Source organism: Streptomyces sp. NPDC051555, assembly GCF_044454405.1.
Lineage (GTDB): Bacteria > Actinomycetota > Actinomycetes > Streptomycetales > Streptomycetaceae > Streptomyces.
The window spans coordinates 1-56,358 of sequence record NZ_JBITDP010000033.1 but is presented as its reverse complement, the minus strand read 5'-3'; the positions used below and the strand labels follow the sequence as shown (position 1 = coordinate 56,358).

Here is a 56,358-nt window from a genome sequence, read left to right as displayed (position 1 = left end):
GAGGTGGGGCGGGTAGACGGGGTCGCGCAGGGCGGTGGCGAGGTCGTCTATGAGGGGGGCGGGGCCGGTGATAGCGACGGTGAAGGCGGCGTCGTGGAGGTACCAGTCGCGGAAGACGAGGGCGTTGCCGCGGCGTCCTCCCTCGGCGGTGGGGGCGGTCTGGTGTTTGGGCTGGCCGCCGCCGACGGTGTGGAAGTCGAGGAGGCGTTGTCCGGGCCGGTCGATGCGGATGGTGTGGGTGAGCTGGTCGAGGTCGGTGAGGTCGCTGCCGCGGGGGCGGCCTTGGGCTGCGGCGAGGAGACCGGTGATGCCGCTGCGGGTGGGGTGCGGGTGGCTGGTGCGGGTGGTACCGCCCTTGGGGCCTCCCCAGAACTGCATGCCGGACAGGTGCAGGAGGAGTGCGGGGGTCACTGCTTGTCCGCCGGTGCGAAGGCGGCGTCGATGATGGTGGTCACCAGGTCGTCCAGGCGGAGGATGTGGGTGCCGAGTGCCGTGACGCCGGTGAGGTCGGCGGTGCCGGAGTGGGCGGCGGCCAAGATGTTGTTGTCGCCGAAGAAGGTGTTGACCGCGGCGGTGTGGCGGTCGAGGGCGGTGATGCTGGGGGCGGTCCAGCCGGAGGTGTCGTCGGCGGTGATGGGGGCTTCGAAGGCACCGGAGAGGTTCATGGGCTGGTCGGTGCGGACGGTGACGTAGACCAGGGCGGGCGGGGTGAACGGTGCGGTGCTGTTCTTCTTGGCGGTCGGGACGTGGCGGGCGAACTCGGTGAGGAAGGCGTGGAGGAGTTCGCGGGCCATGGCCTGGTCGTTGTCGAGGTTGCGGATGAGCTCGTCGACGCTGCTGGTGGCGTAGCGGTAGAACGTGCCGGAGGAGTGGGCGTGCTGGCCCATGTGGGCGGAGCCGTTGTCGGATCCGGGGATGTCGTCGACCGCGGTGAAGAAGTCGGGCTGTTCCTCACCGGCATGGGTCGTCACGGCGTGGGCGACGGCGATGGAGCCGTCGACGGTGGCGTCGGGGGTGTTGGCGAGCATCCGTCCGAAGGCGGCGATGGAGCCGTTGCGCCGACACAGGACGGCGCGCACGGAGTCCCTCAGTTCGCCGATCTTGGCCTTGGTGTCCTTGTCGATGGCCGGCCCCTTCGCCTTGGCCTTGGGCTTGGTCTTGTCGGCGGCATCGGCCTGGGCTCGGGCCAACTCTGCGGCCTGGCCCAGGAGGTCACGGTGGGCGGCGGCGAGGTCGGCGAGACCGGTGATCGCTGATTCGGGGACGAAGAGCATGACGTTGGTAGTGCCGGTCTCGGCGAGCTTGAGGCCGGAGAACTGGGCGGACAGGGCGATGGCCTGTCCGGCGTCGAGGGCTTCCTTCTCGTCCCAGCCGCGGGTGTGCAGCTCGGCGGCGACCTTTTCGGGGATGCGTCGGGTGCGCAGGGCCCGGTCGCCGAGGACGGTTTCGGTGTTGATGCGGCAGCCGCGCTTTTGGCAGGCGGAGGAGATCCGGGTGCGTTCGACCCCGCCGAGGACGGCGATTTTCGGGGATCCGAACTCGTCGCGGTTCAGGTTGGACAGCGGGTAGGCGTGCAGGACGTGGATGTCGATGGTGAGACTCATGCGGAAAGCTCCTCGGCGGCGTTCATGTCGGGCGTGGGGTTGGGGTTGTAGTGGCTTTGCATCCAGGCGTCGGCGATCTGGGTGCGGTACTTGGGCCAGCCGTTCAGGTCCCGCAGAAGCCTTGGCCAGGAGACGGGAATGCCGGCTGCGGTCATGCGGGTGATGGGCCGGTGCAGGAGTGCGAGTGCGGGCTGGAGGCGGCGCTGGCGGGCGGTGCGTTCCAGGAGGTCGGCGGCGGTCTCTTCCCGCAGGACGCCGTGGTGGACGGCGCGTTCGAGGGACCAGCCGAGGTTTCCGTGCGCGGGGTCGTACAGGACCGGGGTGGAACGTTCGGTGGTGGGGTTGGCGGCCTGGTGGGCGTAGAGGCCGGCGACGGCGAGGTGGGCGAGGGTGGCGTCGGGGCCCCAGTTGGGGATCCGGGGGCGCAGGTGGCGCATCAAACGCCACGACTCGTCCAGGCGGCGGATGTTGAGGCCATCGCGGAGGTCGCGCCGTCCTTGCGGGGTGGAGCAGATCTCGGCGACGTACTTCATGTAGGCGGTTTCCCGCGCGAGCCACAGGGGCGGCTCGGTGTTCTGCCGGGCAGGGTCGTCCGCGGCGGTGGGGTCGGGGGTGGTGGAGGTCATCGGTTCGCCGATCTTCCAGGTGGTCGTGAAGGGGTCAGGCTGCCGGGCGGGAGACGGCCTTGCCGGGTGCGCGGAACAGCTGGGCGCGGGCCTGCGCGGTGGCTCGCCGGCCGCGGCCGGTGGACTTGAGGGGGGCGGTGGCGGTGTCGAAGCAGGTGATGGCCAGGGGCTGGAAGGCCGGGGGTGTGTCGGGGGTGGTGATCGCGGTCCAGAACTCGGGTTCGGCGCGCTCCCAGTACTGGGCGGAGCCTTGGTCGACGAAGCCGGGCTGGTCGTCCTTGTGCCGCAGGGTGTTGGCGCCGCGCCAGGCCGCAGCGAGAGCGCGGCGCAGGTGGCCGGCCCAGGTCTCGGCACTGCGGTGGGCGGCGGCAATCGCGGCCGCGCCGTCGGGGTCGGCTTCGGCGAGGTGGCGCAGCACGGGCGGGGTGGTGGCGCTGTACCAGGCGCGGTCGAGGTCGCGGCGCTCCTGGTCCCAGCCCAGAGCGCGGACACCGAGGCAGTCAAGGAGGTCAGGGTCGAGCTCGGCGAGGTGGTCGAAGACGGTAGGGCGGCGCAGGGTGTTCTTGTCGCCGGGCCGCTGGTGGAGTAGGAGGGCGTCCAGGTCGCGCCAGACGGCGCGGCTGCGGGAGGCCCGTACGGGTCCGCCGGTGTCGCGTTCGATGACGTACGGGTCTGTGGCGGGCGGCAGGTCGGTGGTGGTGGCCCAGGTGATCTGGCATCCGACGGTCCGGCCGGCGTCGTCACCGGTCAGCAGGACGGCGTGGGCGGCACGGCCGGCGAGGAGCGAGGCGGGCCCGGCGGGAGGCATTACCGCGAGCGGGTCGGGCAGCTGCTCGCTCTCCCAAGGAGCTCGGTCGGGGCCCGGGTTCGTGGGCCAGGTACTGGGGGCGGGCACGGACAGCACGAGGGTGGTGAACAGGCTGTCGGGGTGGTGGGGAAAGTAGGAGATGAGGGCTCGGTAGGGGCCGGCCTTGGCGATGTGGCTGTTTCGGCCGCCGTGACGGCGCGTTCCACCCGTGCCAGAGGGCCCGTAGCCGCGCCAGGTCAGCAGCCAGGCGACCGCCTCCCCCGCGTCGACCGGAACTTCCTGCGGGGTGGAGTCCGCCCACAGCGCGTTCGCCCCCGACGCACGGGACATCACCAGGCGGCCGGGAGGAGCGAGGTCACCGCCCTCGTTAGCAAGGCGGGGTTCCTGGAGGAACGGGCGCGGCCCCCCGTACAGGCGCCACCGCTCCGGCGCCGGGTCGAAGTAGTCGGCCACCCGGTCGGCATCGAACCGGACCTGGCCCAGGAGATCCTCGCGGTCGTCGAGCCAGGCCTCGCCGTCCAGGGTCTCGAGGCCGCCGACACGCAGGGCGACCGCGGCCAGGACCCGGCGCCACATCGCTTCCACTGGCGGTTCGGGCACATCGAGGTCGGACAGAAGGTGCGCGGCCGCGAACACAGCCCGCAAGCCGAGGATGACCGTGCCGCCGTCCACGGCCCCCGGGACCAGACCGGCCAGCTCCTCAACCTCGTCCTCGGTGAGACCGGCACGGACACGGACCGGGACACAGGGGTCACGGTCAACGCGAAACGGATGCGACACGCTGCTCCTTCCTCTCACTGCAACGGCCACCCAGACCGGCATAGGTGCAGATCAGGGCGGTGAGTGAGCGTCATGGAAGCAAGCTGTCCCCGCGTGACGCAAAACAGTCGGCATGGCCGGATTGTGAGGGAGCATCCGGTTGTCAGAGGCGCTGGGTAGAGTCCCGCGGCTTCCCCCTCGAGGCACATCGAGGCGATGCCGGGCCGCTCTCCGAAAGCCTTCGATCGACACGTTCCCCGCCTGGGCTCCCCCGCCCTCGGCGTGCCGACAACTGTGCCGTGCGAGTGATGTATTTGGCAGAGCGGCAGCCCGTTGCCCCGGGACAAGGTCGATTGGGCAAGGGCGGCTCGGCAGCCCCTCCCCCGGCCGGGCTCGCTGCCCAGCGACACATTCAGTAAGTCCGGAACGGTCACTTGTTGATGCGATTTCGTGTGAGATGTTGCACAGTACAGAACCCGCGGGCTAGGAACCGCAGCGCGACTCTCCAGTCCATGTCGTCCCCTCCAAGTAACGGTGCGACGCTCGCGAGTCGGCGGCCTCGCCTCCCTCCTTCGAGCGACTATGACGTCCACCGACAGCAGGTCCGCGCGAGGAACCCTCGTCGCGTGTCGTAACGCGATTCCGCGTTCGCTACCGTGTCGGTCCATGACAGTTCTGATCATCGGGGGCAGTGGATTCCTAGGCGCGGAACTGATCCGGCAAGCCACCGCGGCGGGACACGAGACGGCCGCGACGTTCGCCTCCCGGCCCGGCAAGGCCTTGAGTGTCGCCTGGCATCCACTCGACGTCCGGGACCCTGTACGTGACGCCAATTGCCGACGTGGCTCCGTCGGTCGTGGTCAACGCGTCGAGCGGCCAGTCCAACTGGGCAGTCACCGCCGACGGCGCGGTCCGCGTGGCGCTGGCAGGCGTCGAGCAGGGCTGCCGCCTGTTGCATATCTCCAGCGACGCTGTCTTCTCCGGTGCGCGCGTGCACTACGACGAAAGCAGCCTGCCCGATCCGGTCACCCCTTACGGCGCTGCGAAGGCTGCCGCCGAGACAGCGGTTCGACACCTGGCGCCGGGCGGCGCCGTGGCCCGCACCTCGCTGATCATCGGACACGGCCGATCCGAGCACGAGTGCATGGTGCACGCCCTGGCTTAGGGCACCCGCGACCGGGTCTTGTTCACCGACGACATCCGCTGCCCGGTCCATTTCGAAGACCTCGCCGCCGGCCTGTGGGAGATCGCGCTGTCCGACGCGGCTGGTGTGTTTCACCTCGCGGGGTCGGACGCCCTAAGCCGTTACGACCTCGGTGTCCTTGTCGCCCGGCGCCAAGGGCTCGACGGCGCCCATCTGCCCAGCGGCCGACGTGCCGACACCTCCCTGCCCGGGCCCCTCGACGTGCGCCTCGACAGCACCGCAACACAGGGGCGGTTGCGGACCAGGCTCCGCGGCGCTCGCGAGTTCCTTCGTTAACGTGGCGGGGGAACAGGGTGAGCACCCCGGACCCATCGCGCCCGCCGAAGCCTTCACTCCCCCGGCTCGACGACCCCCACACCACGCGAGATAGCCTCATTTGCCCGCCGCCTGCGACGCGGCCTCGGCCGCCGTCGACCGCGAAGTCCAAGCACTCCTCGACATCCCGACCCTGCTGGCCTGCGCCTAGCGCCGCGCTCAGACAAGGACGGCCGCTCCGGAGCGTCCCAGGGAACGCGCACGGGCGTTGCCCCCGAAGGCCTCTCACCCCTGCCCACTGCACGCGCGCCGACGCGGTCCTGCCCTGGGGCCCGAGAGGCCTTCGCCGCCGGATAGGACTACCGCGGTATCTCCTACCTGAGTACCTCCATGGCCCGAAGTCGCTGCCGGATTCTCCGAGGCCGAGTACCGGACCCCCGGCGTGCACCAAGAGGGAACCCTCACGCCGCGTCGTCTTCGAGCACATCGCCAACCCATATGGGGCAGAACCGCCACTTCCCGAGAGCTTGCGCGTCACGCTCTCTCTAGCCCCGCCACTCACAAGCCTCAGAAGCCAGGACTTATATTCGATTCGAGAGCTCACCTCCGGCGTTCATTCGACTGCCAGACCGTGCCCCTCCGCATCGATGGAGCTCCTCAACTCCGAACGTATGCCCCACAAACGATCGACGGCGGCGCGATCTGCACCCCCTCGACCCACCCTTCCCTTCACTTCTCAAATGTAATGACTTCGCAAAACATGCCCCTTGACCTGCTATTTCACAAATGCACAACCTAGGACACAAGGTGGGACACAGAGAGAGACACAGGGACACAACCGGCCGAGCGAATACCTCGCCCTACGCCAGACTCAGCCTCAAGACACCTCCACAGAGACTCCCGCACCGGACATGGAGACCAAGGGAGCGGACGGCACTTCAGTCGACTCAAGCCCGGCACATCTCACTCGGCGCCGCGCCTCCATCCGAGACGACACCCCTCTCTGCTAGCGTGGCCCCGCCGCTTTGAAGGAAAAGCGGTTGTACCCCGCCACCGTTTGTGCCAGTGCAGCACCTTGACTACCTGTCGCCTCGTGAGACAGCGGCCGGAAGGCCGCGCTCTCCATAGCAGTCGCAGTGACTGCCGATGGGCTTCGGGACTCACCGCAAATTGAGACTCAAGGCCACGCACACACGCAGACGTCGAGCTGCCTTCCTGGGCGACTCAAGGCGGCAGCCAGGTAGCAACTCGCCAACGCAAGAGCAGGTGTCAAATACACATGGCCGACCAACTCGCCACAGGATCTGCACGTCAGTCCGGAGACAGTGCAGCTCAGGTGGAGTCGACTCCGTCCGGTGCCCTGATTCCCACCCAGACTGCGCATCCAGCCCTCACCCTTCCGGCAGGCCTTCGCCCTGAGGTGGCTGACCTCGTACACGGCTTGCCCGAGCCCCTCCAGACCGCCGTGATCGCTGCCTTGAACACCCCCGGCGGCGTTCGGTTGACGATGGGGAACGCCAAGGGTGGCGTCATGAAAACGACACTCTCGGTCTACATTGCGCTGATCCTCGCGCTGACCGGAGAGCCTGTCCTCCTCGTGGACGCCGACGAAACCAACAAGACATGCCTCAAGTGGCAGGCAACCGCAGGCGACAGCTGGCCGGGCCTGGTGACCGTGGTGGGATACTCCGGCTCTGCCTCCGGCGCGACGATGCCCAAGTTCGTAAACGACCTGATGGCCCGCGGCTTCAAGCACCTGATCATCGACGTTGGCCCCACCGACAAGGGCGTCCTGAAGATGGCCTGGGGTCTCACGAAGAAGGGGATCGTTCCGACTCAGCAGTACGTCGGAGACGTGGTGCAGCTGACGACAACTTTCGCACTCCTGGCCGAGATGGGAGAGGCCGTAGACCTCAACGTTGTGCTCGCCCGAACGTTTCCCACTCGCACCAGCTACGCCAGGGCCCAGGAGTACGTACGCGGACTCATTGGTGGCGCCAGCCCCGATCACCCGAATGGCCTACCGACCGTGACGCTCCTCAACGGGACCGTCCCTCACCTCGAAGGCATCGCGGACACGTGGGGTGAAATCCCTGACGACTTCGGCCATTTCGCCCCGGTTCTCGCCGAGGCACTTGGCGTCAGCGCTTCGGAAATCGCTTCCCGAATCCAGGCCGAGGACGATGCTCACGCGGGGGTGCGGTAGCGATGGCAGCGCGAAAGGCCAAGGCGGGATCAGCCTTCGACAGGCTGAACAAGATGACGGTGTCAGGCTCCCTCGCTGGTCTCAACGCCGATGCTCCGTTGACGGACGGGACCGCCAGCACTCCGACTGCTCCTACACCTGCGACTGACACCCCCGTGGGGGAACTCGACGAGGCGGTTGCCACCCCGCCCGTCACATTTCCGAGCCCGACTCCTGAAGTCATCTCGCCTCGCACCGAAGCACCGGCCGCCCAGCACGGGTCGACGCCCGCACCACCCGAGGGCCCTACAGCGCCCTCAGTCCAGGCGCCTCAGCCGGTCGACGCGCCGGCCATAGAGCCAGAGGAGGCACCTTCGGCTCCCGAGGTTCTTCGCGTTTCGCCTGCAGCTGCACCCGTATCTCTGGTGCTGCAGGGAAGCATCGCTGACGACCAAGGGGTGGACGCTGAGAGTGCGATCGGCTCGAGTGTCCCCGCTCGCCGCAACGCATTGCCCAGCTTCACTCAGGGAAGCGGGATCGGCCAGGGCCTCGCAGCCAACCTGCCGACACCGCTGGCGGACAAGGTGCGAGACCTCCCAGTCGCGTATCGCGAGCTGGCCAACAGCTACCGCACAGCCAAGGACACTCGCACCGGGAAGACTCTGAAGCGCCGCAACATTCGGCTTCACACCACCCTCGCAGCCTCCTTGAGAAGGCAGCTTGTACACGACAAGCGACTCCTCACCATTCGCGACCTTGTGCCGAGCTACTACGTCGACGCAGCACTGACCTTCATGCGGAACCTCCCGACAGCTCAGTTCATCGAGGCGGCCGACCAATTTCGTGACCGCCTCGTGGGTGGGGATGCCGGGTTCGAGGCTCCGAACCACTACAGCATCACCAAGGAGAACGATGACTGGCTCGAAGACATGAAGGACGAGTTGATGCTGGCCGGCACGAAGGGGCTCCACGGGCACATGATTAACGCCATCGTCGAGGCGTTCCTCACTCAGCTCCACCAGGAGGGTCCTGCGGAGAACTAGGCAGCGCACGACCCCAACGCGAAGGCGGGCCCACCTTGGGCCCGCCTTCGGTATTTTCACAAGTGCACAGCTTGAGACACAAGGCGGGACACAGGGACACAGCCGACGACACTGCCCCCGTCCGCACCCTGCCCCGGATAGCTATCGCTTCCAGTAGCCCTGGACTCAGGGAACTACCGTCTGCCTCACTGCGCGGTTGCGACGAGGCGGCGACCTGCATGCGCCTCTTCCCCGCCGCAAGAGCCCACTCTGCACGAGGGTCGTGCACTCAACTTGCGCTGGGGGGTTGCATTCCCGTTGCAGGTTCCGCCGGTTCGGGTGTGTCATGACGAACGAATTCCCGCGCTCTCCGCCCTCACCATGCGACTGCGGGCCCCTGACCTGGCACTTTCTGCTATTCGCCACCTGACCCCTCCTCAGTTTCGGCGTGTCGTAGCCTCGGTAGTTGACTCCGCTGGTTGAGAACACGTTTAGTTGCACCAACGCTGATGCACGAGGGTCGTATGATTCGGCCTGTGGGCTTGTAGACAGCAAGCCCTCAAGTAGTGCCGATCTTGTTTGGAGAGGGGAACACGTGCCACGCCGGTCGCCAGTGCGCGCTGACGGAACCATGTCCCAACGGACTGTCTCGTCCTGGTCTGGAGTCAGTGCCGGCACGTTGAAGAACCTCGCCCGCATCGATCTCCTCCCGCATGCCGACAAGCTGCAGCCGCGCGACGTCGTACTGGCGCAGGTGGGAGCCGCCTTGGGGGCCACGCGTTCCACTAATCGCGACACTCAGCAGGGCGTACGGACCGAGACCGCGAACTCTCGAGACTGGGACGCCATCAAGGTCGTCCTGGAACTGCTCATTAAGGAGACCCCGGACAACCGGGTCTCGCCGCGAGCCCGTCTGGTCGCCTTCCCAGCACGAGTCGTCCTGATCGAACATGACTACGAGCTGCTGGCTCTTAGCGAAGAGGCTCTTGCCGCCGGCTGGGCATGGCAGGTTCTCCCGGTCGGGGCATGGCACGCCGATGTCTGCAGGCGCCTCGCAGAGGCACAGTCGGCCTTCCTACAGGATCCGCAGCTGTCACTGGAGGTCTCTTCGATAGCCGCCTAAATACGGAACGGCACCCTGATCTCTGCCGCAAACAGAGGGGGTGCCGTCCACAGAAAAGGCTAGGTAGCCCTTCTCGCCGCCCATGAGGTTACCAGCCCCCAGCCGAGACGTCTCCACGACCTGGAGCCTCGGCTAGACGTGTCTCCCCGACAGTTCAGAACTGGTGCCCCATGAAACGATCTCCTGGCCCGCATGGGCCAGCCTCGCGTTCCCAGAGACGCCCCCTGCCCCAATCGACGCCATCCCAGCTCCCAGCCCTGTTGAGTGCCCAGGCTGTTTGACCTGCGCGTTCCATAGCTGAGGCCCGACTACCTGGACTCGTAGACATCATCCTCCAGGTAGTCGGTTCTATGGCTCCTGCCGGCTTGGTCAATCTCTACCGGCTGCTACCTAACTCGGTCTCGCCCCACCGCCTGTCGAAGTCGTTGACCACAGGCCGCGGTGTCGCGTTGCCATTTTCGCTCCTCGTGCTCGGAGAAGATCATCGCTACCGCACCGAGGGCTGGCTTTGTTGTGCCCTCCCCAGCTACGAGGCCCGCTCGCGCCAGCTCATACTTCAACGCCCCCCGCGCTCGCCCCACATTGAGAAGTCGCAGCACCGCTCCTCGTCGCCTGGTGCTGGCTGCTGCCGGTCCTGTGCCCATGGCCGGACCGGGTCTGCCCCTGCAACTGGGGCGGGCGATGCGTACACGCCTGCTGACGGCTATGCGGGCCCTGTTGGCTGACCCGGCACTGGCTGGTGCCCGGGATTCGGTGCTGCTGGCGACGGTCGTCCTGCTCGCCAAGTCGCCAGCGTCTTCGCCGGCGGTTCTGACCCGGGTGCGCGAGTTGGCGCGCTGGTTCGGCTACTCAAAGTCGTACGTCGATCATCACGTGCTGCCTGCGCTCCGGGCTAGGGGTGTGGCTCAGACTCGGCCGACGAAGGACGGGGAGGGGCAGGTCGATGGGCTTGAGCTGACGTTGACCGCGCTGGTCCGGGCGCGTGCTGAGGGACCGGCCCATGCGCTGTCGCTGTCGCAGAGGGAGCTGGCAACGTTTCTGCGTCTGGCTGAAGCGGTGTTCGGCCCGGGTTGGGCTCCAAAGGATTCGCCGGAGACGCCGCCGGGACTGCTCGCCGATCGGCGGGGGCCGGGGGCCGCTTCGGATCGGCTGGCGTTGCTGCTGCTGGTCCTGATGGCGCGCCCGAACGGCCGGGTGGTGATGGCACCGGGTCGGGTGACGGCGGGCCACGGGCGGGCTGCGGCCACGATCGCCCCGCAGCTGGGCTGTTCGCTGGAGGAGGCTCAGCGGATCCTCGGCCGACTCACATCGGCCGATCTGGTCCAGGTCCACGGTGAAGGTTCCCGGGAGCGCCTGGTAGTGCCAGCGGTTGCATCGGCACACCGTGCTCCGTCTGCTGTCTCCTCGACGGCTGGGCGCCTCGAAGCCCTGCCGCCGGCATCGGATGCTGGCTCGGCTGTCTCCGGGTGTGTGCACTGCGAGCACTGTGCGGCCGGATCCGATGCTGGGGCGGGAGAACTGTCGGGGGACGGGTTCGTTCAGGAGTCGTTCGACGACGTGCTGGATGACCTTCCTGTCGGTCCCGTTGGTGCACTCAGGGTTCGCACGGCTTCCGGTGGAGCAGCTGAGGTGCCTGAAGCCCTTGGAATTGCTGGGGTTGAGGAGGTCTCGGGTGCTGATCCGTACGTCGGCGCTGGTGCACTGCTCCACACCGACCACCCGCATGTGGTTGCTCTTGATTCCTCTTCTGACGGTGATCTCGGGTGTTTTTCCGGCTCTGCCGTCTTGGGTTACGGTCCGCTGCCGGACCGCGCGCGTGCGGGCGGGGAAGCCTCCGGGGTCAAGTCGACGCCTGCCGGCTCCTCGCACCCTGGACAGGGCCCGCTGCGCGGGGACAAGCCACTTTCTGCTGATGGTGGAGGGGCTTCAGCTGGTTTGCCTTCGTGGTTGTGGGCTCAGAGTGCAGTTGCTGTGCCGCGGGACCTGGGGGTGGTTCTCGAGCCGGTCGGGTCGCTGTGGGGGCGCCTGGTGAAGCCTGGTGCACAGCGCTGGCTGGCTGGTCTGGTCCGTCGCGAGCTGGATCGGGTTGCGGATCTGGTTGGCCGTGATCGGGCCGCGCGGGTGCTGGCCGGTCGTCTGGAGCGGCGCCAGGGTGAGCTGTTCGGTGCCCCGGTGGCGGATCCGGTCGCATGGATGCTGGGCCGGGGCCTGCCGCAGCGCCCGGGTTGCTGGTCCGTACTGTGCGACGACGGTCATCGGATGAACACCGGCCTGGACTGCGACAGTTGCGAGTCCGTGGTAGGTGACCGGCGTGAGCTCCGGGCCCGGATCCGTTCCGAAGTGGCGGCGGAAGTGGCCGGGCTGGGCCCAGCCGAGCGGCGGGCCGAGGTGGAACGCCGGCTGAACCTCGGCGTTCAGCGCCAGGCGGCCATGGACCTGATCCGGCTTGAGCGGAGCGCCGCCGAGACGGCCCTTCGCCTGGAGGCGGTGGAGCGCCGTCGCGCTGAACTCGCTGCGGAACAGGCCGAGCGGGCAAGCAAGCCGTGCGCGGACTGCGGGATCGCGGACGCCGGCGGGCTGTGCCTGGGCTGCACCGCCGACCGCAGGTTGGCCGAGGAGGTGCGCAGGGCGGTCTCCGTGGCGGTCGCGATGCGGGCCGACCTCACCGATCACCAGGCCGTACGGGACCTGTCAGCTCAGATTGAGGCGGACACCCTGGCCAGCGCGGCGGCTGCAGCTGATGGGCAGAGCGTCGATGATCCGGCCGCCCGAGCGTTCGCCCGGCTCTCCGCGGTGCGCCAGATCCATGCCCAGCGCACTCGGCGGGCCCTTTACCGGCTGGAGCGCGGATCCGTGGCCGATGCTGCGGCCGAGCAGGCCCGCTGGGCCACCCGGAGGCGAACCTCCCAGTACGCGAACGTCGCCGACCTGGCGGACGCGGTGGCGAAGGCAGAGGCCAAAGCCCGAACGGCGGCGGCCCGGGATCTGCTGGACCACTTCTTGGCGGACGTGGAACGGGCAATGCCCGGAACGGTCAGCCCGACACAGTCCGATTGGGCAACGATGCTGTCCGACCTTGCGCACCGGCCGCTGCCGGGCGAGGAGAACCAAGCCAGCACCGGATCTCCCGAACCGGTGAGCGGATTCGTGAGAGCGGCGTGAAAGCGGATCTGGCCGATCCGCCGCTGCGCTACCAAGCGGGCGCACGGTTGCTCGGGTTCTCAGAAGAATGTGCGGGTGTCGCTGCGGTCGTCGCCGACCGGGATCCGCTCGTCGTAGAGCCCGCCGCGAGCTATGCGGCGCCACGGGCGGGCGTAGCGAAGCGCGACGTCGATGTCCTTCTCCTGCGAGTCGAGGACGATGTCCGCGATTGCAAGGGCTGGACGTCCGTCTGCGGGACAGCGCGCCAGCCACCGTCCGCCGGGCCCTACGATCCCGGACGGCGCTGTCGCGCTGAACTGCGCCGGGACGGAGTAGCCCAGCCAATAGTTGTAGAGCGTTCCGTACGCCTGGGCGACGCGGGCCCGCGGCGCGTCGTCGACCATCACCGACAGCAGGACGCAGTCGACGTCCAGGCGCTCGTACTCGGCGAAAACCTCAGGGAAGTTGGCCTCGATGCACAGCGCGAAGCCGAACCGGATGCCGTCGTCCACGTCGATGACGAGCGGCTGCCGGCCGGGGGAGTACAGGTAGGAGACCTCGGTGTCCGACAGGTACCGCTTGTCGTACCGTGCGACCAGCTGGCCGCGGTCGGAGACGACGTAGAGGCTGTTGTGCGGCCGATGCGGCGGCGTCAGCGGGTGAATCGACCCGAACACCGTCCACAGGCCGAGCTGCCCCGCCAGCGTGGCGATCGACTCAGCTTCCTCGCGCAGGACATCCCACGCAGCACGGCTCCAGTCGGCCGGGACTAGCTCGCCGGCCGCTCCGGCTGCCATCACGTGCTTGCTCGGGTAGACGATCGCCCCCTCGGGGAACTGCACCAGGCGGGCACCCGCCCTGGCGGCCTCGACCATCAGAGCCCGGATCTCCTCCCCGGCCGCCCGCAGCGCACCTCGCTCAGTGGGGTCCTCCGGCACCGTGCTCTGCGCGACCGCTAACCGCATTGTCCTCGCCACGCCGTGGACGGTACTGCACGCCCAGATTCACGGCCAGACCCCACGCGGACCCAGGCCAGCCCTGGCCGGATACACACAGTCATCTGTCCGACGGCACGGCTTCTCGGTATGGACGCTGTGCACGGACGGTCCCGTACGTCATGGCGTGTCCCCTCCGTTGATCGCTTCGCGGCGCCGCCACCCCGCCCGCTGGAGCCGGGTCTTTGGCCGACAGGGCGCGATCGGTCAGCCCTGCGGCGGGGAGAGTTCGAGCAGACGGGCCCGCTGGTTGGCGCCGAGGCCCTGGATACGGCGGGTCTCGGAGATGCCGAGGTCGGCGAGGAGTTGACCGGCGCGAACGGAGCCTATGCCGGGGAGCGATTCAAGGACGCGGCGAACCCGAACCTTGCCGACCACGGCGTCCTCGCGTTCCAGCAGGGCGGCGAGCGGCAGGTCGCCCGCCTTCAGCGCCGCCATCAGTTCGCCGCGCTCCTTGCGAACGCCGGCTGCCTTCTGGAGGGCTTCGGCGCGCTGGGCCGGGGTCAGAACAGGGAGGGCCATGATGCGGTCCTTTCGTACGGTTGTTCCGGACATCATGACGCGTCAACGAAGGCGATGACCAGCAGGTTTGCCCTCAGCTGGCGTTGTGGGGGCTGTGAGCTCAGGCGTTGGGCCGGGTGCGCATGGCTCCGCCGCGTCCGCGCAGGGCGACTCCGGTCTCGGTGAGGATGCGGTGGACGAACCCATAGGAACGCCCGTTGGCTGTGGCGAGGGCGCGGATGGACGCGCCGTTCTCGTAGGCGGTCTTGAGCTCGGCGGCGAGGTTCTCGCGTGCCCCGCCGGTGATCCTCTTGCCCTTGTCCACGTAGGTCTCCTTCGCGATTGCCTGTCCGGGGGTGATCCTCGCGCACCGGGCTGGACTGCCGCAGCGGATCACTGGGATCGGGCCCGCGCTGGATCGGCGACCTCACGGCCCCCCCGTTACCTAATGGGCGGTGAAGCCGGTGGATCGCTACCCGTTACCCGGCCCATGAGGTCTACAAAAAGAGTGCGGCCTCCGGCTTCACCTCATGTTCGTGGTGGTAGCGGTCGGTGCCGGGGAAGTCGTCACACACCCCCGGGACACGATCCCTCGGTCAAGAGCCGACCTCCGGTTCCGTCCACTGCCACCACGCCACATCCAGTCCGATGATCGGATCGTTGAAGTTCTTGGTCCGAGCCGTTCGCAGGGGTCACCTCTCAAAGAGTCAGGAGCCGTGCGAGCTCCTTCACAGACCGAGGGCCCTGCGGATCGCTGGGGTCACGAACGGCTAATCGGATGCAGGGCCATCGAGCCCTTCCATTAGGGAGACGCGTGCCCCCGCACGGCTGCGACCAGCAGCAACACCCCCGACTGAGAGGACCTCAAGCACACGATGAAAGTGTTCTGCGGCATCGACTGGGCCAGTGACCATCACGACGTCGCCCTGGTCGACCACGAAGGAACGCTGTTAGGCCGGGCCCGGATCGACGATGACGCCACGGGCCTGCAACAGCTCCTCGACCTGCTCACCACACACGGCGACACCGAGGAGACGCCGATCCCCGTGGCCATCGAGACCTCCCGCGGGCTGCTGGTCTCCTGCCTCCGGGCAACCGGCCGGCCCGTCTACGCGATCAACCCGATGGCCGCAGCCCGGTATCGAGAGCGGTACGCAGTCGCCCGCAAGAAGTCCGACCATCTCGACGCCATGGTCTTGGCGAACATCCTGCGCACGGATAGGGCCGCCCACCGGCCGCTGCCCGCCGACAGCGAACTCGTCCAGTCCATCGCCATCCTCGCCAGGGCTCAGCAGGACGCGGTCTGGGACCGGATCCAGGCCGCCAACAAGCTGCGTTCACACCTCCGGGAGTACTTCCCCGGCTTTCTCGCCGCCTTCGCGCATTCCCGCGAAGGACTGTGCTTACCCCTCGCCCGGACCATCTTGGCCGCGGCTCCCACCCCGGCACAGGCAGCCAGGCTCACCCGCAGCCAGCTGCGGTCCCTGGTGAAGAAGGCCGGCCGCAAGCGCGGTATCGACGCCGAAGCGGACCGCCTTCGAGAAGCCTTACGCACCCCGCAGATGAGACACCTGCTCCAGGTCGAGCAAGCCATGGGCCTGCGAACTGTCGCCCTGCTACGGCAACTCGCGGCTACCTGCGAGAGCGTCGAGGAACTCACCACCGCGACGGTGGAGTCTTTTGATACGCACCCGGACGCCGAGATCATCACCAGCTTCCCAGGGCTCGGATCTCTCACCGGCGCCCGGGTGCTCGCCGAGATCGGCGACGACCGATCCCGCTTTACCGACGCAAAGGGGCTCAAGGCGTTCGCCGGGGCCGCACCGGTCACCCGAGCGTCCGGCAGGAGCCTCTCGGTCATGGCCCGCCGGGTCAAGAACCAGCGACTCGCCGCGGTCGGCTATCTCTGGGCTTTCTCCGCCCTCTCCTCACCCGGGGCGAGAGCCCACTACGACCGCCGACGCGAAGCCGGCGAACGGCACGCCGCCGCCCAGCGCAATCTGTTCAACCGCCTGCTCGGATGCCTCCACCACTGCCTCACCAATAACGTCCCCTACGACGAGAGCACCGCCTTCCCACCCCCGCCGCTCATCACCCTTGCCACTGCTGCTTGACAGCCGCCTCCACCAAACTGGGGTGGTCCGGTCGGATGAGGAGTCACTCCGGCAAAGGGCTCAACCGGCCGCTCATACGCGGGTCGTCCACTTCTCCCGGGTGCGTCAGGCTGATATCGAAGGCGTTCTCAACAAGCGACAGGACGCCATGGAGAGGAGGCCACTCGCCAGGGACGAGCCCCAACGGCCGCATGTGCTCATCGAGCCGTGTCGGGTCCTGTCCGGTGGGCTCAATCTCCTGGAGCGTGTGAAAGTCGACGATGACGTCGCCGTCGACCGCGTACTTGAACCAGTGCATCGGCTTCTCGTTGTAGTGCAGGGCAACGGCCTCGGTGCCGACGGACACGGCGCTCAGGATCTTCTCGTCGAGCCCGTGCACACCGCCTTGTTCCCACGCCCAGGTCCATGAGCCGTCGATGCCCGTGGTGACGACCGGTTCCTCATCGTCGAGAAGGTCGTCGCCGAAGTCGTCCGACAGATCCATCCCGTCACGAAGCGCGAGGGTCTCCTGGTCCACCCCCATGCGGATGAGCAGCTCTACAGGGCTCAGACCCCGTACGAAGGTCAACGTGTAGATGGGGAAGTCGCCTACCCGGAACATCTCCAGGCCGCGTTCTGCTTGTGCACTCGTCATTCGGCGGATGCTGTCACACCCCACTGACACCGCAGCCAACCGCCGTCTCTTGACAGATAACTGCATCGGATGTCTTCTTCGTGGCTCCGCAATGGGGCTACCGGCCTTCGGGTCCGGCATGACTTCCCCCCCTTGTTGCAGTTGATGATCCGGGGGGTGGTGTCACCGGGCCCGGAGGCATCGACGGACCGCTGATGAGGGGCTTGAGCACCGGCTTCACCCGAGCCGGAAGAGCTCTCCGTAACGTGGGTGTGGCAGCTCGATGCCGAGGCAAGGCCGGACGAACGCGTGATGGAGGGGCCTGCACGTGATCGACACCAGCACCATCGACGTCTTCCTCGGCCTGGACGTCGGCAAGGGCGAACACCACGCCACCGCCGTCACACCGACCGGAAAGAAAGCCTTCGACAAACGCCTGCCCAACACCGAGCCCAAGCTTCGCGAGCTGTTCGCGAAGCTCCAGGCCAAGCACGGAACGGTGCTGGTCGTGGTCGACCAGCCGGCCTCGATCGGCGCCCTGCCGCTGGCCGTGGCGAGGGACATGGGCTGCCCGGTCGCCTACCTACCAGGCCTGACGATGCGGCGGATCGCCGACCTCTACCCCGGTGAGGCCAAGACCGACGCGAAGGACGCGTTCATCATCGCCGACGCGGCCCGCGCGATGCCTCACACGCTGCGGGCGATCGACGGCGAGGACGAGACCATCGCCGAGCTGGAGATGATCGTCGGGTTCGACGACGACCTGGCCGGCGAAGCGACCAGGGTCGCCAACCGGATCCACGGCCTGCTGACCCAGATCCATCCGTCGCTGGAACGAGTGCTGGGGCCACGGCTGCAACATCCGGCCGTCCTCATGTTGCTGGAGCGGTTCGGGGCACCGGCCCAGATCCGCAAGGCAGGCAGGCGGCGGCTGGTCACGTTGTTACGGCCGAAGGCGCCGCGGATGGCCGAGCGGCTGGTCGAGGAGATCTTCGCCGCGCTGGACGAGCAGACGGTCACCGTTCCGGGGACCGAGGCGGCCGCGCTGATCGTGCCGAGCCTGGCCGGGTCCCTGGCCGCCGTCCTTGACCAACGCAAGCTGCTGGCCGGGCGGATCGAGGAACTCTTGGAGGCCCACCCTCTTTCGAAGGTCCTGAGGTCGATGCCGGGGGTCGGCGCCAGGACCGGAGCCAGGATCCTGATCGAGGTCGGTGACGGCAGCACCTTCCCGACCGCCGGCCACCTCGCCGCCTACGCCGGCCTCGCGCCCGCGACCCGCAGTTCCGGATCCTCGATCCGCGGCGAACAGCCTTCCCGACGAGGTAACAAGCAGCTCAAGCGGGCTTTCTTCCTCTCCGCGTTCGCGGCCCTGGGTGACCCGGCATCCCGCACCTACTACGACAAGAAGATCGCCCAGGGCAAACACCACACCCAGGCCCTGCTCTGCCTCGCCCGACGACGGGCCGACGTCCTCTTCGCGATGCTCCGCGACGGAACCTTCTACGAATCCCGGACCGCCGCGGTGACTTGAGAGCTTCTTGTTCTGCGGACGAGCGCGTGATCAGCTTCGGAGATGGGGGCCGAGAATTCCGAGCACATGAAGGTCGTCCACCGCTGGCTCGCCGGCGAGGTGGTCAACAACACCGTCGGTATCAAGCTTGCCGGCGGCCCGTTCAACGGACGGACCAAAATCGTCCAGCTCGATCAAGACGGGCTTCCGCCTGCACGCCTCCGTGCTCGCGGCGGCCAGGGACAGGGGCCTTGGAACTCTGCCGCCCGGCACACCTACACACCTGTTCCGGCCCCCGACGCTCCCGCTGGCTGGACCTACGAATACACCGGAACCGACGCCTGACGCTCCCACCCCGTGCCTCCCAGGCGCCCAGACAGCTTGACCAAAGAGATAGGGGCACCCCCCCGCCCCCTGGACGGGCTGGGCCTCTCCTGGTCACCTCGCTGATCAGCGGCTCATAGCCCGATGGCCGCCTTGGGACCCATGTACGTGCCAGCCCCAGGAAAGCCGTCCTGGCACAGGGTCATGAACCTCTCGCTGAACCCCAGGCCGGGCAGCTCAGTGATCTTCACGAAGTCGACCTGCCGGATCGGACGCGTATCCGCGCCCTCCGTGACGGCCCCGATCTGCCCGCCGACCCGGCGGGCCTCGAAGGTGACGTGAACGACATGAGCCGCTGTGTGGTCGCAGATGTACAGCAGACGTCCGACCTCAACCTCGACGCCGGTCTCCTCCCGCATCTCCCGCTTCAGCGCCTCTTCCAGGGTCTCCGCAGGCTCGACCTTGCCCCCCGGCAGGCTCCACGACCGATCACCGTCGGTGTCCTGGTCCAGCAACAGGATCTGGCCGTCCTCGATGACGATGCCCGTCACACGTGTATGCATCCGCTGACGCTATCGACTGACGACACCGCCCGAGGGGCGCACCGGTGAACGCGCAACCGACCACGGCAGTGGCCATCGCCGCCCGAGGGCTGGGCACCCGAGTCGCCGGCTGGTCGCCGTTCCTGCCCAAGGAATCTCGCCCGGTCGGGGGACGACCCGACCTCATGCACGTCCCGGAGGAATCCGCCGCCGTCGGCGCTGCACGCGCCGTGGCGGTGCACCACCCGTACTACGCGCTGCTCAGCGACTGGGCCAGCCGTGTCGTTGCCCCCGGCGCCCTGGCCCAGGAGCTGGTCCAGCAGCCGATCGGCCAGCAACCGCTCGCCGGGGCCCTGCGAGCCGGCTTCATCGGCCAGCAGGGCCTTGAGTGAAATGTGGATGAGAACTGCCAGCGGCCAGACGTGTGGCTCTACGAGCCCATGATCTTGGCGAGGCGATATGCCGCTTGCAGCAGTTGGAACACCTGGCGGTCGCCGTTGACAGGGTCCGGATGCAACGTGCGAGCGACGGCCTTGTAGAGACTCGCGAGGGTCTGCGGGTCGTCGGAATCCGCGCCTGCGAGTTCACCCAACAGCGGCGCGATGCGGTGGAAGGGGAGGGGGTGAGGGCCGTCACCGAGGCGAAATCCTCCTGGTAGCGCTGGATGGCATAGCGGCGGCGGCTGAGTTCTGACGGTCAGCCCCGCCCCCTCGTAGGCGGTGTACGTCTCACCATCGCCCGCCCGGTCCCGCGCTCCCGGGCCGACGGCGGCGAACGCCCGCGCGATCTGCGCGGTCAGGGGCCCCGTGACGCGCTGGGAGCGGACCCGCCTCCCGTCGGGCAGTTCCAGGAGCAGGTGTCCGGGCCGGGTGTCGGTGAAACGGACCACCTCCTGGTCCCCATCCGCACTGGGGGAGCAGGAGGTGCCGGGCGATCAAGGCTGCTGGCGGTCCGGCCGGGCGCCTGGTCCTCGACGCGGAGGCGTTTGTGCGGCTTCCTCAACCGTCCATCCTTCGCGGACCCGCTTGGCGAGTGACGGGTAGGAGACGACGCACTGCGGCAGGTCGGCAATCTCATGTAGGGAGTACAGACCGCCGAACGCAGGGTACTTGGCGGCCTTCCGCCCCGCGCCTGTCTTCTTAGGGGCGGGCTCCCCCTGCTGGTCGGGGTCGGGGTCGGGGTCGGGGTCGGGGTCGGGGTCGGGGGCGAGTTCGAAGGTGAGCCCGCCCACCTTCATCTCGGCTGCCAGGAGGGCGCGCGTCCGGGTGGGCAGGGGAATCCGGCGCAGCTGGGCGAGGGCCTCGTCCTTGAGAGCCCTGCTCCAGTCGGCGTGTCCGCCTTCGGGGGACTCCGCGGTCGTGAGCACCATCTCCTCCCACTCCGGCTGAAGGACGGAGAGGGTGATGTACTGCGTGATCTGGTCCGGTGCCTTGTCCGCGACCCGGGCGGCCGTGGCCACCAGCTTGATCCGGATCTGGTCGGTCTGGCGGGCGCGTGCGGCAAGGATCCGGCGCTGGTGAGGGTCGGCGAGTTGCGCGGCGGTTCCGAGCAGGGACTGCTGGACCTCGATGAAGGCGAGGCTGCTGTGGTAGCGGTCCCGGTGGACCGTCTGGACGGCGGTCGTGTCCAGCCGGGTGGCCGCCGGGATCGCGCCCCGCTCTGCGGCGGCCAGGACGTGGGAGAGAGCAGGGCGGTGCTCGGGCCGGCCGGTGAGCAGGAGGCTGGTCGCCCAGGGGCGGGCCACGTTCGCGTAGTCCAGGACCGAGAACGGCCTGAGCTTGCCCTTCTCGGTGATCTCCCAGGCACTCATGGGGTCCAAGGCGGTGAGCGCGGGCCAGGTTCCGTTCTCGGGCCGGTCGCCGTCGTAGACGGCTACGCGCTCGACCATGCCGTCAGCGCCGGGGAAGAGCCGGATGCGTCGGGTCGGCAGCGTCCAGTAGTCCAGCGGCCCGGCAACGGGACGGATCTGCATGGGCGCTGCGGCCGGCGGGCGTTCCCACACCGGCGCGTCTCCCTCTGCCCGTGGGCCGGGCGGGAGGTTGAGGAGCAGCTGCTGGTGGAGGGGCAGCCCGGGCGCGGTGATGTGCAGGTGGGTGACCTGGGCGATGCTGCCGATGCGCGACCCGTAGATCTTGTTGCGGCGCGCTGACGGGTCCCCCGGAGCAGGCGTACGCACGCCGGCGGTGTCGAAGGCCAGGGTCTCCAGCAGGGCGCGGGCCGCCTCGGCGGGGTGCATCGGCGGGTGCTCGTCCACGCCGCGGCTGAGCCTGCTGTCGAAGAAGGCGCCTTCGGCTCCGCGGTGGGCCAGGTTGAGGACACCGACGCCCGCCGAGGGCGTCTCAAGTTCGGCGCACTGCAAGAACGGGGTCTCGGGGTGGAGGAGGTCGAAGCGGTGGGCGTACCGGTCGAGGTAGGCGCCGATCCGGTCGGCGGGCACGGGGCCGGTGAACGCGGCGTCCCACTCCTCGACGCTCTGCGGGCCGACGGCCGCCGCGTACACGGCGGCCAGCAGCCGGAAGAGTGCCACGTCCTGGGAGGTGGCGACCCCGAAGAACAGCTGATCGGCGCGGGTGAGCGCCTCGCGCAGGCCCACCTCCCGCGGACCCGCCGGGTGGGGGCCGGCGGTGATGTTGTGCACGGAGATCCAGGAACCGTCGAGCAGGGAAAAGCGGGGCATGGCGTTCCTCGGGAGGCCGGTACGGACGAGGGCGTGAGTAGGGGGTAACACCCCGCCTTCGGGTTACTCCGCGTTGACGGACTTGGCCTCGTCGATGAACGCGGCGATCTCCTGCGGCCACACGCCGGCGTTCTCCTTGAGGAAGTGCGCCAGGGAGCTGCGGTCTTCGTCGGTGAAGGCGTCGGTTGTGACCCGGCGGTCGAAGTCGTCTGCGAGCAGGAGCGCCTCCAGGACGTCCGCGCGGGACTGGACGACGTAGGAGCCTGCGTTCGCGGCGGCGTCGATATCCAGGCTGTACGTCTCGGGGTCCACGTAGAGGACCGGGTCCTGGGAGCCGCAGTCGATGAGCTGCTCCAGCAGGGCCAGGGTGACCGTGTTCGCCATGACTCAACCTCCATTGATGGGGCGGGAGTTCGTCGATCTGCGCCCAGCATAGAGAAACTTAAAGAATGAACGCAAGCCGCTTGGTAGTAATTCTGAAAGTTTTCTCCGGCGGGCCACACTCCGACCCTGCCGCGAACCAGATCGAGACCGCCGGGGCCCATCAGGGCCGGCGGCGGCCCGACGGCCTCCGCCGCACCCGGCATCACACCGGCGAGGGCGTTGATGCGGTTCTCGTATTCGCGACGAGCTTTGTACTGCGCCGAATCGCCGCAGCGCCGACGAGTGGCCGTTACCGCCGCCTGGAGGTCCACCCCCAGCCCGGACCGACCACCGCCTACGACTCGCCCGACCTCATGAACAAGGGTTAAAGCATCACCTGCGGCCGGGCCCTTAACACGGGCGTCCCATGGGGCCTCCCCGGCCCTGGCGCCCCCTGCTGCGGCCGGACGCCGACCTCGACGCCCTAGCGTTCCCGACATCAAGGAGAGGCGTTTCCAGATACCCCGAGACAAGGGCCCTGACCTGCAAATTCGCAATTTTCCTCAAGGCCCGGCCAGCACGGCCGATACGCGGGCATCATCTCCACGCCCAACGGCGCCGCCCCGACGAGAAGGTATCCCCGCGTCGGGGGCTCTACGTGATACTCACCCCGCGCTCGGCGTAGAACCCAGCGAACAACTCAACCGGCACGGCCGCCTTCAGCGCTTCGGCCGTGTGCCCGGAGGGATTGCGGAGATGGACGGAGCCGTCAGCCTGGCCGGTGACGTAGACGAGGTGGCCGCCCCGGCCCGGCGGCGGGGCTGTCGGGTTACGGATCTCTTTGTGCACGGAGGCGATGACGGTGGACCCGGCGCGTAGGAGTTCGAGGAGGTCCTCGACGGGCAGCTGGCTGTGCACCTGGGCCTCCAGGCCGTGCTCCGCCTTCACGTACTCCGCGAACGGGGCGTAGATCATGCCGCGGATCCCCCCGCCCTCCTCCTCCACGTACGCCCCGTACTTGAGGGCGCCGTCGAGGAGGGCGAAGAGGTGGGGGGCGGTGCCGTCCCGGCGGAGGAGGGCCATGCGTAGGCACGCCATGCCACAAATTGCTCCAGCCCACGTGATGTACGCCGCGAGGTCAGGCGCGCCGGTCTCGGCCCAGCGGGGGTCGGTGGCGATGTTCCGACCTTCGTATGCGAACTCCGGGATGAGGTCGGGGCTGGCGTACTGCGTCACGGTGGGGAAAGCGAATTCAGGCATGCGCGGGATGATCCCTCCGGTTGCCGACGGTGCTCGTCAGATCATGGAGCATCGGGAGCCGCCGCCGGCGTCATCACTTGGCTGGGCGGTGCTCCCCAGGATGGGTGGTTGACGGCTGCGGAGCCGGAGGCGTGTCCTGGGACAGCCGGGATCGGGCTACGGTCGGTGTCCGAGCCGGTGGTACTCGACCGCACCGCCGGGGAGCTGCTGTACCGAGGGAGTCCTGCTCGTGCTGTCCTTCTCACTTGAAGAGATCGCCTCGATCACCGGCGGCCGCCTGGTCGACGTCCCTGACCCGGCCACCCGGATGACGCGGGCAGCCGTTACGGACTCCCGGGAGGTTGCGCCCGGATGCGTGTTCGTCGCCCTGGCCGGTGAGCGCGTCGACGGTCACGTGTTCGCCGCGCAGACCGTGGCAGCGGGCGCGGTGGCCGTGCTGGCCACCCGGCCAGTCGGCGTTCCGGCGATCGTCGTGCCCGACGTCATCGCCGCGCTCGCCGCCCTGGGCCGCCACGCCCTCTCGCTCCTCCCAGACCCACTGGTCATCGGACTCACCGGGTCGGCGGGCAAGACATCCACGAAGGACCTCCTCGCGCAGATCATGCCGCTCCTCGGCCCCACCTCGGTCACCGACCGCTCCTTCAACGGGGAGATCGGCATGCCGCTGACCGTTTTGAAGGCCCGCCCGGACACCCGGTACCTGGTCCTCGAAATGGGCGCACGGGGCGCGGGGCACATCGCGAACCTCACCACGATCGCCCGCCCGCATGTGGGCCTAGTCATCAACGTCGGCACCGCGCACGTCGGTGAGTTCGGGGGACGGCAGGCGATCGCGGAGGCGAAGTCGGAACTCGTCGCCGCGCTTCCCAGCGACGGCCTCGCCGTCCTCAACGCCGACGACCCGCTCGTGAACGCGATGGCAGGCAAGACGCAGGCCCGAGTGATGCGCTTCGGTCTGAGGCCCGGGCCGGACGTGTGGACCGACGCCGTGATCCTCGACTCGGCGGGCCGCCCATCGTTCACGATCAACCACGGCAGTGATCAGGCGCGGGTGGGGATGGGCCTGTATGGCCACCACCACGTCATGAACGCACTCGCCGCCGCCACCGTTGCCGTGGGCCTCGGCGCCGAGCTTACCGACGTCGCCGCCGCGCTCTCGGCCGCCGGGAACCTCACCGCCGGCCGCATGGAGGTCCTCGACCGGCGTGACGGCCTGAGGATCGTCAACGATGCGTTCAACGCGAACCCCGATTCGATGGCGGTGGCCCTGTCCGCCCTGTCCGCGATGGCCGGCGGCCGACGCACGGTTGCGGTCCTGGGCGAGATGAAGGAGCTGGGCGAGGAGGCGCTGGCCGGGCACCGGAAGGTCGGCAAGCTCGCCGCCGACTCCGGCGTCCATGTCCTCGTAGCCGTCGGCGCTGACCACGCCGCGGCGCTGGCCGAGGCGGCCCGCCTCCAGAACCCGCACCTGCACGTGATCCACGCGGCCGACCGGGACGCTGTCCCCGCCGCACTGGACGGCATCCTGACAGCCGAGGACATCGTCCTGGTCAAGGGGAGCCACAGCGTCGGCCTAGAGGCCACCGCGCTGCTCCTCGCAGCCGACACGACGGACTAACTCGGGAGCGATCGGGCTCCCTGCCGACAACCGGCCCGAACTCTCGGCAGCCGGCCGGACCTCAGCCATCACGGCCTGGTCCGAGCCCGAGGAGCCTCAATGGATCCGGCCGGCGGTAAGCCCCTTCGCCGACGCGCGTGCCGGCGGACCCCATCCGTAGGGGGCCAAGCCCGAACACCCTATGAGCCAGGCTGCGACGATCACGGCCGCCGCGATCACCGGAGAGACCTGGTACTGAGACCGGATCCGTCGGTGGCTCCGCCTACGCGGCCGCACGGCGCCCGTCCGCGGGGTGACGCAGCGGCCGCGGAACGCGCTCCAGCAGTTCCCACAGCGGACGACCCGCTGCCCACTGGCCGAGCAGATCCCGGCCGACCAGATGGACGCCGAGCCGCTGGCCCTGGGGGACGGCCTTGCTAGTGAACTTTCCGTTGGTCACGATCACGGCAAACGTGGCCTTGTGTACCTCGCCAGCCGTGCCCTTCAGCTCCCGGACCACACGGACATCGATCGAGTCGCCGCGCCTGCCAGCGCGCCGATGCTTGCACTGCACGGCCCAGATCCGGCGATCGAGGTCGACTGCGCGGACGTCGCAGGCATCGTCATTGGCACCGCCGACGCGCTCGGCCGTGAAGCCGTCGCGCCGCAACAGATCCCGTACGGCGAACTCGAACTCCTCGTGGTCCAGACTGTCGAGGTTGTCGAGCGACATCACCAACCGCGGCTGGCTATCGTGGGTTGCGTCCCACTTGTCGCGGTCGGCGCGTTGCCGAGCCCACACCGCATAGGTGAGGAGCACCGGCACACCGACGATGTCGACCAACACCGGGTAGGGCGAGGGCCACCAGCCCGTCCACCGGCCGAGGAGCAGAGCAAGCACGCACACGGCCAGCGCGACCAGGCACCACCCCGAGGCGCGGTACACGGCCCGCCAGGCCACCATCCGCATGTGCCGGACCTGGTCGACCGTCCCGCATTGTTTCGCTGGCACCCAGCGAGCCGATCTGGCACGGCGGAACCTGCCGCGCCAGTCAATCCGGCGCCACTCTACGAGGCTTCCCGGGCGTTTCCAGGCCCGCATCAGGACCCGGCTGCGACCGTGTTGCTCCATGAACGATCCCCTCCCCATCACGGACCGTGGTGTCCACACGGGGTATGACAGCACGCGGCACTGACAAGGAGTCATGAACAAGCGACGCGGTGCTATCTGATCCAGCCAGATGCTGACCGACCACTCGCGCGCACAGCGCCCGTGGCCAGCTCGTTCCCGCTCGACCGATCAGGTTGAGCCGATTACAAGCCCGCATCACCCCATGACAGCGGACCACGCCGGCAACGCAGCGAGGACGGCAGGGCCGCCGTCGCCGCCGGTGTTCACGAGGGCGCCGGATACCGTCCGGGCGCGGCCGCGGCGACCTCCGAGGCTTGAGGCCGTGCCGCGCAAGGCAGTGGCGGCGGAATGGACTACGGGCCTCGATGTGCGCCGTTCCAGTCCAGGCGGCCGCTGCCGATGGCAGGCTGGGCTGCATGAGCAAGCTGTTACGGGCTTTTGAAGTCATCGGGCAGCCGCAGTACGCGATGATCCTCGTGCACGACCAGGCCGACCAGGTCGAGGACTCCCGCGTGGACGCTGGCGCGAATGACGCAGGGTCCGTCTGCTGTCAGAGGTGTCTGGGAGGCTGGATGGCGGCCGGTCTTCCCTCGTTTCGGGCGAGGGAAGACCGGCGTAGCCGTACCAGGAGGCGCGCCTAACGCAGGCTCGGAGAGGCTGTTGCTGGCACGGCGAGGTCGGGGTCGAACTCGCCGTCAGCCGCGCCGCTCAGGTACGCGGACCATTCGTCTTTGGTGTATCGAAGGACGGTGTTCGGGGTCCGCGTCTGCCGCATCGCCACGGCCCCGTCAGGCAGATGTGCGATTTCGAAACGGTCGGCGGGGTCGCTTCCCTCAGCGGCGAGCCAACCCACGTCATCGAGCGGGATTGCGTAGAGGGCGTCCTTTTCGGCTCGGGTGGTCATCCGGTGAGCTTCCCGGCGAGGGCGGCCTCGGTGAGCTGGCGCAGCGCGTCCTTGGTGCCGCGCAGCGCGGGCTGTTCCGGGAACCACGAGTCGCGGACCGCGATGGCGCTCGGAATGGTCGTGATCTGGCCGAGCTCGACGCAGTTGCCGTTGTTGGCCGTGTAGGTGCTGCGGTGCCAGCTCGTCGGGTCGATGGGCGCGGCGTGGATGTCGGGGGTGGGAGAGCTCATGGTGTCAGTTCTTTCTCTGTCTCTTCGATCAGGGTGATGGTTTCCTCGCGAGTCAGGGCTGACTCCGAGAGGTATGTGTAGAGCCTGCTGAGTCGTCGCAGACCCAAGTCGTCGTCGATGAAGATGTTGCCGGTCACGGCTTCGGCGAACGCCGCTGTGGGGTTCGCCTGGTCGTCCTTCTTGAAGAGCGTGTATCCACCGGTGACCATGCCCGATTCGCCCTTGGCGAAGGGGATGACGCGCAGTTCGAAGTGAGGCTTGCGCATCAGTTCGCGCAGGTGCCGGAGCTGTTCGAGGTGAGCTTCCCTGCCGCCGCATTCGAAGCGCAGGGCGGCTTCGGTGATCACCGCGCGGAATCGCAGGGGGTCGTCGGACAGTATGCGGTTCTGGCGTTTCATCTTGACCTCGACCAGGGCGTCGATCTGGTCGGGGCCGAGGGCGGCGTAGCCGGTGCTGGTGACGGCCCGGGCGTAGGCCTCGGTCTGGGCCATGGCCGGGATGAACAGTTGCTGAACCTCGTCGACCCCGTCGGAGTCCGCTTCGTGGGCGATGTGGTCGGCGTAGTTCTTGCTCAGCACGTCGCCGTAGGCGTGCCACCACTCCCTTGATCTGCGACGACCGGCTCGGAACAGTGCCTGCAGGTGGTCCTGCTCGGCCTCGGGTACGTCGAAGAAGTCCATGAGGCGGCCGAAGTCGTCCGGGTGGGCGGACCGGTCGCCTGTTTCGATGCGGCTGATCTTCGAGCCGGAGCATCCGATCTCGATGCCGACCTCCTCGGCGCTGAGGCCTCGGGCATCCCTGCGCCGGCGAAGGTCGGTGCCGAACTGCTTGCGCGCCGAACGAGGACTCGTCGGGACCGATGGCGCCATGGTTCCCTCCCTGGGAGATCTGGCCAGGTCGGCGCGGCTCATCGCTCCGCGCGCACGGCTGTGTTCAACAGCGTACTTCTGCATGCCCAGTTCATATGCCTGGCAAGGAAATTGGCATCATGCCAGTCATGTGCTTGACGTGATGCCGGAAATAGGAGCAGGCTTGCCACTGTGACGCAGAGCGCACCGGTGAATCCGGAGCGCCATCCTCGTGCTGTCACCGTGCCGGCTTCGGCTCCTTCTCTCTCCGAGAGGAACGTCATGTCCCCCGCACAGCCTGCGGTCTTACCGCTCCCGGTCATCGAAACCCGCAAGGCCCTGCCGGACGATTCGGCCCAGAGGATCCGCTCCTACCGGCGCGCGTCGGCCCATCGGACGTGTGGCGCCTTCGGCTGCGGTCCCCTTCCGTATGGGTTCCCCCTCCCGGCGTCCTGCGCCCCGCGTGATCAGGGGGAGCAGTGATTGTGATGGCCGGTCTCATGGTGGAGCCGGCGGCCACCGGACCGCAGCGCTATCGGGCCCGGTACTCCAGCGGGCCCGGAGCGCTGCGCCGCGTGCGCTCGGATGTCGCCCTATGCCTGCACACCTGGGGCCTTGACGGGCCGGTGATCGACGACGCGCAGTGCGTCGCGAGCGAACTGGTCGCCAACGCGATTCGGCACACGCGCACTCAACGGATCGGAATGTCCGTCACCCGCACGGGGCAAGATTCGGTGCGCATCACGGTGACCGACTCCAGCCGCCAGCCCCCCGTGCCGCTCACTTCCCCCGGTGATCCGGTTGCGGAGTCCGGGCGTGGGCTCCTGATGGTCGAGGCACTCGCGCAGGACTGGGGCAGCAAGATCGTGCCGTACGGCAAGCGGGTCTGGGCGGACGTCGTAGCTGGTGCAGCGCCGTGAGCAGTGCAGCGCCGGGCGGCTTAGGCAGCCCGACGGCCCTGCCTCCGATAGCGCGGCGAGCCCGGTCCGGAGGACACCGTAGGCCGGAGGTCAGTACCCTCTTCGGCGCTCTGCTGACCGGAGCGAACGTGGTGGGCCTAGGTCTGGTGGTGCTGATGTTCGCCGGCTCCGACGCGGACGCGACCCCTCAGACCAGCGAGCCGACCGCCACCGTTCCGGACCGTCCTCTGGCTGAAGAGCAGCCCCACGAAGGGGCCGACGCTACGGCCACAGCCCAGAACGCGACCAGGCCGACGGCGCCGGCGCGTGCCTGCCGGTGTTCCTCGCCCGGCTCTGCCTCGGCCGCTTCTGGGGACCCTGAGCACCCGGCTCGCTGAAGCACCGTCCCACCACCTGCGGTTCCACCTCCCTGGAGACCCTGATGACCACCGCCGACTTGCCCCTCTCCCCAGCCCCAGAGCTGGCCGCTGAGCAGGTCTTCGCGTACGCGGACCAGCGGATCGCCGAGGCTGCTGACGCCCTGTGGCCGGATTCCCGGATCGACATGGGTCAGCACGTGCCCAGCCCGACGGCGTACGTACGGCGGATGCGGGTCGACGGCCAGGCCGTGTTCGCCAAGTACTCCTTCCTCGGGATGTCGCTGGTATCCCTGCTGCGCGGGGCGGCGGGCGACTGGTCACGAGTCCGGGCGGAGCAGGAGTTCTACGTACAGCGTCCCGACTCCCTGATCCGCCGCGAAACGGAGCAGCTCGCCTTTCTGTCCCGTTTACACGGTCCGGTGACCGGAGTGCTCGCCGGCCAGCACAACAGCGTCCTGTTCACGGCCCCCGCCGGCGGAACGTCGCTCGGACAGATGATGCTTGCCCACCCCGCCCGTACCGCCGGTCTCCTGGACCGCACCGTTCGCGAGCTGCGCCCGCTGCACGCGGCCGACCCCCGTAGCGCCGGCGCCGCCTCGTCGGGCACCGACCGCGGTATCACCGAGACGTTTCAGCGGAAGTTCCACCAGCCCGGCTCGCACGCCTACATCGACTCCCTCACCACCGGTCACGCCTCCCCGGCCGTGATCGACTCACTGCACCGGATCGTGACGCGGCTGTCGCAATTTGCCGGACCGCCTTCTCCGAAAGCTGCGCTCGCGCTGTGCTACGGCGATCTGAAGCCCGAGCACATCATCTTCCCGCGCCGCGGCCGCCCCGTCTTCATAGACCCCGGGCTCCTGGTCGCCCACCCGCGCACCGACCTGGCCAAGCTCATCAGCCGCACCGTGCTCCTCCTGGCCGCGAACCGGCCCCCCGGCGCCGGGCAGGTCATCGACGGCCTCGCCGCCCACGTCGGAGAGCACCTGCGCGGAAGCGTCCGCTTCCTCCGGCCCATAGTCCTCAGAGAACTGCTGACCTGGTGGGTGATGGACACGACCAGCATCCTCACCACCTACCTCGCGGCGCCCTCCGGCCTGCCGCTGCCGCACACCGGCCACGCCGTCATCGCCCGCGCGACCTCCGTCGTCGCCCTGGCCGACACCCTCACCGACCAGCTCTACCGCCAGCTGCCCGCACAGCTGGTGTGGACGAGCGCCCTGCAAGCCGCAAAGGAGGCATCCGCGTGACCAGCATCGGAATCATCGGCGCCGGAGCCATCGGCCAGACCGTCTCCAACACCCTCCTCGCCTCCGGCATCACCGACCGGCTGCTTCTGTCCTCCCGCACACTGCCCCAGGCCCGCGCCCTGACCGACGACCTCACCGACATGCGAACCGCCACCGGCTCCGCGACGGTCCCGATCGCCTGCCGCCCCGAGGACACCGCCGGCGCGGCCCTCCTGGTCATCGCGATCCGTGAGCGGTTCGAGAACACGAACCTCGCGGACATACGGATGGCCGGCGCGAACGCCAACGCCCGCGCCATCTGGGACATCGGGCAGCGGCTGCGCGGCTATCAGGGCACCGTCCTGATCGTCACCAACCCCGTCGACCTCATGACGCGCCTGTTCAGCGACGCCTCCGGATGCTCCCGCGTCTTCGGCATCGGCTCCAACCTCGACACCGCCCGCTACCGGCACAGCCTCGCCGAGCTCCTCGCCGTTCCCGTCGACCAGGTTCACGGCCACGTCATCGGAGAGCACGGCGACAGCGCCGTCATCTGCGCCTCGACCACCACCGTCAACGGCCGCACGATCGCCGTCCCCGTCCGTGACATCCGCAAGACGATCGCCGCCAGACCCGGGACGATCACCTCCGGTGTCGGGCGCACCCGCTCCGGGCCGGCCGGAGCCGTCCTGGCCACCGCCCGGCTCGCACTCGGCCACACCGACGGCACCACCGAGCTGTGCACCGCATACAGCGGCCGCTGGCTCGGCGTCCCGATCCACTTCACCCAGGGCCGCGCCCACCCGGCGCTTCCCACCCTCAACGCCACGGAGGCCCGCTGCTTCACCGCCTCCGGCGACAAACTCGACACCGCCTACCAGCAGCTCCCCATCCACACTAAGGAGTACTCCCGGTGACCATTACCGCCACCCGCATCACCGCCGACCAGGCCTCCGTCCACGTCCTGTCCAACGACCCCGCCGTCACCTCCTGGTCCACCCGCTACTTCGGACCCTGGTGGACCGCCGCCGACACCGACCCCACCACCCTGTGCGCGGGCACGGTCATCGCCGCCAACGTTGACCTCGACGCCTACCAGCGCCTGGAAGACCACGTCCGCAACCACCCCCACACCAGCTCTCAGTACGCCAAGGCCGACACCCTCATCGCCACCGCCGATGACGGCACCATCACTGCCGTTTCCCCAACCGAGCAGCTCGCCTACCTGAGCGACCCTTCCACCGGCCGCGTCAAGGTCGCCGGACCCGACGCGCTCCAGGTGTCCCTGGCCACCGCCCGGATCGCCCGTGACGCCGTTCGCGGACAGCTCCTGCGCGCCGGCTGGACCGTCCTGCACGCCTCCGCCGTCGTCCGCGACGGGCAGACGCTCCTCTCCTTCGGCGACAAGGGCTCCGGGAAGACCACCACCGCGCTGATCCTCGCCGCCCGCGAAGGCTGGGAACTCCTCGCCAACGACCGCGTCTTCGCCCGCGCCGACGCCGCCGGCAACGTACGGATCCTGCCGTGGCCCTCCGCCGCCGCGATCGGACTCGGCCTCCTGTCCAGCCTCGGCCTGTACGAGAAGGTGTCCGCCCACCTGGCCGCCGGCGAGGCGCTCCACCCCACCCAGGACGACCGGGTCACCGCCGCCCTGCACGATGGTGACCTCACCCCCCTGTGGGACCGGGGCCGCGAGCTCAAAGCCCAGGTGTTCCCTGACCAGTTCGCCGCCTGGTTCGACCTGACCCTCGCCACAGAAGGGGCGGCCACCGCACTGCTCTTCCCGCAGATCGTGGCCGGCACCGAGCCCACCGCTCACAGGACCTCGCGCACCCTGGAGGGCGCCGACTTCATGCAGGGCGCGACCGAGGACCGCTACCCAGACATCCTCGGCCTCGCCCACGGCGTGACCATCGGCGGCACCACCACCGCCCGCGACAGCGTCCAGGAACTCCTCGGCCAGCTGCCGCACCACGGCTTCACCCTCAGCCACGACCCCGCCCAGAGCGCCGCCTTCCTGGCCAAGCTCACCACCACATAGCGGCCGACAGGGGCCGCGGCCAGTACGGCCGCGGCCCCAGATGTCGCAACGCGGACAGATTGCCCGCGTGCCGGGTGTAACCGGCCGTCAGGATGAGCTGGCGAATCACTCCGCGGTAGACCTCGCGTCGACCACGGCGTGTGCTGCCCGGCGTGCCCGCGCCGCCGCGTCGAGCAGCGCGAGATCGCGGAATTGCCCCACCAACCCGACGACATCCAGCTCTCGTGCACCCAGAGAGCCCACGACTTTCCGGATTCGCACCCAGGGGCGTGTGGCGCTATCGGATCATTGGGCCGTGATCGGAGACAGCGCGAGCGAACACCGTACGCCCAGCCAAAGGCTGGGCCGCGAGCCCGGGAGGCAGCCCGCCCGGGTGAAGGTGGTTTCGCCGCGCCGACGCGGCGAGGTCGGTCCTTGGCTGTTCGAACCCGCCGAACCGGACACGCTCCGCAAGACGGGGTCGCCAGCAGGAACGCTCGCAGTGGAGTTGGCCCGTCAACTTCTCGCCCTAGTCGAGGCCGGCGCGGTGAAGCCCGGCCAGGTGATCTACGACATCCAGGGCATCGTCTTGCGCATCATCGGAGTTCACAACGAAGAACTGCGACGCAGAGTCCACGGCAGCAATGCTCCAGCCGGGGCCTTTCAGTACGTCGCCATGCGCTACAACCTGGTGCGGCACCGGCCCGTGCGCGACGACGATCCGCCACCGCCTGCGCACCCCGGTGGACGCACTCGTTCCTGGGAGATCAGCCCCGCCGCACCTCTGATCGCTTCAGTAGTCGCCGAGGAGCTCGCTGGCGAACACCAACGCCACTGACCGTTGCTCTCAGCCTTCTCCGCTAGCTCAGCCAGCGGCTTGCTGGTCGCCGTACCTGAATTGACCTCCAAGATGGCCAATGCCGAGGCCCGCGAACGCGCCCGTCGCCTCAGTGGACAAGGCAGGCCCGATGGTGTTGAGCGAGCACGCCCGCCACCGGTGGGTGTCCCACCCCGACGAGCTTCCGTCGGTCTCGCCCGAACTGAGGGGATTCCTGGACGGTTGCTGGCCGTCAGCGAGGAAGCCCTCGACGAGTGGGCCAGCCGGTTCTTAGTCAGGAGAGACTTCTTGGTGGGGGTGCTACGCGATGCCCACCCCGCGCTCGGCGTAGAACATCGTGAACGCCTCGACTGGGACGACCGCCTTTCGTGCCTGGGGCGTGCGGCCGGACGGATTGCGCAGATGGACGGAGCCGTTGGCGTGGACCGTGACGTAGACGAGGTGGCCGCCGCGTCCCGCCGCCGGCGCTTCGGGTTGCGGATCTCCTTGTGCACGGAGGCGGTGACTGTGGACCCGGCACGCAGGAGGGAGAGGAGGCGCGCGTTTCGGGGTCTGATTGTGATGGTGAGCTGGATCTGGATCCTGCCGGGAGGCCTCCTGGTCCTCCCAGCGCCGGTGACGTCACGGATGCGGATTGTCGGTGCGCGGTACTTCCTCGTGCCCGTTCACGGTTCGTGTCGCTGAGAGGCGGCGGGACGGCACCGGGGCCCTGCCTCTACCGAGGTCCGAGCAGGAACTCGTTGATCTCAGCGGATCCGGGGCTGTAGCCGTCAGATGTGTCCACCACCAGCGTCGGCACGTCGAGGCTGATGGGGGCGAACTGGTCGGGGGCGTACGTGCCGGCCTGCATATCGGCGAGAAGAGCCGCATCGCCGTGGGCGACTCGATGGCTGTCGGTGCGCGCGCGCTCGGTGATCCGGTCGACGATGGTCGAGGCGGGGGTGACGCACCGGACGATGCGGATGTCGGCAATGCCCATGAGAGGTTCAAGCCCCGGACGCCACAGCCGGTCTTGGAAGGCCGCTTCGGCCACGAGGGTGACGCCTCCTTGGAGGAGGACCGTGATCGTGTCGAAAAAGGTTTTCCAAGCGGGCATGTTGAGCGGATCGTCCGCATCAGGGAGGTGATCCGGGGCGTTCATCACCATGCCCTGCTTGATCTCGTCACGAATGATCGTGGGACAGCCCATCCGCGCTCCGAGCACGCGGGCGAGCGTGCTCTTCCCCGTGGCTGGAGGGCCGCTGACGACGACGAGGGTCGGTAAGGCCGGGGAATTGCGTTGAGTGCAACTCCTGTCCGGGCCTGGAGGCGCTGACATGCGTCGACGGTAGCAGCAGCCCCTGCGGGTCCGTGAGGCTCTGAACAGGCACGTTGACCGGCTGACCCGGATCCAGGCTGAGGCTCCGCTGTGCACCCCCAGCATGATCACCCGCGTATCCGGTGTGCCGGTACTGGGTGCTGGCGTGCAACAGCGACCAGACCAGCAAAAGACCCGACGTGGGGCGTTGCCGATGCGCGATGCTGACCTGATGACCTCTTCCGACCCAGTCGGCCATGTGCCCGGCAGCGAGCCCCTCCCCGCGGGGCTCCTGCCCCAGAACGAGTGGCTGGCCAATCGTCTCCGCGCCTACGCCGGGACGTCCGTGCTCGTCACCGACGAGCACGGTCTGGTCCTCATCGTCAAAGCCAAGTACCGCGACAGGTGGCAGTTCCCCGGCGGAGTCATCGACCACAACGAGGACCCCGTCCAGTGCGCGCGGCGGGAACTGCTGGAGGAGACGGGTCTTGACACGAACCGCCTCGCACTGGCCGTGGTCACCTGGTCCCTCCCAGGACCGCGGCTTCCGCACCCCTCGGTGAATTTCGTGTTCGACGCCGGCACCTTCAAGGCCCCCGCCGTCCGACTCCAGGTCGACGAGCTCGAAGCCCACATGTGGGCGCGCCCGGACGAAGCCGAAGAACTCCTCCTTCCTTCCGCAGCGCTCCGGATGACCGCCGCGCTGGAGGCCCGCAAGACGGGCAGCGTCCAGATGCTGCCCAGCGGCGATGACTGCTGACCCACACAACTCCTACGGCCCCCGCACTCTTCCGTGTGGGGGCCGTAGTCGTGTTCAGGTGGTGGCGGTGATCAGCATGTGGGCGGATGCGTCCGCGAAGGCGGCCCCGTGGACGTCGGCCAGGCGCGCGGTGTCGAGGGCCGAGGGCAGCAGGTCGGCGGCGTGCTCCGCTCCGGCATAGCGTTCGGCTGCCGACAGGTACGCCCAGCCCGGGCCCTCGATCCCGTGCAGGCGCGCGTTCTGCCATCCGGCCGCGGTGGCTTCGGCAAGGAGCTCGGCGACGGTGTGGAAGTGGGCGATGGTGAAGCCGCGACTGCCGTCGTATCCGCCGTCGCCCAGCACCGAGGTCACCTCCCCATACAGCAGTTCCGGGGAGAGCTGAGCGTGGACCGTGTACTCCTGCATCAGGCTGTACCGGCTGATCCCCGCGGCCGCGACCATCGCCCCGGGCCGGGCCACGCGCAGCGCTTCCCGCAAGGCCGTGATCCGGTCGGCTCGTTCGGTCAGGTGATACAGCGGGCCGAGCAGAAGCACCGCGTCGTACGTGCCGGCCGCAGCGGTCAGGTGGCGGGCGTCGCCCAGCTCGGTCGTGCACCCGGCGTAGGCGGCCGCCTGTTCCAGGTGGCGGGGTACCGGGTCGACGAGGTGGACGCTGTGCCCGGCCTCGATCAGCCACCGGGCGTGAACGCCCGGGCCGCCACCGACGTCAAGAACGACGGCGGCCGGGGGAAGGCGCGCGGTCAGGAGTTCCCGGGTGCGCTGTAGCTCAAGGCGGCCGGTTGCCGTGGCGTGAAGCCGGTCGGCTTCCTCGTACGCGTCGGCGTAGTACGAGACGATCGTCGGCTCGGTGCGTGGAGGGGGCGTCATGACGGGAGCGTAGGGCCACCGCCACGGCCCGGGCATCCGGGTTTCGAGGCCGGACCAGGCCGACCCGGAAGGAGACTCCCTTGAATGGCCGTCAGCCTGTGTCCTCTTCCTTGACCACAACAGGAGCCTGCAGGAGCGCAAGCACCTGCTCGGGGTCGCCCCGGTAGCTGATCGACTCCTCGTCGGCGCCCGGGGGCTCGTACCCTTCGGCGAACCGGCGCAGATCATGCTCGGCGAACTGGAGCGCGTTCGCGTCATCCCGCGCGTTCCGTGCTCGGATGCGCCGCCACAGCTCCTCGTGCTCAACGTCGAATACCACCAGGATCGGGACCGCACCAGCATCCTCGACGAGGGCCCGCCATTCATCATGCTCGGGCCGGTCCACAGTCTGTGGTCGAACACCGCGTCACGGCCGCTGGCCAGCAGTTCACGCAGCCGGACACGAAGCTCTTCGAGTACCGGCTTTTCCCGGACGGAGAACGTCCCCCGCGGATAGGCGTACCCGTACCGGCCATGCCGGGCAAACATCTCCTCGTCGGTACACAGCCGCGTCATGCCGTGCGCTGCCAGCTCGAGGGGCAGCGCACGCCACTTCGTCCAAGCCCTGCGCCTGGCACGCACTCCGGCGACCTCCAGACCGGCTGTTACGTGCTGGCCACCATGAGCCTTCAGGCATTCCTCCGCGGATACGTCACCGAATCGACATGGCCGAGGGAGCCTACGAACGCGCCAGGCACGCGGCGGCACCCCGCGTCCTGGCTTTCGCGAAGCTTGCCGCAGCCCGCGCGTACGGCCGCGTCGGCGACGAGCGAGCGGCCATCGCCGCGCTGACCGCCTCGGAGAACCTCATCGACTCCATCCGGCCAGGCATCCCAGACCCGGAATGGCTCGCCTACCTCACGCACGCCAGGATCGCAGGTTCACCGACAGCCTGCACCCCTGGCGCCACGAACCCCAGCCAGCCGACTTCATCCGCCGAAGCCACCTGGCCCTCGCCAGCGTCTGAACCAGAAGCGGCCTGGCGTGCAGCCGAATGGGAGGTCATCTACTGGCCCTCGAATCCCGCCTTCACGCAAACAAGCCCCGGTGCACTTGAAGGGTGAAGGCGGAAGAGGGGCAGTCAGCCCTTCAGTCGCTGGTCGCGGACCGGGATCCAGTCCAGGGCGGACCGGATCCCCTCCTCCAGGGACAGCTTGGGGGTCCACCCCAGCAGTTCCGCCGCGCGGTCGCTCTTGGTGTAGCCGCCAGCCACATCACCCGGGCGCGGATCGGCGTCGATGGTGGCCAGGGGTGTGCTGACGACGGCGTTGAAGGCGTCGCACAGTTCCCGGACGGTGGTGCCGTTGCCCGTGCCCAGGTTGATGGCGGTCGAGCGCTCGGAGTCCGTGAGGATGGAGTCGAACCGCTTGATCGCCGCGATGTGGGCTGCGGCGAGATCCCAGACGTGCACGTAGTCCCGGATGCCGGTGCCATCGCGCGTCGGGTAGTTCGTCCCGGTGACCGGGAACGGCCGGCCTTCCTGGTGGGCCTGGATAAGCACGCCGAGGGCGTGGCTGGGGCGCTTGAGCTGAAGGCCGGTGCGCAGCTGGGGGTCGGCACCGATCGGGTTGAAGTACCGCAGCGACAGCACACGCGGCCCGGCCATGGCGATGTCGGCAAACATCTCCTCGCACACGGCCTTGGTCCGCGCGTACGGGCTCTGCGGCGCCAGAGGCGAGCCCTCGTCGACGGGGGAACCGTCCTCGGCCTGGTAGATGGAGGCTGAGGAGCTGAAGACGATGCGGTCGCAGCCGTTGCGGTGCAGGTGGCTTACGAAGGACAGGCTCTTGCTGACGTTCGCCTCGTAGTAGCCGATAGGGTCCGCGACGGACTCGGGCACCACGATCAGCGCGGCGCAGTGCACGACAGCGGAAATCTCCGGGTGCTCCGAGAAGATCCTGTCCACCAGCGCGCCGTCGTCGATGTCTCCCTCGTAGAAGATCCGCCCATCGGTGAACTCGCGCCGGCCTCGGACAAGGCTGTCGAGAATCACGGGAGTGATCTCCGCGTCCAGGCAGGCCGAGGCCACGGTGCTTCCGATGTAGCCGGCTCCTCCGGCGATCAGGACAGTCGTCACGATGCAACTCTTCCCGGCCTCGACGGCCTAGTTGGCGACCAGCAGGCTAGCGGAGAAAGGACCGGCGGGCAGGTCAACAGCCAGCCCTTGGCCCCCATGGGGGAACGGGTCACCTGCGACGGCCGCGCCCTCCTCTACCCGGCGCGACTGCGCGCTAACGGATCCCGCTACACCTTCGTGGGCCGCCCCTGACCCGGGGTGTTCACGAATTCGTGCCCAGTGCGCTCGAGCCCCTGCCAGATGCTGTTCCGGCACGACGGGAAGTGCCTGCTTGCGACCAAGCAAGCCTCCTTAGGCTCGCCGGCGATCCGGCCCCAGGTGTGTCAGCCTCTGAGCGCTAGGCGGCTCAACTGGACGTTCAGGGAGTCAGTTCACTGAGGGTTACGGTGGTGTTTCCGAGGTCGCGGCGGATGAAGTACTCCGTGCCGAGTACCGCTTCCCGCTCAGCGGCCGGTAGCTGGCTCAGCAGGGCTGGAAGAGAGCGGCTGCGGGCGGCTTCCGATCGATGGGCCCGGATCGCCGCCCACTTGCGATCCGCCCACGGCCGGACGTCCACCGCCACACTGATCATCTCGTCCGGGACCGTCCACAGGCGTTTGCCGACACCTGCGAGGACCCCGACCAAGAGCGTGCTCGCCGAGGCGGGGTGCGCGGAGAGATACAGGGCGGTGGGCTGCCACGCGGGGCCGGCGTCCGGGTAGAGGTCCGCGAGTCCGGCGGCGTGCGCGGCGAGGAGCATGACCCGGTGGGTGTGTACGTGGTCCGGGTGCCCGGAGGAGCCGTAGGCGTCGTGACTGATGAGGATCTGCGGCTGGAAGGAGCGGATGTGGGTCACGACATCCCCCACGGTCTCCTCCAACGGGGCGTCGCAGAACCGGGGCCGGCCTGGTGCCGATTCGGGGACTTCGAGGTCGGCGTACCCAAGCATCCGCGGTCCCCCCGCCCCCAGGATCTTGAGGGCGTCGGCGAGTTCGGTCGCGCGATGGCTTCCGGCGGCCCAGGTGGCGGTGACCACACCGGTCCGTGCGTCGGCAGCGGCGTGCTTGGCGAGGGTCCCTCCGGCAACAAGGGCCTCGTCGTCGGGGTGGGCGTAGAAGGCGAGGGTGCTGGGTGCGGACATGGACGGCTCCGGTCTGTTGCAGGTGGCAGCCAAGGGATCGGGCGGCACAGCGACCCGCGTTGCGCTTGCCGGGCCTGGACGCGGCGCCGGCCACGGCTGGCCGCGTCGGTCAGTCAATCCCGCGGAGCGGTTCCGGTGGCGGTGAAGGTCGCGGGACACGTAGCCCGGTGATGTGTTCCACGCGAGCCGTGATCGTCTCGGCGATGTCGCCGTGGTGGCCCCGCGAGACAACCTGGAGGAGCTGGGCGAGCGCGACGAGTTCCCCGATCCGTCCCCCGGGTGTGTCGAGGACGTGCGCGAACGCCAAGCGGACGCGCGCGGCGGTCGCGGGGGCACACAGGCTGTACGCGTACAGGAGGCCGGCGTCGTACCCAGCAGGGACCAGACCCCAAGATTCCCAGTCGAGTGCGGCGAGGGGCGGCCCGCAGAGGTTGGCCCAATGGAGGTCCGCGTGTCCGGTGACCCAGTCGGTGATCTGCACTGGGGGAATGCCGAGGTAGACGGGGAAGTTCTTGTCGACCCACTGCTGGCGGACGGCCTGCCGGGTGGTGGGGACGGCCGCGAGCGTGTTCAGGGCCGCGTTCAGTTCCGCCCACCAACTGTCGGGAAGGTCCACCTCGCGGGTCAGGACGGGGCCACCGGTTTGGAGGACGGGCCATGGCACGAGCTCGGAGAGCTCAGCGCGATAGCGGTATCCGCCGGCGGTCCACTCCAGCATGTCCAGGAGACGTGGGCGAGGAATGCTGCGAGGCAGCTGGGCTTCGGCGGTCGAGGTGCCGTCCCAGAGGTGGCCGGTGGGCTTATTGAGGGGCTGGGAGACGACGCGCAGCCAACGGTCGCCGCATCGGCGGCTGAGGGTGCGGCCTTGCCATCCCCAGGCTTCGGGCCCGGAGGGGGAGGTGAGCAGCAGGGTGTGCGCAGCCTGCTGGTGGGCGTGGCGCATCCGGTGCTGCTCAGTCCGGGTGCGGGGTGGGGCGAACAATGCGTCGATCGTGAGCTCCAGAGGGACGGGCCCGGCAGTGGCCGGGCCCCGCGGGGCGGTCAGGGTGTTGTGGTGAGGAGGTTGGCGGCGCCCGCAGCGAGGAGCTGTAGCCCTGCTTGAACGTCGAGGGTGATACCTGGGTGATGGGTGCGGAAGGCGTCGGCGAAGCGTCCGGTCTGCTCCATCGCCATGGGGCTTGGGCGAGTCCCGAGCCGAACAGCACGGGAGGACACAGGGGTGGTCACGGCGCGGATCTCCGGTCTGGTCGCGGCTGTTCAAGGGGAATCCGGGAGGCGGGTGAGTACCGTTTGGAGGGTCTGCCGAGGGGTGAGGTGGCTGGTCCAACGTCGACGTGCCGGCCCCGAACGCCCCGTTGATCCAGATGATCACCGCCCATTGCCCCCTTCCCCTCCCCTGTCCTGCCCAACGCCTCGGCTGGTGGCGCCGTCACGCCCGCGCCAGCTGGCCACGATGCGCGACTGCCGCTTCTCGACGACGTCGCCGGCGGGCAGCGCACTATCGGGGGTGCTTGCGGGCAGGATGGTCAGCGCGGGAGTGGCCCGGCCGCGCAGTTCTCGGTCCCAGACGTGAACCGCGTCGGCCATCGTGTCGGCGGCGGTCTTGCCGTCGGGGCCGAAGCCCTGTACGCGGAACTCCCACAGGGGCTCACCAACGTGCTCGTCGTGTTCGCGGCGCTCCACCACCACGCAGGCCAGGGACCCCCCGGACACCATCGCCATGAGGTCCATGCTCTTAAGCAGCCGGATCGGGCCGGCCTGCTCGCGGTCTCCCGTCAGGCGACAGAACCCGGGCAGGGAGGTCGCTAGCCACAGCTGGAGGTGTTCGAAGGACTCGTTCTCGGCTACGGTCACCCCGGTCCGCACGTCCCTCCCCGCCGCGGTGAGGGCCCGGTCGAGGCCGTCGAGCGGGGAAGGCGCGGTGTCCTCCCAGCGGATCCCGTAGCAGCTCTCACCGATCGGGTCCGGTGCTTCGTCCCACGTCCCGTCACCCTGCATCGGAACGAACCCGCAGGAGCTGATGCCGGCTGAGTGCAGCCGGCCGGCCCGTTTGCGGAGCCCGAGGGCGCGGGTGAACCCGCCGATCCGCAACGGCAGGACCAGGTGCCCGCCTTCGGCGAGCTGGTCGCGCCAGGCCGCCGGGACGTCGTTCGCGGCGACCGTGACCATGATCGCGTCGAAGCCCTCCGCCGGAACGAGCGCTCCGGGGGCTCCGTGGGTGCCGTCGCCGAGGACGAGCTTGACCCGGTCCGCGTATCCGGTCTCGGACAGGAACCGCTCGGTGCGGGCGTGGACGTAGGGGTCGATCTCCACGCAGAGCACCGACCCGGTCGAACCGACGAGTTCGGCGGCCAGGCACGCGTTGTAGCCGCCGCCCCCGATCTCCAGTACCCGGTCTCCCGGCCCCAGACCGGCTTCCCGGAGCATGAGGGCCTGCATCTCGGGCTGGGACACCGAGCTCATCGACCGACCGGTCGCCTCGTCGAAGACGGTCACCACAGCCTCGTTGGCGTACGCCCGGTCCAGGGGCTGCTCGGGCAGGAAGGCGTGGCGGGGCACGGCCGCGAAGGCCCGCTGGAGGTCGGCGGTGTCGGTCCAGCCTGCCTCGGTCAGCTCCCGCACGAGCTGCTCGCGCAGCCGAAGGGTGCTCTGCGGCTCACCGAACCTGAGCGTGACGGTGCCGGCGGGGCGCGGGGTGTGGTGCGCGGCCGGCACGTCGGGCAGCACGCCGGGCCAGACGACGTTCACGGCCTGGGCACTGGCCGTGAACAGCGGTTGCGGCAGGCTCCGCAGGTCGGACAGGTTGTGCCATTCCCACCGGGACAGTTCGGGCTCCCGCATCGCAGGCTCGCTGGTGTAGTCGGTGATCCGGGCGACCTCGGTGACGCGGGTGAAACCCCCGTGGGTAGCGTCGCACAGGGTACCCAGCAGCACCACCGTCTCCGGGAGCGCGACCAGCCCCGATTCCTCCTCCAACTCCCTTACCGCCGTGACCTGGAACGGCTCACCCGGCTCGACTTTCCCGGCCGGGAGCTCCCACATGGAGCGGGCGTTGTTCCAGCCGAGGAGGAGCTGCCCGTGGGCGTTGGTGACGACGACCGCGACGCCGGCCATCGCGGCCGGCTTCGGTGTCCGCTTCTCTTCGTAGGCGACGGCTCCGGTCTTCGGGCCGCGCAGCAGCAGGACCGTGGAGTCGCCAGCCTCGACGCGCTCGATGTGCTCCCAGCCGTCGCAGAGCAGGTCGATCTCGGCGTCGTCCAGGCAGATCCCGCGCAGCTTCTCCGGGAATCGGTCGGCGTGCGGGGTGATCACGCACAACGTGCCCTCGGGCTGAAGGAGGGCTGCGAGTTCGGCGACGGTGCGACTCCGGTCGGGCAGGTGGGCCAGGGTCCGGCGCAGCGTGATGACCCGGAACCCCTCGCCCCCCGGGTTGAGGGAGGAGAGGTCGCCACTGGTGACGTCGAGCTGGTGGTAGGTGATGGCCTGCGACGGGTTGGCTCCGGCGCGCTCGACGGCGGCCTCCGCCCAGTCCACCGCGTCGACCCGGTATCCGAATTCCGCCAGCAGCCGGGCTACCTCACCGGTCCCGCAGCCCACGTCCAGGGCCGCGGCGTCCGTAGTGTCCGGGGGGAGGGCCAGGTGGTGGTGGAGGACGGCCGTCTCCTCGTCGGTCAGCGGCTTGAAGTCACGGCCGCGGTCGTAGTGGTCGTGCCAGGCCAGCTTGGTGGGTGGGGTACTCATGTGCGGGGTGCTCCTTCGGCAGGGTGTTCAGGGAGGTCAGGCCGGGTGCGGGACGGTCGGTCCGTACAGGGCGGTCGAGCGGCCCGACATCAGGGCCCAGTACCGGTCTCCGAAGCTCCAGTGCCAAAATTCACAGCCGTAGTTCACGAGGCCCGCGCCGGTCAGGGCGTCGCTGAGGATGGTTCGGTGGAGCCGGGCCTGGCGGGTGATGGTGTCGGCGAGCGTGTAGCAGGCGCCCGCGCTCTCCTCAGGGGTCGCATTGATGCGGGTGCCCATGTCCAGCTCGGAGCCGTCCGCGTCGACGAGGGTCAGATCGACGGCCGCGCCCGCGCTGTGCGGGGCGATCTCCGGCGGTGAGACGTACCGGCTCGCCCCTGCCCGCAGTTCCTCCACCGTCCAGGACGGGTAGGCCGCACGGAGCTGCTCGGTGTACTGCTGGAAATACTGCTTCTGCAGGTTCGGCGGCCGGTACCCCTCGACGATCAGCAGGCGCAGCCCCTCCGGCAGAAGCTCCTGGGCGTGCAGGAGCCGGTCCACGACGCCGGAGCGGAGCAGGGCGAAAGCTCCTGCCGCGTCGCAGCGACGATCGTCGACCAGGAAGTGCCCGTTGGCGCGGATATCGGTCAGCCGTTCGTCGTTGTCGACGACGGGGATCGCGGCCACCTTCGGGTCGGACATCAGCACGATGCTCATCTACGTCTCCCAGTCCCAGGCGTCGAAGTACACGGGCACGCCCGTCTCACGGGCGGCCACGACCGCTTGAAGGCGGGTGAAGTCCCGGCCGGGCATGAGCGGTTCCCAGTCGGCTACCGCAAGCGCCCGGACCTCGTCGTGCTCGGCCGGGTCCAGCACGATCCCTTCGAGCTGCGCCGCGGTGAGCCGGCCGCCGTCGAACACGAAGCCGACCGTGTTCAGTGGCCATGCGGCTCCAGGCAGTCCGAACACGGCGGCGAGCAGCCGCGGGGGTCCAGCCAATTCCAGAGCCGTCTCCTCCCGGCATTCGCGTACCGCGGTCTGCCAGGGCCGCTCCCCGGCTTCCGCGATCCCGCCCGGCCACTGCCACGGATGGGTAGTGGTGTAGGTGGCGCGGAGATGGACGGGCCGGTCGGCCTCGTCCGTGAAGAACACCGCGCCGAAGACCGTGGCCTTGGGGAGCGTCGCCGCGAACTCCTCCGGAGGCAGCCAAGTCCCGCTCACGATGTCCTCCCGTCGAGCGGGGCGGCGAAGCGGGTCATCCGCATCAGCATCCGATCACTCGTGAAGCCGAGCCCTTCGTAGAGCGGGGTCGAGCCCTCGTTCGCGTACAGCTCGTAGAGGGTGACCCCTTCGGCTTCCAGGTGGTCCAGGAGCGCGGTGAGCGCGGCCTTGGCGTGGCCGCGGCGCCGGCGATCGGGGTCGGTGGCCACCGCGTGGATCCGTACGGCCAGCCCCTTGGGGTACTTGGGGGCGGGCAGGACCTTGTGGACGAGACCGAGGGCGCAGCTGGCCAGGCGGCCGTCGGAGGTGTCGATCACGTAGGCGCGTGCGTCGCCTTCGGGTGCGAGGCGTTCGGCGAGCTGGTCGGTGCACCGGTCCAGCCAGAGCGGGTCCAGGGGCTCGGACAGGATGTTCTCCGAGCGCAGGCGGGAGATCTCTGCCGCGTCGGCGGGTGTGGCCAGGCGGGGTTGGGTCATTCCGTGTTCCTTCCTCGAGAGCGGGGCTCCGGTCGGGGTTGCCGGCGGCGGGCGGTGTGGAGGCGCAGCAGGGTCCGGCGTCCGCGTTCGGTGACCTCGGGGTCGCCGTGGGCCATGCCGTAGGCGATGCCGGAGACCGCGTCGAAGGCCGCTTCGCAGTCCAGGCGCAGCTCCTCGTCCGGGTCGAGGAGACGGCCGTACCCGTCCAGGAACGCGGCCTTCAGGTCATCTCTGCCGGTCCAGGTATCGGAGAGCCGCACCATGTCCCGAGTGGCGGAGGCATACTCAGAGCGCTCGAAATCCAGTAGCAGCTGATCGCCGTCGTCGCTGATCAGGACGTTGCGGTACTGCAGGTCCCCGTGTGTCGGCACCGCGAGAGGCGCGGGCAGGTCCGCGTACGCGCTGGCCAGAGTGAGGACCAGGTCCTCGTCGCCGGCGTTCAGGTGCGGTCCGGCCGCTTTCAGGTGTCGCTGGATCTTGCCCAGCGCCGGTGAAGGGCCGGCGGGCCGTTCGGGGGCGGCGCCGTGCAGGGCGGCGACCAGGCGGCCCAGACCGTGCTGGACCTGCGCCTCAGTCGCCGGGTCCAAGGCCATGCCGTGCAGCGGTCGGCCGGTGAGCGCCGTGATCACGATTGCCTGCGCCTGGATGTCGGCCGCGACGAGCCGCGGGGCCTTCGCGCCGAGTACCGGAGCCCAGGCCCGGAGCGCGGCCACCTCCCTGTCATGGAACTTGGTCCCCCGGTGCCGCTTGAGGTACCAGGTACCGCCACCGGCGCCGGTGATGCGCCAGACCCTGCTCCCGGTCCGGACCCAGGAAACGTCCTCGGCTCCGGTGATCCGGCCCACGGCCCGCTCGGCGAACTCCCGCAGTTGGTGCGGGAGTCCGGGTCCGTCGACCGGTGGGCCGGGCAGGAGGAGAGTCCGGTCGGGGCCCTGGGCTGCGTAGGGGATCGGGTCGCCCGGTTTCTGGAAGTGGACGGCTGCGGGCAGCCCGGCACGGTAGGCGTCCAGTCCGGCCCGGCAGTACGCCACCATCGGCTCCGGCAGCCCGCCCTCCAGCGGGTACCAGCCCATGTCGTCGCACCGGTCCGGCTCCATCACGGTCGGCTGTCCCGACCACCGGCGGACCTCGAAGAACACGCCAAAGCGGCTCCCGGCACCGACGGGCGGTTGGTGGTGGACGATCACGGCCACGGTGACGTCCTCGGGATCGATGAGGACGCCGGTCTCCTCGCGTGCCTCCCTAATCACGGCCTCGACCATGTCCTCGTCTGGATCCAGATGTCCCGACGGGCAGTGGTAGAGCCCTGACGCGTACACCGGGCCGGCCCGCCGTGACAGCAGGACCTCGGGCCCCGCCTCACCGTCCCGGCGCAGGATCAGGTGGACGTCGACCGGCACAGTGTGCCGCTCCCCGCCGCTCACCGTACGGCCCCGGGACGGCGCGCGAGGAGCACCGTGAAATCCAACTCCTCGGACAGCAGCCCGTCCTGCGCGTGTGCCTCGAGCAGGTCCCGGGCCTGTTCCTCGAAGCGGGCGTGATCGGTGAACAGGTCTTGCCGGGCGAAGCTGGTGGAGCGCAGGTAGCCGACCACGTGATCCGGGGTCCACATCCGGGTGAGAGGGAACCGGTGCTCGGTGACCGCGCTGAACGGCGACTGCGCGAGGTCGTCCTCGTAGCGTCGGCCGGCCTCCTTGTAGGCGCCGGTGGTGCCGGCGCGGCGCTCCGGCCCGAGGTGGGAGCGGATGAGGTCCTTCAAGGCGGACGTCCAGTCCGCTTCATGCGTCCAGAGGCTGCCGTCGCCCATGACGGCCACGGCAGCGGTAGGCGCGGCCACCCGGTCGGCCATGGCCAGGACCGCAGGTCGGTCCATCCAATGGAAGGCGCGGCAGATCGTGATCAAGTCGGCCTGGTCGCCGTCGACGACCGGGGTGAACTCCTCCGCCGCGACCACGTGCGCGATCGCGCTCCGCTGCCCCAGCTCCGGGCGCAAGACCTCGATGGCTGTGGTGAGCATGCCCGCGTCCCGGTCGACGAGGTCGATGCGGGAGTCGGCGGGCAGGACGGGGAGCAGGGCGAGGGCGACCTGCCCCGTTCCCGCACCGAGGTCCACCACTTTGGGCGCGCGAACGCCGTCCAAGGTGGCGGCCAAGAGCTGGACCACCGGGTCAGGAAGGCTGGGCCGGTAGCGGTTGTAGTCGGTAGCCAACGAGTCGAACACGCTCAACGTGTCTCTCCGATCAACGGACGTGCGGCGCACAGAAGCGGGTGGCAGCTGCGGGGGCGCGGCGGCGTATGCCGTGCCGAAGCGAACGGGGTCACAGGGTGCGTGTGTCGGGAACGGGTGCCAGCCACGGCACCGCGTTCCCGCGGTAGCTCTGGTTGACCGGGATCAGGTCGTCGGGGTTTCCCAGCGCCGACAGGGTGATCGCGATGCTGTCCGCTCCGTCATCGAGCGCACACAGCTGGGAGCCGCACCTCGGGCAGAAGCCCCGGCGGGAGTCCGGCCATGTGTAGTGCCAGGTCGGCTCACCGCCGGCGCCGGTCCACTTCAGACCGGCCAGGGGGAAGGAGACCCAGGACATCACCGGGCCGCCGGACAGGGACTGGCAATCCTCGCAGCTGCACAGGTGGACGTAATCGTCCTCCCCGGCGACCGTGAACTGGATGTTCCCGCACTGGCAGCGCCCCGTACGAGGCGTGGAGCTGGACGGCTTGGTCATGAGGACCTCCTGGTGGCGGGCGTTGTACGGATCAGTTCGGGGGCTGGCGAGGTCACGGGGCCGGAATGGTCATGGCGGGCAGGGTCCAGAGCAGCTCGCCGCGGCCTGCTCCACCGCTCAGCTGCTGTTGGCCATCGGCTGCGAAGTCGAGCCGGTAGGCGCCGGGGGATCCGGCTGCCGCCCAGCGGCTCGCGGTGTGCTGGATCTCCTCCCAGATGTCCCGTGGACCGGCAGAGGCGACCTCCCAGCTACCCGTCGCCGTGCTGTCGGGGCGGGCGGCGACCCAGGATCCGCACGCGGGCGCGCCGATGACCAGGTCCTCGGCGCCTCCGTTGCGCACCAGTCCCGGGTTGAGGAAGTTGAGGGCGAGCCAGAAGCCGCGTGCGGTGTCCGGGGGCGGGGCTTGGCGGCTGTGGGTGAGGGTGGCGCTCTCGCGTGCTTCAATCCGGTCCCGGAGGGACTTCTTGAGGAAGATCCAGTCCAGGCCGTGGCCGGCGCGGTGACCGTAGCGGACCGGCCGGAGTTCACCGGTGACCTGCCCGGCAAGCCCCTTGGAGATGACGGCCAGTGCGGGCCAGGACGGCGAGCCGGTGGTCAGGTGGAGCAGCGCAGTACCGTCCGGGGCGAGCTGCTCCAGCCAGGCTGCGGGTACGCGGGTCAGGGAGTAGGAGGCGAAGATCCGGTCGAAGGGGGCCCGGTCCGGCCACCCGGCCTCGCCGTCGCCGGTGACGAGCGTGGGATGCAGGCCGAGGGCGGCGAGGTGGTGGCGGGCAGCCTCGGTGACGTGCGGGTCGCGGTCGATGGAGACCACGTGCTGGTCCCCGCAGATGCTGGAGATGATCGCGCAAGTCACCGCGGCCCCGGTGCCGATGTCCGCGACCCGCAACCCGGGCCGCAGCTGAAGCTGCTCCATCAGCACTGCGGTCATGAACATCCCGCTGGACATCGACGTCATCGTGCCGCCCGTCTGCCGCAACCCGGCGGTCCGCCCGAGCATGGGCTCGCCTTCGTGCTGGACCAGAACGCTCTCCCCGCAGTACAGGACCTCGAGGTACTCCGGCCGGTCCGCGGGCACCGACCAGTCCAGCAGCTGCCACTGCACCGGCAGCTCCTCCAGGGCCGTGCGCCGGGCGTACCCCTGCGGCATCACCACCTCACGGGGTAACTCCAGCAGCACATCGCGTACCGGGCCCGGGTGAAGGGCTCCTTCGTCTTCGAGACGGGCGACCATCGCCGCCCGGGCTTCCACCGGATCCGCCGGCAGCCCGGTGTTCTGGTGCGGCACGACCACCTCGGTTCGGCCTGCGTGGGCGGCTTCGGGCATGGGAGTTCCTCCCGGAAGTAGGGGACAGTTCGGGGCGGGTCGGGGGTCAGGCCCAGCCGAGCTCGGTGTAGCTCCTTCCGGCCTGGATGCCGGCGATGGCGGCCGCCGTGTACGGGACGATGGGTTCGGGAAGCCGGGTCGGGTCGAACCATCCCCATGACGTGCAGCGATCGGGTTCGCGGACCTCGGGTGTGCCCTGCCACCGGTGAGCGCGAAGGACCAGTCCCATCCGCGGTTGGGCTCCGGGCGCGTCGACCATGTGGACCACGTGGACGAGTTCGACATCGTCCGGGTCGATCAGCAGCCCTGCCTCCTCCTCGGCTTCCCGCACGATGCCGGCCACCGCAGACTCCTGCTCGCAGTGGCCTGCGAGGAGATGGTGCGTGGAGGCGGCGTACGCAGAGTCGGGGTGACGGAGCCCGAGGAGGACCTTCCCGTCCTCCTCGCGCTGGAGGTAGAGGTGGACACCGACGATGTGCGGGACGCTGCTGCTGCCGGCCCGTGATGGCGCGCGCTGCTCTCCGACGGCCGCCTGCCCGTTGCCGACGTGGACGGCGACTGCGGGGGTTGCCGCGTGGCGGCGTACGAGGTCGAGGGTGGAGGGGCTCATCCTGAGTCGGGTCATCGTCTCGGGGTGGAACCAGGCGAGCATGACCCCTTCCTGGAGGTCGAGCGCGGCCGGGTCGCCGGTCCACTGGCCGCTGAAGATCTGGACGGGGACGGTCATGCCGTTGGTGCCGGTGGCCTGCTCCACGGCGAAGGGCTCCACCATGGACAGGGCGAGGCCGGCTTCCTCCCACAGTTCCCGGCGGGCCGTGGCCTCCAGCGAGACGTCCCCCGCCTCGCGGCCGCCGCCCAGCAGGGACCAGGAACCGGGCTCCCAAATGTCCGGGACGTCATCGCGAAGATGAAGGAGGTACTGTCCCCGGCCGTCGTGGATCAAGGTGGAGGCGTTCACCGGCGTGATCTGGCCGTCGAGACCAGAGGCCAGGAGCTTGGCGCGAAGGGTCGGCGCCGTCACGTCCTCGAAGGCACGCCATTCCACGCCGGAGACTTCCTCGGGCTGGAGCACGATGTCGACGGGGCCGTCGACGAGGTGGTACACGAAGCGGATGTCGTAGTGCCGGTGCGGCTTCTCGTCCTTGGCCGGGTTGGCGGGAATGTCGTGCACGTCGATGTCGAAGGGTTCGTGCCCGTACGCGGCGGTGGCACACAGGGCGCGGGGCGGGATCCCAGTCTCCTCGTGGACCTCGCGAAGGGCTGCCTCAAACAGGGTGCGGTCGTCGCGCTCGACGTGTCCGCCAGGGGTCAGTACCTTCCCGCTGGCGTTGTGATGCACGTGCAGGACGCGGCTGTTCGAGTCGATGACGATCGCGCTGCACGTGATGTGACCGGGTAGCGTGCTTCGACTCGTGAGCTCGCCGCCCGTCTCCAGCGCCTGGGCCAGGTCGGCCAGCTGAGCCACTTCGTCGGGGTTGCGGGCGAGGTAGGCGGTGAGGACATCGCGGATGTGGGCGTCGGAAGGCGGCAAAGTGACCTCGCAAGGAGTGGGGGGCTGACGAGTTTTGGTCCCGCGGTGGGCGGGGCAGGACGGGCCGGGGGGATCCCCGTTCAGGTCATGGGTGACCCTCCTGGATGAGCAGGTTCAGGGTCCGGCGGGCGCGTGCCGTCAGGAAGTCGTCGTCGGAGCCCTGGCCCCGGATCAGGCCGCTCACGGCATCCAGAGCGGCCAGATACCGAAGGGCGACTTCCTCGCGTCCGGTCAGTGGGCGCCCGAAGCCGTGGAGGAATGCATCCCGCAGACCGAGGGCATCGCTCCAGGCACCTGCAGCGAGATGAACGAGGTCCTCAACGGCGGGCGCCGGCCGGTATCCCTCGAAGTCGATCAGCGCGAGGCGGCTGTCTTGCCTGGACCACAGCCAGTTCCGCGGCCGGTTATCACCATGGATCAGGCAGACCGGAACCTCGCCAACCCGGAGAAGGCCGTCAGCGGACTCGAGGACCAGGTCCCGCTCGTCGGGACGCAGTAGCTTCCCAGCCCGAGCCACATCCTCCTGGGCGCGGCCGGCCGCCCTCTCGAACGAACCCACCGCCTCCTCGTACCTGTCACCGGTGGCTTCCCCTGCCTGGTGAAGGTGCGCGGTGAGGGCTCCGGCCTGCTCGTACACAGCCCTTTGCTCGTCCGCGGACAGGGGCACCGTTTTGACGGGCTCGCCGGGCGCCGCGGTGAACAGCAGGGCGAGTTCTCCGGGGTGGCTGCCGATGAGCTGCGGCGCCCGGTGATGTCCGAGGGCGGGTACAGCCGTGCGGTAGGCAAGGCGCTCCCGAGCAAAGGCCGCCCCACTCGGTGAGACCTTCAGATAGAAGCGGGTCCCGTTGTCGCGCTCCAGCTGCCACACCTGTGACGACGTCCGCGGGTGCGAGGCGTCGGTCACGGTGGCGGTTCGCCCGACGTGGGGCACGGCCCACGCCAGCAGGACGGCGGGCAGCGTCTTCGGGTCGCCCTTCGCACATCCCGCGTTCGCGGCCGGGACGTGGCGGGGGTTTGGATGCGACGGCTGGGTCATTTTCCCTCCCCGCTTCGTGAATCAGCCCGAGCGGTCTCCTCGGAGGGCACGGGTGCCGTGACGGACACGGCTGCCGGGGGTTCTGCCTCCGGGATGCCGGGTGTGGCGGGCATCTGCCGAAGGCCGCGCAGTGGCGAGCGGGCCAGGACGAGGAACGGTACGACGAGCAGGCCGGAGCCGACCGCCAGAGCGGGCCGCACCCCGATCCAGGTGCCGATCGCACCGGCCAGTAGTGCTCCCAGGGGCCGGGCGCCGGAGGTCAGGCAAGTGCTTACGGCCTGCATGCGGGCCTGCATCCGCGGCTCCGTGACGATCTGCCGGATCGAACGTTGTGTGGTCCCTGCCGCCCCGGCGCAGGCCAGCTGCAGGACGAGGGCGCAGCCGATCACGACCTGCCAGGTGGCGCCGGGCGCGGCGAGTAGGAGGGGGATCTGCGTGCAGGGGGTCAGGGCCAGCGCGCCGAGCATCATCGGCCCCGGACCATAACGTCGGGCGAGTGCGGGGGCGGCCAGGGCGCCGGCGGCCGCGCCCAGAGCTCCGATGCCCAGGACCACGCCGAACGCGGTCGGGCTCATCTGCAGGTTGCGCAGCAGGTAGAGCGCCCACAGGGTGTTCACGAGGGCCAGGGCGAAGGAGGTCGTCGAGTTGACCGCGGTGAGGACGGCGAGCCGGTGGTCGGCGGCCACGTAGCGCAGGCCCTCTCTGATCTCGCTCCGGAGGCGTCGGCCCGGTTGCGGAGCGCGGTGGGGCTCGCGGACCTGGATCCGGGTCGTGCACCAGACGCTGATGAGGTAGGAGAAGACATCGCCCAACAGGGCGCGGGCCGGGCCGAGCAGCGCGGTCAGGGCGGCACCCAGGTTGCTTCCGCTGGTGGCCGCGACGGCGAACAGGGCGCCCACCCTGGAGTTGCTGCGCTGGATCAGGGACCTGTCGACCAGGCTCGGCAGCAGGCTGATCGCCGCGGCATCGTGGATCACCCCCGCGGCGCCCTGGACGGCGGCGACGATCATCAGATGTGTCAAGGTCAGCACGTCCAGGGCCGCGGCCGCCGGCAGGGTCACCAGCGCGGTGGCGCTGACGAGGTCCCCGATGATCATCTGTCGGCGTTTCGGGTGGCGATCGGCCAGTGCGCCGGCATGCAGGGCGAGCAGCGCGGGCGGGAGCTGGCCCATGAACGCCAGCAGCGCGACCTGCCCGGTGGTGGCGTTCAGGGTGAGAACGGCCAGCACGGGCAACGCCATCGAGGTGATCGAGCTGCCGGTGACACTGGCGGCCTGCCCGGTCAGGTACCGGCGGAAGTCGCGGTGCCGCCACAGCGGGGCGGCCACCGCGGACCCGGCTGGGGCAGCGGTCATCGGACACCTCCCGGCGGAGAGCTCAAGTCGAGCAGGGTGGTCACCACAGGTCGGCCGCCTTCATCAGGGCGGCCGGAGCCGGAAGTCCAATTGGTGGCCGGCCCGGTGAGCGGGCTGGGGCAGGCAAGGGTGGTGTTCAGGTGGTGCAGGGACCGCCAGCGCATGACGTCGTCCCAGGAGGCGCGGGTGCTCCGGTCCGCGCGGCCCTCCGGGCTGTCGGGCCCCTCTGGTACAGGGCGGGGTGATGTGGGCGTCATGCGTGTTCCTCCGCCCCGGTGTCCGCGGCGGCCGTCCGCGGGCCGGGCACGGTGTCGGCGAACGCGGCGGCCTGGATCAGGTAGGCGCGGCGGAACTCACCGGTGTTGGCACCGGGCGTCTCGTCCATGAGTTCGTTGAAGGTGCCCGACTCGGCGAGCCGACCGTCCTTCATGACGTGGATGAGGTCTGCGTCGCGGACCGAGTGGAGGCGGTGGGTGATGAACACGACCGTCTGACCAGTCGCGGCGAGCGCCTGAATTTTGTCGAAGGCGCGCTGCTCAGCCTCCGCGTCCAGCGCACTTGTCGGCTCATCCACGATAAGGATTTCGGCCTGTTTGTACCAGGCTCGTGAGATTCCGATGGTCTGCCATTCGCCGCCGGAGGCTTCCTGGCCGCCCTTGAAGCCGCGTCCGAGGAGCGTGCCCAGACCGCGGGGCAGGCCGGCGATGAAGCGGTCGGCGCCGGAGAAGGCCGCGGCCGCCTCGACCTCGAGGTCGTCGATCGGTGAGGTCGGCCGTCCTACGCCGATATTGACGAGAACCGTGAACGGCCACCTGAAGAACGACTGGGTCATCAGGGCGATCCGGGCGAAGATCTGGTTGCGGTCGGCCTTGGACGCATCGACTGAGTCCCACCAGATCGTGCCCCCGCCCTCGTCGGGGAGGTGCAGCCCGGCCAGGAGCTTGACCAGGGTGGTCTTGCCCGAGCCGTTCGCCCCGCAGAGCGCGATGATCTTGCCGGTAGGGAAGGACAGGGATACCTCGCGCAGGCTCGGCTCCGGGCTCTGGCCGTCGCTGCCCGGGTAGGTGAACGTGACGTTCTCGAAGCGGACCTCGCGTACCTTTTCCGGCAGGTCCTCGCCGCTCTCCGGGATCGCCCGCGCCTTCGCCTCGTCGCAGAGCCGGTTGAAGTCCGTGACGAACAAGGACTCCTGATGGAGATCGGAAGTGCGCAGGACCAGGCTGCTCAGGCTGGAGGTTCCGGTACGGATGGCCAGTACCGCAGTTCCAGCGACCGCGAGGTCCATGCGTCCGCTCCACAGGAGCAGGCCGAGCGCACCGTAGGTCAGGAGGGTCGCGATGCCGGTCGCGGCATCGGCGATCAGCCCGATCCGGGCGGCACTGCGCGCCAGGCGGGTCTGCTCGCACTCGCTGGACTCGGCCATCTCCCGGAAGTGGGTCAGCAGGAACGGGCCGACCTCGTGGACGCGGACTTCGGCGGCCGCTTCGCGCTGGGTGAGGAGCTGGCCGAGGAGGTGGCTGGCGCGGGCGTGCTGGACGAAGACGTGGAAGGAGACGTAGCGCTGTTTGGAGACGGTCAGAGATCCCCATGCGCTCGGCAGCGTCATCAAGACCAACAGGGGCATCAATGCGGGGTGGAGGACGGTGAGGACGCCGGCCGCGGCGATCAGGGAGATTCCCGAGTTCAGGGTGTTGGTGCAGTAGCCGATCATGCGGCGGGCCGAGTCGGCGCCGTAGCGGGCGGCGTCCAGTAGCCGGTGGAACTCGTCGTCCTCGATCGCGGCGAGCTCCACTCGGTGCACCAGGCCCAGGTATCGCTCGGTCGCGACCCGCTGAACCTTGGGCTCCAGCTCGCCGGTCGCCGCGGTGGACGCCGAGCGCAGCAGCGAGCCCAGCAACGCCGTGACCGCGACAACGATGAGCGCGGGCACGGCGCGCGCGAGGCGCTCGTTCGTCGTGCCGACGGCCAGGATGTGGACCAGGACGCTGTTGACGGCGACCAGCCCGATTGCCTGGGTGATGCCCCGGCTGACCTCGGATCCCAGGACCACGCGCAGGGCGCGGGCGTCGGCTGTGTGCGCGAGCCGCAGCCCGGTGCCGATCATGGCGGGTAACCCCTTGGCCATGCTCCACAAGCCCAGCTTCAACCAGTTGCCCTCGTGGCGGTCCCAGCCGACGTCATAGGCCAGCTCCCCGCCGAACAGCAGCCGCTCCGACTCCGACACCACCGCCGCCGCACGGGCCGGCCCCTTCGCCTTCTTGCTCACTTCATCCCCCACGTATTGGTTTGCGCGCTGGTGGTCTCTTCACGGGCAGTGCTTTCCGGTCCCCGGTCCGGGAACTGCGGCCCAGCGTTCAGCCTCGGCGGCCGGGCACGCCGGTCTTCTTCCGTCCCGCCCTCGGGGAGGGCGAAGGAGGTGTAGAGGGTGCCCGCGACGTACTGGTTGAGGACGGCGTGGGTCAGCGGCCGGCAGTCGGCCGGGGGCCCGCCCGGGTCTGCCCAGACCACCTCGCTGTACTCCTTGGGTGCGCAGTTGCGCGGATCCCCGGACCAGCGCTGCGTCGCGAAGACTGCGGCCAGGCGGCCCGCGCCGTGCTCGCTGCGGTAGTGGACGAGTCCGCTGAGCTCGATGTCCGGGACGCCCGGGAGGATGCCCAGGGTGCGGGTGGCTCCTCGGCACGCGGCTTCGTCCAGCCATTCGGCGGCCTCCAGGCGACGGCACACCAGGTCGAGTTGTCCTCGGTCGGGATGTTGGGCCCGGCGGAGCAGCGCGACTCGTCCGTCGGGTCGCAGTGCGAGCAGGACGGCCTTGGTCGCCGGCCGGTATCCAGGCCCGGCCTGTTCGATTCGTGCGGGAGTCTTGCTGGGGTGGGACGCGGCGGGCACTGGCCCTCCCTTGGGCGAGGTGAAGCGGGGCGGTTGGCCGAACAACCTCGCACGGGTGGATGCCGTAACGGACCCTGAAGGGTGAATTTCCCGAACTGATATGCGATCTCGGTGTGCAGGGCAGTCCCCTCGGGTGAGACCTCGATCGGTAGTTGGCCATCTCGTTCGATAGTTGGCCAGCCCCTCGTTCAGCCGTGTCGGACGACATCAGATCGTCAGTGGCTGA

General features: G+C 69.2%; 54 protein-coding genes and 1 pseudogene (1 of these 55 only partly in view). 19 read left to right on the top strand and 36 right to left on the bottom strand.

Annotated elements, in window-relative coordinates; all coding sequences use genetic code 11:
* The 4 genes in view from cas5e to casA (ACIBEA_RS39255) are tightly spaced (at most 34 nt apart) and all read right to left on the bottom strand, a layout consistent with a single transcriptional unit that may run on beyond the window.
* A protein-coding gene (gene cas5e / locus ACIBEA_RS39270; RefSeq protein WP_399268318.1) for a type I-E CRISPR-associated protein Cas5/CasD crosses the window boundary here: on the bottom strand, nt 1-411 show its 5' portion. 312 nt of this gene lie to the left of the window's left edge; only the first 411 of its 723 coding nucleotides appear in the window; its start codon is at nt 409-411; the stop codon falls past the left edge of the window.
* The gene (gene cas7e, locus ACIBEA_RS39265; protein WP_399268316.1) at nt 408-1,604 is read right to left on the bottom strand and encodes a type I-E CRISPR-associated protein Cas7/Cse4/CasC; all 1,197 of its coding nucleotides are present in this window, start codon (nt 1,602-1,604) and stop codon (nt 408-410) included. Before cas7e ends, cas5e begins: the two co-directional genes overlap by 4 nt.
* Nucleotides 1,601-2,230: a type I-E CRISPR-associated protein Cse2/CasB gene (casB, locus tag ACIBEA_RS39260; RefSeq protein WP_399268314.1), complete on the bottom strand. Its 630-nt coding sequence runs from the start codon at nt 2,228-2,230 to the stop codon at nt 1,601-1,603. Before casB ends, cas7e begins: the two co-directional genes overlap by 4 nt.
* 34 nt (nt 2,231-2,264) lie before the next feature.
* Nucleotides 2,265-3,818 (bottom strand): type I-E CRISPR-associated protein Cse1/CasA, encoded by a 1,554-nt coding sequence (gene casA / locus ACIBEA_RS39255; RefSeq protein ID WP_399268312.1) that lies wholly within the window; start codon nt 3,816-3,818, stop codon nt 2,265-2,267.
* 645 nt (nt 3,819-4,463) lie between these two features.
* On the opposite strand from casA (ACIBEA_RS39255), the pseudogene ACIBEA_RS39250 reads away from it, so the two are divergent.
* The 5 genes and pseudogenes from ACIBEA_RS39250 to ACIBEA_RS39230 all read left to right on the top strand — a co-directional run bounded on the left by ACIBEA_RS39250 (nt 4,464) and on the right by ACIBEA_RS39230 (nt 12,748).
* Nucleotides 4,464-5,277 (top strand): annotated as a pseudogene (locus tag ACIBEA_RS39250) (SDR family oxidoreductase).
* Between the two features lie 1,399 nt (nt 5,278-6,676).
* Nucleotides 6,677-7,462 (top strand): AAA family ATPase, encoded by a 786-nt coding sequence (locus tag ACIBEA_RS39245; RefSeq protein ID WP_399268310.1) that lies wholly within the window; start codon nt 6,677-6,679, stop codon nt 7,460-7,462.
* 437 nt (nt 7,463-7,899) lie between these two features.
* Nucleotides 7,900-8,484, top strand: a complete 585-nt coding sequence (locus tag ACIBEA_RS39240) for a hypothetical protein (RefSeq protein WP_399268308.1) — start codon at nt 7,900-7,902, stop codon at nt 8,482-8,484.
* A gap of 658 nt (nt 8,485-9,142) precedes the next feature.
* Complete coding sequence (locus ACIBEA_RS39235) at nt 9,143-9,586, top strand: hypothetical protein (RefSeq protein ID WP_399268306.1); 444 nt, start codon at nt 9,143-9,145, stop codon at nt 9,584-9,586.
* Nucleotides 9,587-10,267: 681 nt separating this feature from the next.
* On the top strand, nt 10,268-12,748 hold the full coding sequence (locus ACIBEA_RS39230) for a hypothetical protein (RefSeq protein ID WP_399268304.1): 2,481 nt from the start codon (nt 10,268-10,270) through the stop codon (nt 12,746-12,748).
* Nucleotides 12,749-12,807: 59 nt separating this feature from the next.
* Here ACIBEA_RS39230 and ACIBEA_RS39225 read toward each other — a convergent pair whose 3' ends face one another.
* The 3 genes from ACIBEA_RS39225 to ACIBEA_RS39215 all read right to left on the bottom strand — a co-directional run bounded on the left by ACIBEA_RS39225 (nt 12,808) and on the right by ACIBEA_RS39215 (nt 14,548).
* Nucleotides 12,808-13,704 carry a carbon-nitrogen hydrolase family protein gene (locus ACIBEA_RS39225; RefSeq protein WP_399268302.1) on the bottom strand — a complete coding sequence of 299 codons (897 nt, stop codon included), beginning with the start codon at nt 13,702-13,704 and terminating at the stop codon, nt 12,808-12,810.
* Between the two features lie 225 nt (nt 13,705-13,929).
* Nucleotides 13,930-14,244, bottom strand: coding sequence for an integration host factor, actinobacterial type (gene mihF / locus ACIBEA_RS39220; protein WP_399268300.1), 315 nt, complete (start codon nt 14,242-14,244; stop codon nt 13,930-13,932).
* A gap of 100 nt (nt 14,245-14,344) precedes the next feature.
* Nucleotides 14,345-14,548, bottom strand: a complete 204-nt coding sequence (locus ACIBEA_RS39215; RefSeq protein ID WP_399268297.1) for a helix-turn-helix domain-containing protein — start codon at nt 14,546-14,548, stop codon at nt 14,345-14,347.
* 550 nt (nt 14,549-15,098) lie between these two features.
* Here ACIBEA_RS39215 and ACIBEA_RS39210 point away from each other — a divergent pair.
* Complete coding sequence (locus tag ACIBEA_RS39210; protein WP_399268295.1) at nt 15,099-16,337, top strand: IS110 family transposase; 1,239 nt, start codon at nt 15,099-15,101, stop codon at nt 16,335-16,337.
* Nucleotides 16,338-16,380: 43 nt separating this feature from the next.
* Here the strand turns inward: ACIBEA_RS39210 and ACIBEA_RS39205 are convergent, their stop codons facing one another.
* Nucleotides 16,381-16,971 carry a DUF6461 domain-containing protein gene (locus ACIBEA_RS39205; RefSeq protein ID WP_399268294.1) on the bottom strand — a complete coding sequence of 197 codons (591 nt, stop codon included), beginning with the start codon at nt 16,969-16,971 and terminating at the stop codon, nt 16,381-16,383.
* 307 nt (nt 16,972-17,278) lie between these two features.
* On the opposite strand from ACIBEA_RS39205, the gene ACIBEA_RS39200 reads away from it, so the two are divergent.
* Nucleotides 17,279-18,481, top strand: a complete 1,203-nt coding sequence (locus ACIBEA_RS39200) for an IS110 family transposase (protein ID WP_399268292.1) — start codon at nt 17,279-17,281, stop codon at nt 18,479-18,481.
* Between the two features lie 66 nt (nt 18,482-18,547).
* Nucleotides 18,548-18,805: a hypothetical protein gene (locus ACIBEA_RS39195; protein ID WP_399268290.1), complete on the top strand. Its 258-nt coding sequence runs from the start codon at nt 18,548-18,550 to the stop codon at nt 18,803-18,805.
* A 113-nt stretch (nt 18,806-18,918) separates the two neighbouring features.
* Here the strand turns inward: ACIBEA_RS39195 and ACIBEA_RS39190 are convergent, their stop codons facing one another.
* On the bottom strand, nt 18,919-19,347 hold the full coding sequence (locus ACIBEA_RS39190; protein ID WP_399268288.1) for an NUDIX domain-containing protein: 429 nt from the start codon (nt 19,345-19,347) through the stop codon (nt 18,919-18,921).
* 44 nt (nt 19,348-19,391) lie between these two features.
* Between ACIBEA_RS39190 and ACIBEA_RS39185 the strand changes: the two genes are divergently transcribed.
* On the top strand, nt 19,392-19,718 hold the full coding sequence (locus ACIBEA_RS39185) for a hypothetical protein (protein ID WP_399268287.1): 327 nt from the start codon (nt 19,392-19,394) through the stop codon (nt 19,716-19,718).
* Between the two features lie 38 nt (nt 19,719-19,756).
* Here the strand turns inward: ACIBEA_RS39185 and ACIBEA_RS39180 are convergent, their stop codons facing one another.
* The 3 genes from ACIBEA_RS39180 to ACIBEA_RS39170 all read right to left on the bottom strand — a co-directional run bounded on the left by ACIBEA_RS39180 (nt 19,757) and on the right by ACIBEA_RS39170 (nt 22,387).
* On the bottom strand, nt 19,757-20,215 hold the full coding sequence (locus ACIBEA_RS39180) for a hypothetical protein (RefSeq protein ID WP_399268285.1): 459 nt from the start codon (nt 20,213-20,215) through the stop codon (nt 19,757-19,759).
* Between the two features lie 45 nt (nt 20,216-20,260).
* Nucleotides 20,261-22,003, bottom strand: coding sequence for a type I-E CRISPR-associated protein Cse1/CasA (gene casA, locus ACIBEA_RS39175; protein WP_399268283.1), 1,743 nt, complete (start codon nt 22,001-22,003; stop codon nt 20,261-20,263).
* Nucleotides 22,004-22,066: 63 nt separating this feature from the next.
* Complete coding sequence (locus tag ACIBEA_RS39170; protein ID WP_399268281.1) at nt 22,067-22,387, bottom strand: hypothetical protein; 321 nt, start codon at nt 22,385-22,387, stop codon at nt 22,067-22,069.
* A 65-nt stretch (nt 22,388-22,452) separates the two neighbouring features.
* Here ACIBEA_RS39170 and ACIBEA_RS39165 point away from each other — a divergent pair, with 65 nt between their 5' ends.
* Complete coding sequence (locus ACIBEA_RS39165) at nt 22,453-22,755, top strand: hypothetical protein (protein WP_399268279.1); 303 nt, start codon at nt 22,453-22,455, stop codon at nt 22,753-22,755.
* Between the two features lie 265 nt (nt 22,756-23,020).
* Here the strand turns inward: ACIBEA_RS39165 and ACIBEA_RS39160 are convergent, their stop codons facing one another.
* Complete coding sequence (locus ACIBEA_RS39160; protein WP_399268277.1) at nt 23,021-23,626, bottom strand: C39 family peptidase; 606 nt, start codon at nt 23,624-23,626, stop codon at nt 23,021-23,023.
* 229 nt (nt 23,627-23,855) lie between these two features.
* On the opposite strand from ACIBEA_RS39160, the gene murF reads away from it, so the two are divergent.
* Entirely contained in the window at nt 23,856-25,244 is a 1,389-nt protein-coding gene (gene murF, locus ACIBEA_RS39155; protein ID WP_399268275.1) for a UDP-N-acetylmuramoyl-tripeptide--D-alanyl-D-alanine ligase, read from the top strand.
* 262 nt (nt 25,245-25,506) lie between these two features.
* Here the strand turns inward: murF and ACIBEA_RS39150 are convergent, their stop codons facing one another.
* From ACIBEA_RS39150 to ACIBEA_RS39135, 4 genes are all read right to left on the bottom strand, one after another.
* Nucleotides 25,507-26,193, bottom strand: a complete 687-nt coding sequence (locus tag ACIBEA_RS39150; protein ID WP_399268273.1) for a restriction endonuclease — start codon at nt 26,191-26,193, stop codon at nt 25,507-25,509.
* Nucleotides 26,194-26,992: 799 nt separating this feature from the next.
* Complete coding sequence (locus ACIBEA_RS39145) at nt 26,993-27,259, bottom strand: DUF397 domain-containing protein (protein WP_399268271.1); 267 nt, start codon at nt 27,257-27,259, stop codon at nt 26,993-26,995.
* Nucleotides 27,256-27,489, bottom strand: coding sequence for a DUF397 domain-containing protein (locus ACIBEA_RS39140; protein ID WP_399268269.1), 234 nt, complete (start codon nt 27,487-27,489; stop codon nt 27,256-27,258). Before ACIBEA_RS39140 ends, ACIBEA_RS39145 begins: the two co-directional genes overlap by 4 nt.
* The gene (locus ACIBEA_RS39135; RefSeq protein ID WP_399268267.1) at nt 27,486-28,442 is read right to left on the bottom strand and encodes a helix-turn-helix domain-containing protein; all 957 of its coding nucleotides are present in this window, start codon (nt 28,440-28,442) and stop codon (nt 27,486-27,488) included. Before ACIBEA_RS39135 ends, ACIBEA_RS39140 begins: the two co-directional genes overlap by 4 nt.
* Before the next feature lie 383 nt (nt 28,443-28,825).
* On the opposite strand from ACIBEA_RS39135, the gene ACIBEA_RS39130 reads away from it, so the two are divergent.
* From ACIBEA_RS39130 to ACIBEA_RS39105, 6 genes are all read left to right on the top strand, one after another.
* A complete protein-coding gene (locus ACIBEA_RS39130; RefSeq protein ID WP_399268265.1) occupies nt 28,826-29,257 on the top strand; it encodes an ATP-binding protein in 432 nt (143 codons plus the stop codon).
* Between the two features lie 421 nt (nt 29,258-29,678).
* The gene (locus ACIBEA_RS39125) at nt 29,679-30,866 is read left to right on the top strand and encodes a phosphotransferase (protein WP_399268263.1); all 1,188 of its coding nucleotides are present in this window, start codon (nt 29,679-29,681) and stop codon (nt 30,864-30,866) included.
* Nucleotides 30,863-31,762 carry a lactate dehydrogenase gene (locus ACIBEA_RS39120; RefSeq protein WP_399268261.1) on the top strand — a complete coding sequence of 300 codons (900 nt, stop codon included), beginning with the start codon at nt 30,863-30,865 and terminating at the stop codon, nt 31,760-31,762. The genes ACIBEA_RS39125 and ACIBEA_RS39120 overlap by 4 nt, the downstream gene beginning before the upstream one ends.
* A complete protein-coding gene (locus tag ACIBEA_RS39115; RefSeq protein WP_399268260.1) occupies nt 31,759-32,886 on the top strand; it encodes a hypothetical protein in 1,128 nt (375 codons plus the stop codon). Before ACIBEA_RS39120 ends, ACIBEA_RS39115 begins: the two co-directional genes overlap by 4 nt.
* Before the next feature lie 295 nt (nt 32,887-33,181).
* On the top strand, nt 33,182-33,703 hold the full coding sequence (locus ACIBEA_RS39110; RefSeq protein ID WP_399268258.1) for a hypothetical protein: 522 nt from the start codon (nt 33,182-33,184) through the stop codon (nt 33,701-33,703).
* Between the two features lie 222 nt (nt 33,704-33,925).
* Entirely contained in the window at nt 33,926-34,387 is a 462-nt protein-coding gene (locus ACIBEA_RS39105; protein ID WP_399268256.1) for a hypothetical protein, read from the top strand.
* A 31-nt stretch (nt 34,388-34,418) separates the two neighbouring features.
* On the opposite strand, the gene ACIBEA_RS39100 is transcribed toward ACIBEA_RS39105, so the two are convergent.
* A complete protein-coding gene (locus ACIBEA_RS39100; RefSeq protein ID WP_399268254.1) occupies nt 34,419-35,021 on the bottom strand; it encodes an AAA family ATPase in 603 nt (200 codons plus the stop codon).
* A 211-nt stretch (nt 35,022-35,232) separates the two neighbouring features.
* Here ACIBEA_RS39100 and ACIBEA_RS39095 point away from each other — a divergent pair, with 211 nt between their 5' ends.
* Nucleotides 35,233-35,760 carry an NUDIX domain-containing protein gene (locus tag ACIBEA_RS39095; protein WP_399268252.1) on the top strand — a complete coding sequence of 176 codons (528 nt, stop codon included), beginning with the start codon at nt 35,233-35,235 and terminating at the stop codon, nt 35,758-35,760.
* A 54-nt stretch (nt 35,761-35,814) separates the two neighbouring features.
* Here the strand turns inward: ACIBEA_RS39095 and ACIBEA_RS39090 are convergent, their stop codons facing one another.
* Nucleotides 35,815-36,627 carry a class I SAM-dependent methyltransferase gene (locus ACIBEA_RS39090; RefSeq protein WP_399268250.1) on the bottom strand — a complete coding sequence of 271 codons (813 nt, stop codon included), beginning with the start codon at nt 36,625-36,627 and terminating at the stop codon, nt 35,815-35,817.
* A 91-nt stretch (nt 36,628-36,718) separates the two neighbouring features.
* The gene (locus ACIBEA_RS39085) at nt 36,719-37,012 is read right to left on the bottom strand and encodes an AAA family ATPase (RefSeq protein WP_399268248.1); all 294 of its coding nucleotides are present in this window, start codon (nt 37,010-37,012) and stop codon (nt 36,719-36,721) included.
* A 319-nt stretch (nt 37,013-37,331) separates the two neighbouring features.
* Here ACIBEA_RS39085 and ACIBEA_RS39080 point away from each other — a divergent pair, with 319 nt between their 5' ends.
* Entirely contained in the window at nt 37,332-37,730 is a 399-nt protein-coding gene (locus ACIBEA_RS39080) for a hypothetical protein (protein WP_399268246.1), read from the top strand.
* 17 nt (nt 37,731-37,747) lie between these two features.
* Here ACIBEA_RS39080 and galE read toward each other — a convergent pair whose 3' ends face one another.
* The 16 genes from galE to ACIBEA_RS39000 all read right to left on the bottom strand — a co-directional run bounded on the left by galE (nt 37,748) and on the right by ACIBEA_RS39000 (nt 56,132).
* Complete coding sequence (gene galE, locus ACIBEA_RS39075) at nt 37,748-38,743, bottom strand: UDP-glucose 4-epimerase GalE (protein ID WP_399268244.1); 996 nt, start codon at nt 38,741-38,743, stop codon at nt 37,748-37,750.
* 358 nt (nt 38,744-39,101) lie between these two features.
* On the bottom strand, nt 39,102-39,863 hold the full coding sequence (locus ACIBEA_RS39070; protein ID WP_399268242.1) for a PIG-L deacetylase family protein: 762 nt from the start codon (nt 39,861-39,863) through the stop codon (nt 39,102-39,104).
* Nucleotides 39,864-39,972: 109 nt separating this feature from the next.
* A complete protein-coding gene (locus ACIBEA_RS39065; RefSeq protein ID WP_399268240.1) occupies nt 39,973-40,845 on the bottom strand; it encodes a hypothetical protein in 873 nt (290 codons plus the stop codon).
* A gap of 386 nt (nt 40,846-41,231) precedes the next feature.
* Nucleotides 41,232-43,604, bottom strand: a complete 2,373-nt coding sequence (gene fxlM, locus ACIBEA_RS39060) for a methyltransferase, FxLD system (protein ID WP_399268238.1) — start codon at nt 43,602-43,604, stop codon at nt 41,232-41,234.
* A gap of 36 nt (nt 43,605-43,640) precedes the next feature.
* Nucleotides 43,641-44,297 (bottom strand): M15 family metallopeptidase, encoded by a 657-nt coding sequence (locus ACIBEA_RS39055; RefSeq protein ID WP_399268236.1) that lies wholly within the window; start codon nt 44,295-44,297, stop codon nt 43,641-43,643.
* Entirely contained in the window at nt 44,298-44,801 is a 504-nt protein-coding gene (locus ACIBEA_RS39050) for an NUDIX domain-containing protein (protein ID WP_399268234.1), read from the bottom strand.
* The gene (locus ACIBEA_RS39045; protein WP_399268232.1) at nt 44,798-45,277 is read right to left on the bottom strand and encodes a GNAT family N-acetyltransferase; all 480 of its coding nucleotides are present in this window, start codon (nt 45,275-45,277) and stop codon (nt 44,798-44,800) included. Before ACIBEA_RS39045 ends, ACIBEA_RS39050 begins: the two co-directional genes overlap by 4 nt.
* Nucleotides 45,274-46,677, bottom strand: a complete 1,404-nt coding sequence (locus ACIBEA_RS39040; RefSeq protein ID WP_399268230.1) for a phosphotransferase — start codon at nt 46,675-46,677, stop codon at nt 45,274-45,276. The genes ACIBEA_RS39045 and ACIBEA_RS39040 overlap by 4 nt, the downstream gene beginning before the upstream one ends.
* A gap of 20 nt (nt 46,678-46,697) precedes the next feature.
* Complete coding sequence (locus tag ACIBEA_RS39035) at nt 46,698-47,498, bottom strand: class I SAM-dependent methyltransferase (protein ID WP_399268348.1); 801 nt, start codon at nt 47,496-47,498, stop codon at nt 46,698-46,700.
* Between the two features lie 97 nt (nt 47,499-47,595).
* Nucleotides 47,596-48,000 carry a GFA family protein gene (locus ACIBEA_RS39030; protein ID WP_399268228.1) on the bottom strand — a complete coding sequence of 135 codons (405 nt, stop codon included), beginning with the start codon at nt 47,998-48,000 and terminating at the stop codon, nt 47,596-47,598.
* A gap of 52 nt (nt 48,001-48,052) precedes the next feature.
* Nucleotides 48,053-49,324, bottom strand: coding sequence for a methyltransferase domain-containing protein (locus ACIBEA_RS39025; RefSeq protein ID WP_399268226.1), 1,272 nt, complete (start codon nt 49,322-49,324; stop codon nt 48,053-48,055).
* A gap of 46 nt (nt 49,325-49,370) precedes the next feature.
* Entirely contained in the window at nt 49,371-50,855 is a 1,485-nt protein-coding gene (locus ACIBEA_RS39020) for an NUDIX hydrolase (RefSeq protein ID WP_399268224.1), read from the bottom strand.
* A gap of 85 nt (nt 50,856-50,940) precedes the next feature.
* Nucleotides 50,941-51,891, bottom strand: coding sequence for a phosphotransferase enzyme family protein (locus ACIBEA_RS39015; protein ID WP_399268222.1), 951 nt, complete (start codon nt 51,889-51,891; stop codon nt 50,941-50,943).
* Nucleotides 51,888-53,246, bottom strand: a complete 1,359-nt coding sequence (locus tag ACIBEA_RS39010) for an MFS transporter (RefSeq protein WP_399268220.1) — start codon at nt 53,244-53,246, stop codon at nt 51,888-51,890. The genes ACIBEA_RS39015 and ACIBEA_RS39010 overlap by 4 nt, the downstream gene beginning before the upstream one ends.
* A 253-nt stretch (nt 53,247-53,499) precedes the next feature.
* The gene (locus ACIBEA_RS39005) at nt 53,500-55,371 is read right to left on the bottom strand and encodes an ABC transporter ATP-binding protein (protein WP_399268346.1); all 1,872 of its coding nucleotides are present in this window, start codon (nt 55,369-55,371) and stop codon (nt 53,500-53,502) included.
* 137 nt (nt 55,372-55,508) lie between these two features.
* Nucleotides 55,509-56,132, bottom strand: coding sequence for an NUDIX domain-containing protein (locus ACIBEA_RS39000; protein ID WP_399268218.1), 624 nt, complete (start codon nt 56,130-56,132; stop codon nt 55,509-55,511).
* Between the last annotated feature and the right edge of the window lie 226 nt (nt 56,133-56,358).

What these genes read in the sequence shown, in the direction of transcription:
- cas7e (WP_399268316.1), bottom strand. Translation starts at nt 1,604, where the DNA reads ATGAGTCTCACCATCGACATCCACGTCCTGCACGCCTACCCGCTGTCC.
- casB (WP_399268314.1), bottom strand. Translation starts at nt 2,230, where the DNA reads ATGACCTCCACCACCCCCGACCCCACCGCCGCGGACGACCCTGCCCGG.
- ACIBEA_RS39230 (WP_399268304.1), top strand. Translation starts at nt 10,268, where the DNA reads ATGCGTACACGCCTGCTGACGGCTATGCGGGCCCTGTTGGCTGACCCG.
- mihF (WP_399268300.1), bottom strand. Translation starts at nt 14,244, where the DNA reads ATGGCCCTCCCTGTTCTGACCCCGGCCCAGCGCGCCGAAGCCCTCCAG.
- ACIBEA_RS39210 (WP_399268295.1), top strand. Translation starts at nt 15,099, where the DNA reads ATGAAAGTGTTCTGCGGCATCGACTGGGCCAGTGACCATCACGACGTC.
- ACIBEA_RS39205 (WP_399268294.1), bottom strand. Translation starts at nt 16,971, where the DNA reads ATGACGAGTGCACAAGCAGAACGCGGCCTGGAGATGTTCCGGGTAGGC.
- ACIBEA_RS39195 (WP_399268290.1), top strand. Translation starts at nt 18,548, where the DNA reads ATGAAGGTCGTCCACCGCTGGCTCGCCGGCGAGGTGGTCAACAACACC.
- ACIBEA_RS39190 (WP_399268288.1), bottom strand. Translation starts at nt 19,347, where the DNA reads ATGCATACACGTGTGACGGGCATCGTCATCGAGGACGGCCAGATCCTG.
- casA (WP_399268283.1), bottom strand. Translation starts at nt 22,003, where the DNA reads ATGCCCCGCTTTTCCCTGCTCGACGGTTCCTGGATCTCCGTGCACAAC.
- ACIBEA_RS39170 (WP_399268281.1), bottom strand. Translation starts at nt 22,387, where the DNA reads ATGGCGAACACGGTCACCCTGGCCCTGCTGGAGCAGCTCATCGACTGC.
- ACIBEA_RS39165 (WP_399268279.1), top strand. Translation starts at nt 22,453, where the DNA reads ATGAACGCAAGCCGCTTGGTAGTAATTCTGAAAGTTTTCTCCGGCGGG.
- ACIBEA_RS39160 (WP_399268277.1), bottom strand. Translation starts at nt 23,626, where the DNA reads ATGCCTGAATTCGCTTTCCCCACCGTGACGCAGTACGCCAGCCCCGAC.
- ACIBEA_RS39150 (WP_399268273.1), bottom strand. Translation starts at nt 26,193, where the DNA reads ATGCGGATGGTGGCCTGGCGGGCCGTGTACCGCGCCTCGGGGTGGTGC.
- ACIBEA_RS39145 (WP_399268271.1), bottom strand. Translation starts at nt 27,259, where the DNA reads ATGACCACCCGAGCCGAAAAGGACGCCCTCTACGCAATCCCGCTCGAT.
- ACIBEA_RS39140 (WP_399268269.1), bottom strand. Translation starts at nt 27,489, where the DNA reads ATGAGCTCTCCCACCCCCGACATCCACGCCGCGCCCATCGACCCGACG.
- ACIBEA_RS39135 (WP_399268267.1), bottom strand. Translation starts at nt 28,442, where the DNA reads ATGCAGAAGTACGCTGTTGAACACAGCCGTGCGCGCGGAGCGATGAGC.
- ACIBEA_RS39130 (WP_399268265.1), top strand. Translation starts at nt 28,826, where the DNA reads ATGGCCGGTCTCATGGTGGAGCCGGCGGCCACCGGACCGCAGCGCTAT.
- ACIBEA_RS39125 (WP_399268263.1), top strand. Translation starts at nt 29,679, where the DNA reads ATGACCACCGCCGACTTGCCCCTCTCCCCAGCCCCAGAGCTGGCCGCT.
- ACIBEA_RS39100 (WP_399268254.1), bottom strand. Translation starts at nt 35,021, where the DNA reads ATGTCAGCGCCTCCAGGCCCGGACAGGAGTTGCACTCAACGCAATTCC.
- ACIBEA_RS39095 (WP_399268252.1), top strand. Translation starts at nt 35,233, where the DNA reads ATGACCTCTTCCGACCCAGTCGGCCATGTGCCCGGCAGCGAGCCCCTC.
- ACIBEA_RS39090 (WP_399268250.1), bottom strand. Translation starts at nt 36,627, where the DNA reads ATGACGCCCCCTCCACGCACCGAGCCGACGATCGTCTCGTACTACGCC.
- ACIBEA_RS39080 (WP_399268246.1), top strand. Translation starts at nt 37,332, where the DNA reads ATGGCCGAGGGAGCCTACGAACGCGCCAGGCACGCGGCGGCACCCCGC.
- ACIBEA_RS39070 (WP_399268242.1), bottom strand. Translation starts at nt 39,863, where the DNA reads ATGTCCGCACCCAGCACCCTCGCCTTCTACGCCCACCCCGACGACGAG.
- fxlM (WP_399268238.1), bottom strand. Translation starts at nt 43,604, where the DNA reads ATGAGTACCCCACCCACCAAGCTGGCCTGGCACGACCACTACGACCGC.
- ACIBEA_RS39055 (WP_399268236.1), bottom strand. Translation starts at nt 44,297, where the DNA reads ATGAGCATCGTGCTGATGTCCGACCCGAAGGTGGCCGCGATCCCCGTC.
- ACIBEA_RS39045 (WP_399268232.1), bottom strand. Translation starts at nt 45,277, where the DNA reads ATGACCCAACCCCGCCTGGCCACACCCGCCGACGCGGCAGAGATCTCC.
- ACIBEA_RS39030 (WP_399268228.1), bottom strand. Translation starts at nt 48,000, where the DNA reads ATGACCAAGCCGTCCAGCTCCACGCCTCGTACGGGGCGCTGCCAGTGC.
- ACIBEA_RS39025 (WP_399268226.1), bottom strand. Translation starts at nt 49,324, where the DNA reads ATGCCCGAAGCCGCCCACGCAGGCCGAACCGAGGTGGTCGTGCCGCAC.
- ACIBEA_RS39015 (WP_399268222.1), bottom strand. Translation starts at nt 51,891, where the DNA reads ATGACCCAGCCGTCGCATCCAAACCCCCGCCACGTCCCGGCCGCGAAC.
- ACIBEA_RS39010 (WP_399268220.1), bottom strand. Translation starts at nt 53,246, where the DNA reads ATGACCGCTGCCCCAGCCGGGTCCGCGGTGGCCGCCCCGCTGTGGCGG.
- ACIBEA_RS39005 (WP_399268346.1), bottom strand. Translation starts at nt 55,371, where the DNA reads ATGGCCAAGGGGTTACCCGCCATGATCGGCACCGGGCTGCGGCTCGCG.